This is a genomic window from Pseudomonas sp. 22082 (genome assembly GCF_052046055.1).
In the GTDB taxonomy this organism is placed as follows: Bacteria; Pseudomonadota; Gammaproteobacteria; order Pseudomonadales; family Pseudomonadaceae; genus Aquipseudomonas; species Aquipseudomonas pharyngis.
Map to the genome: position 1 here is coordinate 52,229 of NZ_JBQEQB010000019.1, position 55,408 is coordinate 107,636.

Sequence of the window (55,408 nt, forward strand, 5' to 3'; positions counted from 1 at the left end):
CGAACTCCTGACATCCTGCTCCCAAAGCAGGCGCGCTACCGGACTGCGCTATACCCCGGTTTGAAATTGGCTCCGTGACCAGGACTCGAACCTGGGACCCAATGATTAACAGTCATTTGCTCTACCGACTGAGCTATCACGGAACTACACATTTCAATTTACTACGGTGAAACTTGCAGCTTCTCGACATCGTTTTCGCATCGCTGCGTTCGTGTGTCTGAGGCGCGCTATTCTACAACCTAGAACACCTCTGTCAACCCCCTAAATTGCTTTCAAGTTAATGATTTGCAACTTATTTCAGATTTCTGCCCAGTGAGCTGAAACCGTGTTGGTGACTGACTGCGGGGCGCACTTTACAAGCCTTTTCCTTTGAGTTCAACAGCCTGGCGAAAAAAAAGGCCTCGCATTGCGAGGCCTTGATGACGACAGCACCGTCGAGCGTCAGTTGAACGTGATCTCGTCGTTCTCCACGACGCCGGTCGCGGTCTCGCCTGGCAGGAAACGCCCCGACAGGATCAACTGTGCCAACGGGTTCTCGATCCAGCGCTGGATCGCCCGCTTCAGCGGCCGTGCGCCATAGACCGGGTCATAGCCGACAGCAATCAGCTTGTCCATCGCTTCCGGGCTCAGTTCCAGCTTCAGCTCGCGCTCGGCCAGACGGCTGCGCAGACGGCCCAGCTGGATCTCGGTAATGCCCGCGATCTGATCCCGCGCCAATGGCTCGAAGATCACTACTTCGTCGACCCGGTTGATGAACTCCGGACGGAAGTGGGTGGAAATCGCATCCATCACCGCTGCCCGTTGTGCTTCACGATCGCCTACCAGTTCCTGGATCTGCATCGAACCGAGGTTGGAGGTCATGACGATCACGGTATTGCGGAAGTCCACCGTGCGGCCATGGCTGTCGGTCAGACGGCCATCCTCCAGCACTTGCAGCAGGATGTTGAACACGTCCGGGTGAGCCTTCTCGACTTCGTCCAGCAGGATCACCGAGTAAGGCTTGCGCCGTACCGCTTCGGTCAGGTAACCGCCCTCTTCATAGCCGACGTAGCCCGGTGGTGCACCGATCAGCCGCGCCACGGAATGTTTCTCCATGAACTCGGACATGTCGATCCGCACCATCGCCTCTTCAGTGTCGAAGAGGAACTCGGCCAGCGCCTTGCACAGCTCGGTTTTACCGACACCGGTCGGGCCGAGGAACATGAACGAGCCGCTCGGACGATTCGGGTCGGACAACCCGGCCCGGGAACGCCGCACCGCGTTGGCTACCGCCACCACCGCTTCGTCCTGACCGATCACGCGCTGATGCAACAGGCTTTCCATCTTCATCAGCTTGTCGCGCTCGCCCTCGAGCATTTTCGATACCGGAATGCCAGTCCACTTCGAAACGACTTCGGCGATTTCCTCTTCGGTCACCTTGCTGCGCAGCAACTGGTTCTCGCTCTTGCCGTGCTGGTCGACCATTTGCAGGCTGCGCTCCAGATCCGGGATCACCCCGTACTGCAACTCGGCCATGCGGTTCAGGTCACCTTTACGACGCGCGGCTTCCAGTTCCTGACGGGACTGTTCGATCTTCTGTTGAATCTGCGCAGAACCCTGCACCTCGGCTTTTTCCGAGTTCCAGATTTCTTCCAGATCGGAGTACTCACGCTCGTGGCGATCGATTTCTTCCTGGAGTTTCTCCAGACGTTTCTTCGCCGCGTCGTCGCTTTCTTTCTTCAGCGCTTGGGATTCTACTTTCAGTTGAATCAGTCGCCGCTCCAGACGATCCAGCACTTCCGGCTTGGAGTCGATCTCCATGCGGATGCGGCTGGCCGCCTCATCGATCAGATCGATCGCCTTGTCCGGCAGCTGCCGGTCAGTGATGTAGCGATGGCTGAGCTTGGCCGCCGCGATGATTGCGCCGTCGGTGATCGCCACCTTGTGGTGAACCTCGTAACGCTCCTTGAGGCCACGCAGGATCGCGATGGTGTCTTCTTCGCTCGGCTCGTCCACCAGCACTTTCTGGAAGCGCCGCTCGAGGGCCGCATCCTTCTCTATATATTGGCGGTACTCGTTGAGCGTGGTCGCGCCGACGCAGTGCAGCTCACCACGGGCCAGGGCCGGCTTGAGCATGTTGCCGGCGTCCATCGAGCCTTCGCCCTTGCCGGCGCCGACCATGGTGTGCAGTTCGTCAATGAACAGAATGATCTGCCCTTCCTGCTTCGACAGCTCGTTGAGCAGCGCTTTCAGGCGCTCTTCGAACTCGCCGCGATACTTGGCACCGGCAATCAGCGCGCCCATATCGAGAGACAGCAGGCGTTTACCACGCAGGCCATCCGGCACTTCGCCGTTGATGATGCGCTGGGCCAGCCCTTCGGCAATCGCGGTTTTACCCACGCCAGGCTCGCCGATCAGCACCGGGTTGTTCTTGGTGCGGCGTTGCAGGACCTGAATGGTGCGACGGATTTCATCGTCACGGCCAATCACCGGGTCAAGCTTGCCTTCTTCGGCGCGCTTGGTCAGGTCGACGGTGTATTTATCCAGCGCCTGACGGGACTCTTCATGGTTGGCGTCGTTGACTGCCTCACCACCGCGCAGGTTGTTGATTGCATTCTCCAGGGCTTTCTTGCTCACACCCTGGCCGAGCAGCAACTTGCCGAGCTTGCTGTTCTCGTCCATCGCGGCGAGCAGCACCAGCTCGCTGGAAATGAACTGGTCGCCCTTCTGCTGGGCCAGACGGTCGGCCTGGTTGAGCAGACGCGCCAGATCCTGCGACATGTTGACGTCGCCGGTCGGGTTCTGGATTTTCGGTAATTGATCGAGCTCTTTGGTCAGCTCTTTACGCAAGCTGTTGACGTCGAAGCCCACCTGCATCAACAGGGGTTTGATCGAACCACCCTGCTGTTCAAGCATGGCTTGCATCAAATGCGCCGGCTCGATGGCCGGATGATCGTGGCCGACGGCCAAAGATTGGGCATCGGACAACGCCAACTGCAATTTGCTGGTTAAACGGTCTATACGCATGGGTCACCTTCCTTTTGAGCAGGCCGGACCTGAAAACCGTCCTGAATAAAGAAACCTGCCAGATACCGCTATAGATGCGGTCGATTCTGGAAGATTCAAGCGTGGGACAGTTGATGCAGATCAGACAGTTTAGCGGGTGAGCCAAACGAGGGAAGCGAAGCGACCAGTGCGCGATGCACGGCGATAAGAGAAGAAGCGCGGATCGGTCACGGTACAGAAACCGCCACCATAAACAGCGGTGACACCACGAACCGCCAGACGCAGCCGCGCCAGCTTATAGATGTCAGCCATGAACTTGCCGGCGTTGTGGCTCGGGACAAAGGCTGTCTCGGCTTCGGGCAATTGATTGATGAACACTTCCCGGACTTCCGGGCCGACTTCAAAGGCTTGCGGTCCGATGGCCGGGCCGAGCCAGACCAGAATGTCTTCGGCAGGCACATCCAGGCTGTCGAGGGTAGCCTCCAGCACGCCGGCCGCCAATCCACGCCAACCGGCGTGAGCGGCAGCAACGCGAGTGCCGGCACGGTCGCAGAACAGCGCCGGCAGGCAATCGGCAGTCATCGCCGCACAAGCGATACCGGGCGTTGCCGTCCAGCTGGCATCCGCCGTGGTCACCACGGACGGATCCGCATGCGCCACGGCAATCCCGTGCACTTGCTGCAGCCAGGCAGGCTTTATAGAGAAGTGTTCGGTCAGACGCCGACGGTTTTCGGCAACAGCCTCCGGGCGGTCATCGACATGATCGCCCAGATTGAGGCTGTCGAACGGCGCCTCGCTGACGCCGCCCTCGCGGGTGGTGACACAGGCTTTGACGCTGGCCGGCGCGGGCCAGTCCGGCGTCAGCCAGTTCATCCGACGAATGCCTCGCGATCCTGCTTGAGCAGGGTCAGCAGCCACACCAGATCTTCCGGCAGCGGCGATTCCCAGCTCATGCGCTCACCGGTGGTCGGATGATCCAGCTCGAGGAACCGCGCGTGCAGGGCCTGACGCGGGAAGTGCTTGAGGGATTCGACCATGGTTTGGCTCGCGGCCGGCGGAATGCGGAAACGACCGCCGTACGCCGGGTCGCCGACCAACGGGAAGTTGATGTGCGCCATGTGCACGCGGATCTGGTGAGTACGACCGGTCTCCAGCTTCACCCGTACGTGGGTGTGGGAACGGAAGCGCTCCAGCACGCGGTAGTGGCTGACGGCCGGCTTGCCGCCTTCCATCACCGCCATGCGCTGGCGCTGCTGGCCGTGACGGCCGATCGGGGCGTTGATCTTGCCGCCGGCGGTCACCACGCCGATCACGATGCACTCGTAGATCCGGCTGACGCTGCGGCTTTGCAGCTGCGCGACCAGTTTGGTCTGCGCCTGAATGGTCTTGGCCACCACCATCAGACCGGTGGTGTCCTTGTCCAGACGATGCACGATACCGGCGCGCGGGACATTGATGATGTCCGGCACGTGGTGCAGCAAGGCGTTGAGCAAGGTGCCATCAGCGTGACCGGCAGCCGGGTGCACCACCAGGCCCGCAGGCTTGTTGATCACCAGAATGTCGTCGTCTTCATAGACGATGTCGAGTTCGATGTCCTGAGCGACCCATTCACCCTGGGCCTCCTGCTCGGCAGTGAGCTCAAGGATGGCACCGCCATGAACAATGTCGCGCGGGCGGATGACCGCCCCGTCCACAGTCAGGCGACCTTCTTTGATCCAGGCGGAAAGGCGCGAGCGCGAGTGCTCGGCGAAGAGTTGGGCAGCGACTTGATCGAGGCGTTGGCCGCCCAATTCGGACGGCACCTCTGCGCGAAGTTCAATTTTATCGGACATGCTCGGACTGGGCGTCGGCTACAGCCTTTGGTTTCGGCTGCGCGCTTGTGGTTAAATACGGCGTCTTTTGCCCCGGGGCTTTTCAACGGGGCGCTCATCATAACAGGACGGCCCCGCCCAAGACAGCGGCCGTCATAGGGACGCAAGCCGCCATGCAAGTGAAACACCTGCTGCTGATCGCCATCCTCGCATTGACCGCTGCTTGCTCATCGAAGGAAGTCGTAGACGAAAACCTGAGTGAAGCCGAGCTGTACCAGCAGGCTCAACAGGACCTGGACAACAACAGCTACACCAGCGCCACAGCCAAGCTGAAGGCTCTGGAGTCGCGTTATCCGTTCGGTCGCTATGCCGATCAGGCGCAGCTGGAACTGATCTATGCCAACTACAAGAACGCCGAGCCGGAAGCTGCAAAATCCGCTGCCGAGCGTTTCATTCGTCTGCATCCGCAGCACCCGAACGTGGATTACGCCTACTACCTCAAGGGCCTGACCTCGTTCGACCAGGACGTCGGCCTGCTGGCGCGCTTCCTGCCGCTGGACATGACCAAGCGTGACCCGGGTGCCGCCCGCGACTCCTACAATGAGTTCGCCCAGCTGACCAGCCGCTACCCGAACAGCCGCTACGCGCCGGACGCCAAGCAGCGCATGATCTACCTGCGCAACCTGCTGGCTGCCTACGAAATCCACGTGGCCGACTACTACCTGACCCGTCAGGCCTATGTCGCCGCTGCCAACCGTGGTCGTTATGTAGTGGAAAACTTCCAGGAAACCCCATCGGTCGGTGACGGCCTGGCGGTGATGACCGAAGCCTACCAGCGTCTGCATCTGGACGAACTGGCGGCCACCAGTCTGGAAACCCTGAAGCTCAACTACCCGAACCACCCGAGCCTGCAGGACGGTCAGTTCGTGCCTCGCGTTGCCGAAGCCGACAACCGTTCGTTCCTGAGCAAGGCCACTCTGGGCCTGATCGAATCCCGTCCGCCGCTGCCGCCGGGAGAAACCCGCGCCAACCAGGACGTGCAGAAGCAGTTCCAGGACGCGAAAGACGCGATCCCGAACGAGCTCAAGCCAAAAGACGAAAACGGCGACGTGATCGAAGAGCCGGAACCGGAGTCGAGCGACAGCGACCGTTCCATCTTCAGCTACATGACCTTCGGTCTGTTCGACTGATCACTGCAGTGATGCCAAAAAGGGAGATCTTCGGATCTCCCTTTTTATTGCGGCGTGTGATTGGGCTGTGCGCCTGTCGGGTCCTTGGCTAAACTGCCGAATCATTAGCCGAAAAGCCGCCCATCATGCTTCGTTTACTGTTCTGGATTGCCTTGATCGCCGCTGCTGTCTGGTTGTGGCGCAAATTCAAGGCCCCCGCCTCGTCCACCCGATCGCCTCGCGAACAGGATGCCGCGCCGATGGTGCGCTGCGCCCATTGCGGCGTGCACCTGCCCCGCGACCGCGCGCTGAACCTTCAACAACAGTGGTATTGCAGCCAGGCTCACCTTGAGCAAGGCCCCGGTTCCAGTGATCGCTGAGGCCGACAACGCCGACAGCAAACAGGCCCAGCGACTGCTGCGCCTCTATCATCTGTACCGTTTGAGTGTCGGCATCACCCTGGTGTTGCTGATCTCCAGCAACATGGACAACCGCCTGCTGACCTCGGCCAACGACGAGTGGCTGCGCAATGGCAGCTGGTTGTACCTGGTGCTGAACATCCTGCTGGTGGTGTTCCTCGAGAATATCCGCCGCCCAGCCCAGTTGTTCGGCCTGGCACTGGTCGACATTCTGCTGCTGTGCGGCGTGTTCTACGCAGCGGGCGGTGTGGCCAGTGCGATTGGCAACTTGCTGATCGTTTCGGTGGCCATCAGCAACACCTTGCTGCGACGACGTATCGGCTTGCTGATCGCCGCCATCGCCACCCTCGGCATCGTCGGGCTCAGCTTCCTGCTGAGTTTCAGCCACCCCCTGAACGCCAACGACTATCTGCAGGCCGGCACCCTCGGCGCCTTGTGCTTTGCCGCCTCGCTGCTGGTGCAAGGGTTGATCCGCCGTCTCGAAGTCAGTGAGAACCTGGCCGAGCTGCGCGCCAGCGAAGTGGTGGGGCTCGAAGCCCTCAACGCGCTGATCCTGCAACGCATGCGCACCGGCATTCTGGTGCTCGACGAACAGCGCCGGGTGCAACTGGCCAATCACAGCGCCAGGACCCTCCTGGGCCAAACACAGCTTGAAGGCGACTTGATCGACGAGCACTCGAGCGCATTGGTCGAACGCCTGCAACTGTGGCTGAACAACCCGACCCTGCGCCCGCAAAGCCTGAAAGTCGCCGGCAACGGCTTGGAGCTGCAGCCGAGTTTCATCGCCCTGGAACAGAGTCCGAACCGCCAGACCCTGGTGTTTCTCGAAGACCTCGCCCAGATCGCCCAGCAGGCCCAGCAATTGAAACTCGCCGCGCTGGGCCGGCTGACTGCCGGTATCGCCCATGAAATCCGCAATCCGCTGGGGGCCATCAGTCATGCTGCGCAGCTGTTGCAGGAATCCGAGGAACTCGACGGCGCGGATCGGCGTCTGACGCAGATCATTCAAGACCACTCCCAGCGCATGAACCGAGTCATCGAAAACGTCCTGCAACTGTCCCGCCGCCAGCAGAGCGCGCCGCAACGGCTGGATCTCAAGCCGTGGCTGGAGCAGTTCGTCGACGAGAGCCGCGAACAGGCCGGCGAGCGCCAGCACATTCATCTGCAAATCGGTCCGGGGGATTTTCGCACCCTGATGGATCCCGGCCAGCTCACGCAGATTCTCGACAATCTGTTACGCAACGGCTGGCGCCACAGTGCCCTTTTGCACGACCCGGCCGAGATCTGGCTGACGCTATCCATCGACCCCGAGAGCACGCTGGCCGTGCTCGAAGTGCAAGACAACGGCCCCGGCGTGCCGCTCGATCAACAGGTTCACCTGTTCGAACCGTTCTTTACCACCAGCAGCCAAGGCACCGGCCTTGGGCTTTATCTGTCCCGTGAGCTGTGCGAAAGCAATCAAGCGCGCCTAGACTTCAAATCACGCCAAGGCGGCGGCTGCTTTCGCATCACCTTTGCTCACGGACGGAAACAAAGTTGAATACGAGCCCACGGCAAAAAATCCTCATCGTCGACGACGAGCCGGATATCCGCGAACTCCTGGAAATCACCCTGGGACGGATGAAACTCGACACCTTCAGCGCACGCAATCTCGCAGAGGCCCAGGCGCTGCTGCACCGCGAGACCTTCGATCTGTGCCTGACCGACATGCGCCTGCCCGACGGCACCGGCCTGGAACTGGTGCAGCACATTCAGCAACGTTATCCCCAACTGCCGGTGGCGATGATCACCGCCTATGGCAGCCTGGAAACGGCGATCAACGCCCTCAAGGCCGGGGCTTTCGACTTCCTGACCAAACCCGTGGATCTGACACGCCTGCGCGAGCTGGTCGGCTCGGCGTTGCGCATGCCGGCGCCGGGCAATGTCTGCACTTCGATCGACCGGCGGCTGCTCGGCGATTCACCGCCGATGCGCAACCTGCGCAAACAGATCGACAAACTTGCCCGCAGCCAGGCACCGGTCTACATCAGCGGCGAATCTGGCAGCGGCAAGGAACTGGTGGCCCGATTGATTCATGAGCAGGGCCCGCGCGCCAGCCAGCCATTCGTACCGGTGAACTGCGGGGCGATTCCTTCGGAGTTGATGGAGAGCGAGTTTTTCGGCCACCGCAAAGGCAGTTTCAGCGGCGCGGTGGAGGATAAACCGGGACTGTTTCAGGCGGCCCATGGCGGCACGCTGTTTCTCGATGAAGTGGCGGATTTGCCGCTGCCGATGCAGGTCAAGCTGCTGCGGGCGATCCAGGAAAAAGCCGTGCGCAGCGTCGGCGGGCAACAGGAAACCGTGGTCGATGTGCGCATCCTCTGCGCGACGCACAAGGACCTCGATGCGGAAGTGGCTGCCGAGCGTTTCCGTCAGGATCTGTATTACCGGCTGAACGTGATCGAACTGCGTGTGCCGTCCCTGCGCGAACGTCGCGAGGACATCGAAGCACTGGCCGGCCACATGCTCAGGCGCCTGGCCAATGGCACCGGGCAGCCGGCGGCACGCCTTCATCCCCATGCCCTCGAGGCGCTGAAAAACTACCGCTTCCCGGGCAACGTGCGGGAGTTGGAGAACGTGCTCGAGCGGGCGCACACCCTATGTGAAAACCGCACGATCGAGACCGATGACTTACGCCTGAGTGAAGGTAACGGCGCCGCCGAGGGCGGGGTTGCCGATCTCACCCAGATCGACAACCTCGAAGACTATCTTGAAAGCGTCGAGCGCAAACTGATTTTGCAGGCGCTGGAGGAAACCCGCTGGAATCGCACGGCGGCGGCGCAGCGGTTGAGCCTGTCATTTCGGTCGATGCGCTACAGGCTCAAGAAACTGGGTCTGGATTGAGGGCCTCTTCGCGGGCAAGTCGAATCGTCGCACCGCCGCTCCCACAGTTTTGTGCCGTGCTCAACTTTTNAAAGCGCCGTACCCTGTGGGAGCGGCGGTGCGACGATTCGACTTGCCCGCGAAAGCGATTTATCAGGCACCGCTAAAAAACTGACTAGATCCGTCCGGCCGGTGCATACGGCGCGGGATCAATGATCGGCGCGCGCCCCAGCATCACATCGGCAAACAACTGACAGGACGCCGGCGCCAGCACCAGCCCGTTGCGGTAATGCCCGCAGTTCAGCCACAGACCGTCAAACCCCGGAACCCGGCCAATGTAAGGGATGCCCTCTGGCGAACCCGGTCGCAGCCCGGCCCAGTGCCCCACCACTTCGGCATCGGCCAGCGCCGGCAGCAACTCGACTGCCGATGCCTTGAGGCTTTCCAGTGCGTTGTCCGTCGGGGTCTTGTCGAAGCCTTCGTGTTCCAGCGTACTGCCGATCAGAATATGCCCGTCACGGCGCGGAATCGCATAGCGCCCCTTGGCCAGCACCATGCTCGGCAGGAAATCCGCCGCGCACTTGTAGAGAATCATCTGGCCCTTGACCGGTTCCACCGGCAGCGACAGGTCCAGGGTCTTGAGCAATTCTCCGCTCCACGCGCCCGCCGTCAGCACGATCTGATCGCCAGCGATCACACCGGTTGAAGTCTGCACGCCCACCACCCGTTCGCCTTCACGGACGAACCCGCTGACTTCGCACTGCTCGTGAATCGTCACGTTCGGCAACGCCTGCAAAGCCGCTTTCAAAGACTTCACCAGCCGCGGATTGCGCACGTTGGCCACATCGGCCATGTAGATCGCCCGGGAAAAGCCGCCACCGAGCACTGGCACCGCATCATGCGCCGCCGAGATATCCACAGCCCGTAGCGGACGGTCCTCCCGCGCGGCCCAGGCCAGCGCTTCGGCTTCGTCATCCAGATCCAGCCAGTACAGGCCGGTGGTGTGCACTTCGGGATCGACCCCGGTATCGGCAAACAGGCGCTCGCCCAGCTGTGGATAAAAATCCTGCGACCAATGCGCCAGCGCGGTGACGGCCGGGCTGTAGCGCCACGGGTACAGCGGAGACACGATACCGCCGCCGGCCCAGGACGATTCCTGGCCAACGTTCGAACGATCCAGCAGCACCACGCTGCCGACCTCGGAGGCGAGGTTGTACGCAGTGAGCAGGCCAATCACCCCGCCACCGACAATCACCACTTGCTGTTGCCTGGTCATGTTTGATCCAACCGTAAAAAAGACAGTGGGCGCAAAAGGCGCCCGAAATAATGCGGCTCAGCGGCCCCAGCAATCCTTGGTGGTCAGCCCGGTGGTCGCGTTGTTCATGCTTCTGACACCGGTGTTGGTGAGGGTGAAATCCCCGCACTTGTCAGTGGCCATGGCCGTGCCGGTCTTGCGGGTCGCGGTCAGCAGGAAGGTCTGATCGGTGATCGTCGGCGTGATGGTGTAGAAATCGTTGCCGGTGCTCAACCCGGTGACACCGGTGTAGACGTTGTTCTTCGAATAGAAGCGCTCGAGGATCTGTGCCTGTTCCGACAAAGTGCTGACCACCTCGGCACGACGGCCCTTCTTCACGTATTCGGTGAGGCTCGGATAGCCGATGGTGATGACGATACCGATGATCGCAATCACGATCATGATTTCGATCAGGGTGAAACCTCGGTTGGATCTGCGCATGCCTCGAACTCTCGCTTACTGAATTTGCCGCCACATGATACGACGGCTGCCGCCGCCGGATTTTTCCACCAGGGTGGTGATACCGCCACTGGAATCGTTCACGACCTTGCGTGATGCACCGTTGACGATGGCGTTCAAGGTCGGGATACCACCGGTGAACACCACGCCGCTGGAAATCGTGTCGTTGCTGTCGACCACGCCATCGGCATTGGTGTCGAGCACCGCGTAGTTGAGCATCTTACCGCTGAACGCATCGAGTTCGATCAGTTTGCCGGTACCGAAACTGGAACACGGGTCGGTGGTATCGACACTGGCCGTGGTGAACACGATGCGTCCCAGCACCAGACTGGCCTGATTGATCACCCGTTCGCCAGTCAAGGCGTTGTTGTACACCAGCGGCAGATACCAGCCCTTCTCCGCCGGATAAGTCGTGTCGTTCTGGCTGGTGGTGACGAACTGCCCGGTACTGCCGGAGAACACCCCGGTAATCGCCTGCGCCTGCAAACTGCTGACCGTGATCTGACCCGACCCGCCATCGGCATCCCACACCGAATAAAACGCCTGCAAATCTTTGTTGGTCTTGTCGGCGGTCTCGTTGAATTTGCCGGTGCCGACGAAAATCTGTTTACCACCCAGAGCATTGTCCGCCAGCAACGGCTGCGCGGTGATCGGCTGAGTCGCCCCGCCGGCCGTGGTGAACAACGGCTTGCCGGAAAACGCTACGCCCCAGCTGTCGGAGGACGTGGCGCTCAGGTCGAACTTCCACAACCGCCCCTTCAAGTCACCGCCATACGCCGCCTGCACCACGTTCTGCGAATTGACCCGCAGCTTCACCGAAGACAAGCCGTTGGCGGTTTCCGTACTGTCGATGACGATTTTCTTGATCAGCGAGCCGTCACGCACATCCAGCACATACAGCGCCGCCACCCCGGAGTTGCTGCCGTAACCGTTGGCAATGAACGCCGCCCAGCGACCATCGGCCAAGCGTGCCACTTCCGGACGGGCATAGGCGTAACCCAGATCATTAAAAGCATTGGAGGTACTGGCGGTTGTCGGCGCGCTGACTTCCCACAAGGCACGGATGACGTTGCCTGCCGAGGCGTCGAACAGCTGGAGCCCATAGAAAGTCTTGCCGCCGGCACCCGTACCGCCGATGGCCAGGGTTTTCCAGGCCGTGCCGAATTGCGCATCGAACACACCGATCTGACCATCCACCAGAAATTTGTGGCTGACGCCATTGACGTAGTTCGGATCGGCAATCAGGCGCAGCGAGGGCAATACGCTGGACGGCATGTAGGCATAGCGCCGGGTACCGTTGGCCGAGTTGATGACGCTGACAAAACCGTCGTTGGCGTTCACCACCAAGCTGGCATTCATGTTCGAAGCCTTGGTGGTCAGGTAAGTGCTGTAGGTGGTGTCACCCGCCAGATCGGAAGCGGTTTTTTCCGTGGGCGAAGCCAATACGAGCGGCGAGTTGATGATGTCCCCGAGCAATACGCTGCGCACTTTGAGCCCGGTCTTGTTGGTGCCCTTGCTCCATTCGACCAGGTCGATGCCGCTGATGCCGACGGGTAAACCCTGGCTGAGAACGGTCTGCTGGGCCGGGGAGAAGTTGCCGTAGGCCAGCGTCACCGCCGCGTTGTTCAGGGAGTTCCACGACTGGTAGGTCGGCGCAGTGGCACCGGGCACGATGGCCGTGTCGGTGGTCCACAGCACGGCCGACGTATTGACCGCCCCGGCCGAGGTGAAGCCAAAGGACTTGATCGTGCCGCGCCAGTCTTTGGGGTCATAACTGGTCTGGAAATAGCTGGTGCCGCTCGCCAGCGTGGTGCCACTGGCCACACCGCTGCCGCCGGAACCAGCCTTGGAAGTGATATCGCTCAACGCCGAAGACAATGCGGCATTCAGGCCGGCGCTGTCGGTCGCCTGGTAGTAGCGGCCCTGTCCGTAATCGGCGGCATCCGAGAGCATGTCGTTGGAAGCGGTGAAACCCACGGTGTAGGTGTTCATGTTCTGCCTGGGGAAATCCACCGCGTTCCAGCTCTTGCCCGCTGCATCGGTGCCGGTGGAACGCATGTCGATGTCGAAGGCGAACTTGGCGATATCGTCCAGGTACAGCGTATCGCCCTCCCCGTCCCCGTTGAGGTTGGTCCCGTCATTGTTGATGCCGTCCCAGTTCGGCAGGCGGCTGCCGCCCAGCGGGTCGTTGCTGGGAAAGGTGCGGTCATAGGTCGGCAAACCGTCGGTGATGACCACGCCGTAGTTTTTCTGGCAGCGATACTGGATCGGGCTGGTGTAAGTGCTCGGCGTGCTGTTGTAGTACGGCGCCATCCCGCGCATGTAGCGGGTGATTTCGTAATAGGTCTCGGCCAGCGGCGTGTTGGCCACCGCGCTCAGGCCATTGATCGAGGAAATCAGTGCGTTGTAGTTGGTATCGGCCTGGGCCTGGGTCACGCTGCCGCTGACCGGTGACAGGTCGCTGATGGAGCGTGCGATGAAACCACCGTTGCCGGGGTTGTTGCTGGTGGCCGGATTGAAGGTGGCCAGGCCCATGCGCAGGTTGCGGTTGCTGGTGACCAGTGCGGTGGAGACGTTGCGCGCCACGTTGATCCGGTAATCGTTGGGAATCGCCCCGGTGGTGAAGTCGCGTGTGCCGTTGTTGATCGCCAGACTCACCACGTAGGAAATGTAATCCGCCGAATAGCGGGTGTTGCCGCTGCCCACCGGATCCGGCAGCTTCAGGCAGAGCGGCGTCAGGCTGTTGTTGTAGAACGCATAGGCGCCGCCGGCGCAGCCGGAGGTCGGCAGGCTCGACAGAAAGATCGTATCGCCGGTAATGGCGGTCGAGCTCAGACACAGACCGATGACCGCGTTGCACTGCCGAGCCGGCGTGCGATCCACGGTCGGATCGAACCCTGCTGCATAGATGATGCTGTTCATGCTGCCCGAGTCGTCGATCATCAACATCACGTTCGGAGACACCGCAGCCGCGCTCAACAGCGGCGAATCGGACGGCGTGAAGGCATACGCCGGTGCAGCCAGATAGAGCCCGGTCAGCATGCCGAGCAGCAGCGACAGCCACGTGACGCGTCGCTCAGTACTTCGCATAGACACTCTCCACCACACTGCGCGAAGTGCCGGCGATGCCGACGGCCGTGACCCGGTACAACGTCGCCGAGGTGTTGCTCGGTACGTTCACCGCCGTCAGGGTCGTACCGATATTCTGCACCCCGTAGAACCCGCTGCCGGCGGCGATCCAGGTGACCCCCGACGTGGAATTGAACCCGGCCGCGCTGACCACCGAGGACTCCGCCGGCGGCGCGCATTGGGTAGGGCTGGCGCACACCGCCAGCGCGTAGCCATCCAGTTGCACCGCACTTTCGCCGATGCGCAGCGCCGCCTCGGCAGTCTGGAACGATTGATTGCGCAAACTCACGCTGCCGGCCATTTTTTCCTGCAGGTTGGCGCTTTGCATCGATGACAGGCCGATCACCGTCAGAAGCAGCAGAAATACCAGGCTGACCAGCAACACCATGCCGCCCTGGGACCTTCGCCGATGGAGAGAAACGTTCATCGCTCGCCCCTCACTGCAAGCGGTTGCGCAAGGCGGCAACCACGTTGAAGGTTTGATTGCTGACCCGGTTGTTCGGGTCAGTGAGGGTAAGGCTCAGGCGCACGCTGCGAATCCGCGCCGGATCACCGGGGTTGGCGCTGTAGGTGGACGCCGCGACATCGGTCGCGGAACTCGCCAGACCGAACGTCACGGTAAATGCACTGACGTTGTTCACAAGCACCTGTTGGGCCGGATTGCCGCTGCCAGTGCCCATCAGAATCTGGTTGTTGCTGAAGCTGTAGACCAGCCGACGGATCGGAAACGCGATCTGTCCTGTCGCCGCCACCCGCGCGCCGGTATAAGCCGTGGCGCTGTTGCGGCAATCGGAGACCACCGTCCAGGTCGGGGTCCCGCCCGCACTGCCGACATCAGCGGTGACCAGGGTCAGCTTGAGGTTGGCGTTGTCCCAACTGATAGGCATGATCTGGGCCGCCGTGAAATCCCCCGCCGAGCTGGAATCGGTAATCGTGCCCAGGCAGCCGAACATGCCCACCATGCGCAGTTCCTGAATCATCTTGCTCAGCACAAACCGCGCGTCTTCCTGCATGGCGGCCGCACTGTTCTGACTGACGTAAGTGTTCTTCGCCGCCAGGAAGATCTGCACCACGCCGAGCACCACGATCAGCCCCAGCGCCAGAGCGACCAGCATTTCGATCAGACCGAAACCCAGGTTATGGCGCTTCATGGTGTGGTCACCGGATCGACTGCGGCGCGACTGGTCAGGACGAAGCTGCGGGTTGCACCGGCCGTATTGGCGGCGCGCGCGTCACTCCAGGTGATGGTGATGGTGTACACGCGCTGATTGAGGGTGATGCTGCCGGTGGCGGTCGGGCCGCCGAAATTGACGATGTTGGTGCTGAAATCGTAGAGATCCTGATCCCGGGCGACACTCAGATTGCCCGTGGTCGGTGGTGTCACGGTGTAGTCGGCGCCGGAATTGGCGCGGATCCGGTCCATCATGTCGTAGGCGATGAAACTTGCCTGGCTGGTCATCCGCGAGCTGTCGGTGTACTTCAGCGCATTGAGCTGAACCGCCGCCGCGCCCAGCAACCCGACCGTCAGAATCAACAACGCGACCAGCACTTCGATCAGCGTCATGCCCTCCTGTGCGTACTTGCTCCCTGCCCTCATCCGCAACTTCCACCCAATTGAATTCGTCCGTTCAGACACACGTTCAGCGTCCTGCTTTGCGTGCCCAGCGTGTAACTGATCACCACCGCCGTGGATGGCGCCGCCAGCCCGCCCAGATTGTTGAAATCCAGCGCGGTCACCCCAGAGGGTAGCGTCAGAGTCGCACCGCTGCTCATCGCTGGAACAACCCGTAATACATTGGCCGGAGTGCCAGTACTGTCGTAGACCGACAACTCGCCGGTCCAGACACTGCCGCCGGCGCTCGGCCGCAAGCGAGTGGTGATGCCCCGGTTGATCGCCTCGAGCCTGGCGTAGTTGAGGGCCCGTTGCAGGTCGCCGACCTCGGTGTCGGCCTTGCTGCCCTGCACCGAACGGGTGAATGCCGGCACCGCCATCGTGATCAGGATCACAAACACCGCGACCGCCACCAACAGCTCGATCAGCGTGAAACCTTTTGTACGATGATCCATCGATGCCCTCCGTTGCCGTCGGCTATACCTGTACAAACCTAGAACATTCGACCGGCATGCGCCGGTTGATTTACCGCGTGCGGCGCACGGATTGCGCCGCCGTGCACAATCCAGAGAGGAGGCGCACATGCCGCAACAGGGTTTCAGTCTGGTCGAACTGCTTATGGGACTGGCGATCGGCGCAATTGTTCTGTCGCTGGTCAGTCCGGCGCTGGCGGACTTCACCGAATCAAACCGGCGGCAGCAGGCTGCGCAGTCTTTGCTCGACGGGATTCGTAATGCCCGGAGCATGGCCATCACGCGCAACCAGAGTGTGGTGATTCATGGCATCAACGGTGACTGGGGTCAGGGCTGGCGGATCATCCTGGATCTCAATGGGAAGGGGCCGGCGGATGCGGGTAATCCATTGCTGATCGAGCAGGCGAATGACGGAAAGATACCGATTGTCGGCAACTGGCTGGTGAGCCGGTACATACGCTTCAGCAGCCTGGGCCAGCCACTGGTGCCGGACCGCAAGTTTCAGGCGGGGACGATACATCTATGTTCGGCTCGTGAACCGGTCAGCCAGCTTCAGGTGGTGCTGGCGGCGACCGGTCGCGTACGCCTGGCCAGCCAAAAGGCTGAACAGGCGTTGTGCCGAAAGGATAAAGCGATCAGATCGAACGGACGCGCAGCTCTTTAGGCATCGAGAACGTGATGTTCTCCTCACGCCCGGCCAGTTCGTCGGCGCCGGTGGCGCCCCAGGCCTGCAACTGCTGGATCACGCCACGTACCAGAACTTCCGGGGCGGAGGCGCCGGCGGTGATGCCGATGCGCTCGACACCGTCGAACCAGCTCTTCTGCAGGTCTTCGGCGCCATCGATCAGGTAGGCCGGCGTGGCCATGCGCTCGGCCAGCTCACGCAGGCGGTTGGAGTTGGAGCTGTTCGGACTGCCCACCACCAACACCACGTCGCATTCGTCAGCCAGTTGCTTGACCGCGTCCTGACGGTTCTGGGTGGCGTAGCAGATATCGTCCTTGCGCGGCCCGCCAATGGCCGGGAAACGCGTACGCAGCGCATCGATGACACGGCTGGTGTCATCCATGGACAACGTGGTCTGGGTGACAAAGGCGAGCTTGTCGGGGTTGCGCACCTGCAGCTCGGCGACATCCTTCTCGTCTTCGACAAGGTAGATCGCGCCGCCATTGCTGGCGTCGTACTGGCCCATGGTGCCTTCGACTTCCGGGTGACCGGCGTGGCCGATCAGGATGCATTCACGGCCGTCGCGGCTGTATTTCGCGACTTCGATGTGCACCTTGGTCACCAGCGGGCAGGTGGCGTCGAACACTTTCAGGCCACGGCCGGCGGCTTCGGTGCGCACGGCTTGCGAGACGCCATGGGCACTGAAAATCACGATGACGTCGTCCGGCACCTGATCCAGCTCTTCGACAAAGATCGCGCCACGACTGCGCAGGTCTTCGACCACGAACTTGTTGTGCACCACTTCATGACGCACATAGATCGGCGGCCCGAAGACTTCCAGGGCGCGGTTGACGATTTCGATCGCCCGGTCCACGCCGGCGCAGAAGCCACGGGGGTTGGCGAGTTTGATTTGCATGCTGTGCCTCGTGTCTTGCGCGCAAGAAAATGGATCATTGCAATCCCTGTGGGAGCGGGCTTGCTCGCGAAAGCGGTGTGCCAGACAACTTTTATGTTGAATNGTCAGTCAGCATTCGCGAGCAAGCCCGCTCCCAAAGGGGTTCTGCTGTGTTACTCAGAGCGCTTTGACGGAGAAGATTTCCACGTCAAAGGTCAGCGTCTTGCCTGCCAGCGGGTGGTTGAAGTCAACGGTCACTTGCGCGTCGTCGAACTCTTTCACCACACCCGGCAGCTCAGTATTGGCCGCATCGTTGAAGATCACCAGCAGCCCCGGCGACAGTTCCATGTCCGCAAACTGCGAACGCGGGATGATCTGTACGTTTTGCGGGTTCGGCTGGCCGAAGGCGTTTTCCGGCTCGACGGTCAGGGTACGCTTGTCGCCAGCCTTGAAGCCGAACAGCGCCGCCTCGAAACCCGGCAGCAGGTTGCCGTCGCCGACCTTGAAGGTCGCAGGGGCTTTGTCGAAAGTGCTGTCGACCGTGTCGCCGTTCTCCAGGCGCAATGCAAAGTGCAAGGTGACTTCCGTGTTCTGGCCGATGCGTTGCTCAGCCAATACCTGTTCAGTCATGAACGGCTTCTCCGGTTTTTTTACTTTTGAACATGTCCAGTGCCAGCATCACCGCACCAACGGTGATGGCGCTGTCGGCGAAGTTGAATGCCGGGAAGTACCAGCGGTTCTGCCAGTGCACCAGAATGAAGTCGATCACATGGCCCAGGGCAATGCGGTCATAAAGGTTGCCCAATGCGCCGCCCAGCACCAGCGCCAGCGCGATGGCCAGCCAGGTTTCGTTGCGGCCCAGGCGCTTGAGCCAGACCACCAGCACCGCACTGACCACAATCGCGATCAGCGCGAACAGCCAGCGCTGCCAGCCGGAGCTGTCCGCGAGGAAGCTGAAGGCAGCGCCGGTGTTGTAGGCCAGGGTCCAGCTGAAGTAATCAGGGATGATCACGATCTGCTGGAACATCTCGAGCTTGCCTTCGAAGTAGAACTTGCTGGCCTGGTCGATGACCAGAACCAGCAAGCTCAACCAGAGCCAGCTCAGCCGTCCGAAACGGCCAACGGCATTAGGCATAGTGACGAACCTCGCCGGCGCCATCGATGTTGTCCACGCAACGACCGCAGATTTCCGGATGCTCCGGGTTCACGCCGACGTCTTCGCGACAGTGCCAGCAACGGGCACATTTCGGGAAGGCGGATTTGACGATCTTCAGTTTCAGGCCGCTGACTTCGGTGGCCACAGCGTCGGCCGGAGCCTGCACGAACGGCGCTACAGTGGCAGTCGAGGTGATCAGGACAAAGCGCAGCTCGTTGCTCAGTTTGGCCAGGTCGGCGGTCAGCGCGTCTTCGGCGAACAGCGTCACTTCGGCTTGCAGGTTGCCACCGACGGCCTTGGCCGCGCGCTGGATTTCCATCTCTTTGTTGACCGCCACCTTCACTTCCATGATGCGATCCCAGTACTCGCGACCCAGCTCGAAGCCTTCCGGCAACTCGGTCAGGCCTTCATACCAGGTGTTGAGCATCACCGATTCGTTGCGCTCGCCCGGCAGGTATTGCCACAGCTCGTCGGCGGTGAACGCCAGGATCGGCGCGATCCAGCGCACCAGCGCTTCGGAGATGTGGAACAGCGCGGTCTGGCACGAACGACGGGCCTTGCTGTCGGCGCCGGTGGTGTACTGGCGATCCTTGATGATGTCCAGGTAGAAACCACCCAGCTCCTGCACGCAGAAGTTGTGGATCTTCGAGTAGACGTTCCAGAACCGGTATTCGCCGTAGTGCTCTTGCAGCTCACGTTGCAGCAGCAGCGTACGGTCCACCGCCCAGCGATCCAGCGCCAGCATGTCTTCGGCCGGCAGCAGATCGGTGGCCGGGTTGAAACCGGTCAGGTTGGAAAGCAGGAAACGCGCGGTGTTACGAATACGACGATAGGCGTCCGCGCTGCGCTGCAGGATCTGCTCGGACACGGCCATTTCGCCGGAGTAGTCGGTCGACGCGACCCACAGACGCATGATGTCGGCGCCCAGGGTATCGTTGACTTTCTGCGGCGCGATCACGTTGCCCAGGGACTTGGACATCTTGCGGCCGGACTCGTCCACGGTGAAGCCGTGGGTCAGCAGCTCGCGGTATGGCGCGTGGTTGTCGATGGCGCAACCGGTCAGCAAGGACGAATGGAACCAGCCACGGTGCTGGTCCGAACCTTCCAGGTACAGGTCGGCACGCGGACCGGTCTCGTGGCCCATCGGATGCGAACCGCGCAGGACGTGCCAGTGGGTGGTGCCCGAGTCGAACCAGACGTCGAGGGTGTCGCTGATCTTGTCGTACTGCGGCGCTTCATCGCCCAGCAGTTCGGCAGCGTCGAGTTTGAACCAGGCTTCGATGCCTTCGACTTCAACGCGCTTGGCCACTTCTTCCATCAGCTCGACGGTGCGCGGGTGCAGTTCGCCGCTTTCCTTGTTCAGGAAGAACGGGATCGGTACGCCCCAGTTGCGCTGACGGGAGATGCACCAGTCCGGACGGTTGGCGATCATCGAGTGCAGGCGCGCCTGGCCCCAGGCCGGAACGAACTTGGTGTCTTCGATGGCTTTGAGCGAGCGTACGCGCAGGGTGTCGCCGCTGACTGGCTCCTTGTCCATGCCGATGAACCACTGCGCGGTGGCGCGGTAGATCAGCGGGGTCTTGTGACGCCAGCAGTGCATGTAGCTGTGTTCGATGACGGTGGTGTGCAGCAGCGCACCGACTTCGGTCAGTTTTTCGACGATGGCCGGGTTGGCCTTCCAGATGAACTGGCCGCCGAAGAATTCCAGCGACTGCACGTAAACGCCGTTGCTCTGTACCGGGTTGAGGATGTCGTCGTTGACCATGCCGTACTTCTTGCAGGTCACGAAGTCGTCCACGCCGTAGGCCGGCGCGGAGTGAACCACGCCGGTGCCGGCACCCAGTTCCACGTAGTCGGCCAGGTACACCGGCGACAGACGGTCATAGAACGGGTGACGGAAATTGATCAGTTCCAGCGCCGAACCCGGTGCGGTGGCCAATACGGTGCCTTCGACGCCGTAACGGCTCAGGCAGGATTCGACCAGCTCTTCAGCCAGCACCAGCAGCTTGTCGCCGATGTCGACCAGGGCGTAGGTGAATTCCGGGTGAACGTTGAGCGCCTGGTTGGCCGGGATGGTCCACGGGGTGGTGGTCCAGATCACGATCGAGGCCGGTTTGCCCAGGGACGGCAGACCGAATGCGGCGGCCAGTTTGGCCTCATCAGCGATCGGGAACGCTACGTCGATGGTCGAGGACTTCTTGTTCTCGTACTCGACTTCCGCTTCGGCCAGGGCCGAACCGCAATCGAAGCACCAGTTCACCGGTTTCAAGCCCTTGAACACGAAACCGCCCTTGACGATTTCGGCGAGGGCGCGGATTTCACCGGCCTCGTTCTTGAAGTTCATGGTCTTGTACGGATTGGCGAAGTCGCCCAGGACGCCGAGGCGGATGAACTCGGTCTTCTGCCCTTCGATCTGCTCGGTGGCGTAGGCACGGCACAGTTCTCGGGTCTTGTCCGCGCCCAGGTTCTTGCCGTGGGTCACTTCGACCTTGTGCTCGATCGGCAGGCCGTGGCAATCCCAGCCCGGGACATACGGCGCGTCGAAGCCCGACAGGGTCTTCGAGCGGATGATCATGTCCTTGAGAATCTTGTTCAGTGCGTGACCGATGTGAATCGTACCGTTGGCGTACGGAGGGCCGTCGTGCAGGACGAACTTCGGACGATCCTTGCCAATCTCGCGCAACTTTCCGTACAGGCCAATACTGTCCCAGCGCTGCAGGATCTGCGGTTCGCGCTGTGGCAGGCCGGCCTTCATTGGGAAGGCGGTGTCCGGAAGGTTTAGCGTGGCTTTATAGTCGGTCATTTAAGGCTCTTCATTAGCGATGGGCGCTAGGTGCGGCTAGTGCACGGGCGGCGGCGACATCCGCGCTGATCGCCGTTTTCAATGCCTCCAGGGAGGCGAAACGCTGCTCTTCACGCAGCTTCTGGTGGAAAACCACCGTCAAACGCCGGTCATACAGATCGCCGGCAAAATCTAAAAGATGGACTTCAAGGTGGGCCTTGCCATCACCTTGGACCGTGGGCCGCACGCCGATATTGGCGACGCCGGGCCAGGTCTTGCCGTCGATGTCGACGTCGACCAGGTAAACCCCGGTGAACGGCACGCGACGGCGTTTCAGTTGAATATTCGCCGTGGGTGTACCCAGTTGGCGGGCCAGTTTCTGGCCATGCAGCACGCGACCGGCAATCCGGTACGGGCGGCCGAGCAGACGTTCGGCCAGCGCGAAATCGGCGGCGGCCAGCGCGTTGCGCACCTGAGTGCTGCTGACGCGAATGCCGTCCAGCTCGACGGTTTGCGCGGCTTCGACGGTAAAACCGTGAACCTGCCCGGCCTGCAACAGGAAATCGAAATCGCCGAGGCGGTCGCAACCGAAGCGGAAATCGTCCCCGACCTCCAGATGCTGCACGCCGAGGCCATCGACCAGGATGGTATCGACGAACTCGCTGGCGCTGAGCTTGCTCAAGCGCTGGTTGAAGGCCAGACACAAGACCCGGTCGACACCTTCGGCGGCCAGCAGTTGCAGCTTGTCGCGCAACCGGGCGAGACGCGCCGGCGCGGTCTCCGGGGCGAAGAATTCCCGTGGCTGCGGCTCGAAAATCACCACGCAGCTGGGTACGCCCAACTCGAGCGCACGCTCACGCAGTCGGGCCAGAATGGCCTGGTGACCACGGTGAACACCGTCAAAGTTGCCAATAGTGGCGACGCAGCCCCGATGCTGGGGGCGCAGATTGTGGAGGCCTCGAACCAGCTGCATAACGCGCTTCTTGCTCATAAAGTGGCCGATTATAACCACACCCGACGGCCGACGACAGGCAACACCGTAACCCAAAGTGATCGAGCCGACAAAACTGCCGGCTCGCGCCCGTCTTTCAGGGGTGAAACCTCAGCTCAAGGCCTTGCGATTGAAGTCGCGCAGGCGGAAACCGAGGAGCAGCAACATGCCGAAATACGCAACCACGCCGGCAACCACCAGCACACCCAGGCGCAGGAAGCGCTCAAGCATGTGGCCCTGATCCCACGCGGGCATGAAATGCATGCCGATCAACAGCACCGCCGACATCACCGCCACCGCGACCAACAGCTTGGAACCGAACTTCAGCCAGCCCGGCTGCGGTTGATACATCTGCTGCTTGCGCAGTTGATAGAACAGCAGTCCGGCGTTCAGGCAGGCACCGGCGCTGATCGCCAACGCAAGGCCAGCGTGCGCCAGCGGGCCGATCAACACCAGATTGAACAACTGCGTGACCACCAGAGTGAAGATTGCGATTTTTACCGGTGTACGGATGTTCTGTTGCGCATAGAAGCCCGGAGCCAGCACCTTGATCACGATAATCCCGAGCAGACCGACAGAATAGGCAATCAATGCCCGCTGCGTCATCTGCGCATCAAAGCCGCTGAACTGGCCGTACTGGAACAGCGAAACGGTTAACGGTTCGGCCAGGATACCCAGCGCCAGCGCGCATGGCAGCACCAGCACGAAGCACAGGCGCAGACCCCAGTCGAGAATCCGCGAATACTCGTGGCGATCCTTGCTCGCATAGGTCTTGGCCAATGTCGGCAGCAGGATCGTGCCCAGCGCCACACCGAGCACACCGGACGGCAGCTCCATCAGACGGTCGGCGTAATACATCCACGACACCGAGCCCGCCACCAGGAACGAGGCGAAAATAGTGTTGATGATCAGGGAAATCTGGCTGACCGAGACGCCGATGATGGCCGGCAACATCTGTTTCATGACCCGCCAGACACCGGTATCGCGCAGATTCAGGCGCGGCAGTACCAGCATGCCGATCTTTTTCAGGTGCGGCAGTTGGTAGAGCAACTGCGCGAGGCCGCCGACCAGCACTGCCCAGCCGAGGGCCATGACCGGTGGATCGAAGTACGGCGTCAGGAACAGCGAAAACACGATCATGCTGACGTTGAGAAGGGTCGGCACGAATGCCGGTACCGAGAAACGGTTCCAGGTATTGAGGATCGCCCCCGCCAGGGAAGACAGGGAGATCAGCAATATATAAGGGAAGGTCACTCGCAGCAGGTCGGAGGTCAGCTGGAATTTTTCCGGGGTATCGGTGAAACCCGGCGCCGTGGCCCAGATCACCCAGGGCGCGGCAATCATGCCCAGTGCGGTGACCAGCGCCAGCACCAGCGTCAGCAGACCGGAAACGTAGGCAATAAAGGTGCGGGTCGCCTCTTCGCCCTTCTGGCTTTTATATTCGGCCAGGATCGGCACAAAAGCCTGGGAAAATGCGCCCTCGGCGAAAATCCTGCGCAGCAGATTGGGCAGTTTGAAGGCGATGAAGAAGGCGTCGGTCGCCATTCCGGCGCCGAAGGTGCGGGCAATGAGCGTGTCGCGAACAAACCCGAGAATCCGGGAAAGCATCGTGATAGAGCTGACGGCGGCCAACGATTTGAGCAGATTCATTGAAGGAATGTGTGCCTGTCGATAAACAGCAGGCGAATAACGCGCCCACTTGTGCGATACTCCGCGCCGCAACAGCACAGAGCCAAAGCTCGCGAGTTTACAGGTCACACGCCGGAAAGAAATATCCCGTCGCACCACGCCTACCACTTAGCGGAACGTTTCAAGCGCCCTTGACAAGACTTCAACTCATCGGCATGATTCGCGGCCTATTTTGTTTGCTATTTCCTAAAAAGTCTTTCGAGGAGCTCGACGGTGGCCAACTCACCTTCCGCCAAAAAACGTGCAAAACAGGCTGAGAAGCGTCGCAGCCACAACGCCAGCCTGCGTTCCATGGTTCGTACCTACATCAAGAATGTAGTTAAAGCCATCGACGCAAAAGACGCTGAAAAAGCTCAAGCTGCATACGTTCTGGCTGTGCCAGTTATCGACCGCATGGCCGATAAAGGCATCATCCACAAGAACAAGGCTGCTCGTCATAAGAGCCGTCTGAATGGCCACGTCAAGGCACTGAAAGAAGCTGCCTAAGCGACGTAGTCATTAAAAAACCGACCTCAGGGTCGGTTTTTTATTGCCTGCGATTTGCTGAAATCAAGGCCCAAAAAAGAGGAGCCAATCGGCTTGCCAATCGACTCCTCTTTTTTTACGCGTGATTAATGAGCTGACGCCCACGGCAGAATCGGAATCGCCGTCACCGCATTCTGCGGGCTACCCTCGATCAGACGATCACTGTAGACCAGATAAACCAGCGTATTGCGCTTCTTGTCGAGGAAGCGCACCACCTGCATGGTCTTGAACACCAGCGAAGTGCGCTCCTTGAAAACCTCTTCACCATCCTTCAACTCGCCCCTGAAGTTGATCGGCCCGACCTGGCGGCAAGCAATGGACGCTTCGGCACGATCCTCCGCCAGACCCAACCCACCCTTCACACCACCGGTCTTGGCGCGCGACAGGTAGCAGGTCACACCCTCAACCTTCGGGTCATCGAATGCCTCAACCACAATCCGGTCGTTCGGCCCGACAAACTTGAACACCGTCGACACCTGGCCGATTTCCTCGGCCGAGGCCAGCAACGGCAACGCCACCAGCAAGCCCAACAATCCTTTTGCCATACGCATCGCGTTTTTCCTTACACCAGAATCAGGTTGTCACGGTGAACCAGTTCCGGCTCAGCCATGTAACCCAGCAAACCGACAATCGCATCCGACGACTGACCGATGATTTTTTGTGCTTCCAGCGCGCTGTAGTTGGCCAGGCCACGGGCAATCTCTCGACCGTCCGGCGCCACGCACACCACCATTTCGCCGCGACGGAAACTGCCCTGAACCAGCTTGACCCCGACTGGCAGCAGGCTTTTATTGCCCTGAGACAGAGCGGAAACCGCGCCATCATCCAGCACCAGCGTGCCACGGGTTTGCAGATGACCGGCCAGCCACTGCTTGCGCGCCGCGAGCATGCCGCGCTCAGGCGACAGCAGCGTACCAATCCGCTCACCCGCCTTCAGGCGATCGAGCACGCGCTCCAGACGCCCGCCGACAATGATGGTATGCGCCCCGGAACGCGCCGCCAGACGCGCCGCGCGCAGCTTGGTCTGCATGCCGCCACGCCCCAGCGCACCACCGGTACCGCCCGCCACCGCATCCAGCGTCGGATCATCGGCGCGCGCTTCGTAAATCAGCTGGGCGTCAGGGTTATTGCGCGGATCGGCGTCGAACATACCGTCGCGATCCGTCAGGATCACCAGCAGATCGGCCTCGACCAGATTGGCAACCAGCGCCGCGAGCGTGTCGTTGTCACCGAAGCGGATTTCGTCGGTAACCACGGTGTCGTTCTCATTGATCACCGGGATAACTTTCAGCTCGACCAACGCACGCAAGGTGCTGCGGGCATTCAGGTAGCGCTTGCGGTCAGACAGGTCGTCGTGGGTCAGGAGAATCTGCGCAGTATGCCGGCCATGCTCGGCAAAGCTCGATTCCCAGGCTTGCACCAGGCCCATCTGACCGATTGCTGCGGCGGCCTGGAGCTCGTGCATCGCACTGGGTCGCGCGGTCCAGCCCAGGCGACTCATGCCCGCCGCCACTGCCCCGGAGGACACCAGCACCAGCTCGACGCCGGCCTCGTGCAAAGCCACCATCTGCTCGACCCAGACACTCATTGCCGCGCGATCCAGCCCTTTGCCATCCGCCGTCAGCAAAGCGCTGCCGATCTTCACGACCCAACGCTGCGCACCTGTCACCTTGCTCCGCATCATCTTCAACCTTAGCTTGAGGGCAGCGCGACCTGGCACTGCCCGTGACGTTATTCGTGGTTCTTCGTGACCAACAATCGATTTCCAGATACTAAAACGCCGCTCGATTGAGCGGCGCTTAAGTTTACTGCAACGAATCAGTCACGCACGTAAATGATTTCCGGACCGTCTTCGTCATCCACATCTTCTTCGTCCCAGTCATCGTCGCCGATGTCGTGGACCGACTTCACGCCACTGCGACGCAGGGCACGCTTGTCATCCAGCGCCTGCAACTGCGCACGGGCTTCGTCTTCGATGCGCTGATCGAGGTCGGCGAGCTCTTCCTTATAGGCCGGGTCATTGGCCAGGCGATCGGCACGATCTTCCAGATAACGCATGATGTCGCGCGTCAGGCGCTCGGTGCCTTCTTTGGCGATGGCCGAGATCACGTAGACCGGACCGGTCCACTCCAGACGATCGACGATTTCCTTGACCCGCGCTTCGTGCTCTTCTTCGAGGATCTGGTCGCACTTGTTCAGCACCAGCCAGCGATCACGCTCGGCCAGCGACGGGCTGAATTTGATCAGCTCGTTGACGATCACTTCAGCGGCGTCCGGCGCGCTGCTTTCATCCAGTGGCGCCATGTCGACGAGGTGCAGCAACAGACGGGTACGCGCCAGGTGCTTGAGGAAACGAATACCCAGACCAGCACCATCGGAAGCGCCTTCGATCAGACCCGGAATGTCGGCGATGACGAAGCTTTTCCAGCGATCGACGCTGACCACACCGAGGTTCGGCACCAGGGTGGTAAACGGGTAATCGGCAACTTTCGGCTTGGCAGCCGACACCGAGCGGATAAAGGTACTTTTACCGGCGTTCGGCAGACCGAGCAGACCGACGTCGGCCAGCACTTTCATTTCCAGTTTCAGGTCGCGCTGCTCGCCCGGCTTGCCCGGCGTAGTCTGGCGCGGCGCACGGTTGGTACTGGATTTGAAACGGGTGTTACCCAGACCGTGCCAGCCGCCCTGCACCACCATCAGTTTCTGACCGGCCTTGGTCAGGTCACCGATGACTTCCTGGGTGGCAGAGTCGATCACGGTGGTGCCGACCGGCACGCGCAGGATCAGGTCTTCACCCTTCTTGCCGGTGCAGTCGGTGCTGCCGCCGTTGGAGCCACGCTCGGCATCGAAGTGCCGGGTGTAACGGTAGTCCACCAGGGTGTTGAGGTTTTCGTCGGCCATCATGTAGATGGAACCGCCGTCACCGCCATCACCACCGTTCGGGCCGCCGTTTTCAATGAATTTTTCCCGACGGAAACTCATGCAGCCATTGCCGCCGTCGCCAGCCTTTACGCGGATCGATACTTCATCAACAAACTTCATAACCAACGCCTCTCGCCGTACGGACGAGCCGAAAAACAATCAAGACATAAGACTCTTGCAAAAATGAGCGCAGCGACCCCAATCCACGACCTGCATCGCACGCCGGCAGCCCATACAAACAGCTTTGCAAGAGACTCACCCCACAAACGAAAAAGCCCCGTCGCAAGACAGGGCTTCTCCAGCACTCTCGCAGTTAGGCTGCGACAACGCTCACGTAACGACGACCGAAGGCGCCTTTTACTTCGAACTTGATCACGCCTTCGATTTTCGCGAAGAGGGTGTGATCTTTACCCATGCCAACGCCGTAGCCAGCGTGGAATTGGGTGCCGCGCTGACGCACGATGATGTTGCCGGCCTTGATGACCTGGCCGCCATACATCTTCACGCCAAGGCGTTTGGCTTCTGAGTCGCGACCGTTACGGGTACTACCACCAGCTTTTTTGTGTGCCATGAGTTCAATTCTCCTAGTGAGGAATTAGGCTGTAATTAAGCCTGAATACCGGTGATTTTGATCTCGGTGAACCACTGGCGGTGGCCCATACGCTTCATGTGGTGCTTACGGCGACGGAACTTGATGATGCGGACTTTATCGTGACGACCTTGGGAGATCACTTCAGCCTTGACGGTTGCGCCAGCAACAACAGGTGCGCCGATGTTCACGTCGTCGCCGTTGGCGACCAACAGAACGCGGTCAAAAGTCACGGATTCGCCAGTGGCGACTTCCAGTTTTTCGATCTTCAGGTATTCACCTTCAGCGACCTTGTATTGCTTACCGCCGGTAACGATTACTGCGTACATGGTATTTCTCCGATAATCCTGCTCACCCAGCTCTTTATAAGAAGAGGTATTGGCTGGCATGGCTGCATGGGGCTGGAACGGCCCAAGTGCAATTGCGTAAGGCAGGTGCTGCCCAGGAAGTTCAGGGTGCGCGATTGTACGCAAGCCTTCGAAGTCATGCAAGGGGCCGTCCATCGCGCCTTGACAGGCCCGGACGTGGGTCCTAGCATGCCGCGCAACCCTTCTGGAGCACCTGTCGCTGATGCAACCCCAAGCTTTCTACCGCGCGGTGGCGGACGATTTTAGCGCCGTCGACGGCATCATCAAGAAGCAGCTGACTTCCCGAGTGCCGCTGGTATCGAAAATCGGCGATTACATCACGTCGGCCGGCGGCAAACGCCTGCGTCCTTTATTGGTGCTGCTGTGTGGCAAGGCCCTGGGTCGCGAAGGCGACGACATGCGCCTGCTGGCCGCCACCATCGAATTCCTGCACACCGCCACCCTGCTGCATGACGACGTGGTCGACATGTCCGGCATGCGCCGTGGCCGCTCCACCGCCAACGCCATGTGGGGCAACGCCCCGAGCGTACTGGTGGGCGACTTCCTGTACTCGCGTTCGTTCGAGATGATGGTCGAACTGGGCTCGATGCCGGTGATGAAGATCCTGTCTCAGGCCACGCGCATCATCGCCGAAGGCGAAGTGCTGCAACTGTCCAAGGTCCGCGACGCCAGCACCACCGAAGAAACCTACATGGAAGTCATCCGCGGCAAGACCGCGATGCTCTTCGAGGCTTCGACCCACAGTGCCGCGGCGCTGGCCGGTGCCACCGCCGAGCAGAGCGAAGCCCTGCGCACCTTCGGCGATCACCTGGGCGTGGCGTTCCAGCTCGTCGACGACCTGCTCGACTACAAGGGCGACGCCGAAACCCTGGGCAAGAACGTCGGTGACGATCTGGCCGAAGGCAAGCCGACCCTGCCGCTGATCTACACCATGCGCGAAGGCACGCCAGAGCAAGCCGCACTGGTACGCCAGGCAATCCAGAAAGGCGGGATCGAAGACCTGGAAAGCATCCGCATCGCCGTGGAAGCCTCCGGTTCGCTGGAATACACCGCGCAACTGGCCCGTGATTACGTGGCCCGTGCGATCAAGTGCCTCGACGCGCTGCCGGCCAGCGAATACCGCGATGCGCTGGTTGAGCTGAGCGAGTTCGCGGTCGCCCGCACGCACTGATCAGCATCGCGTCATCTAAAAACCGCAGCCTCCGTTGGAGCCTGCGGTTTTTTGTTGCCTGCCATCGGCGGCTAAAACCCTATACAATGTGCGACTTTTAGCGATCCCTCTCCAAGGAGCCTTAGTGAGCACGTTGCCACCCTGCCCGAAATGCAATTCCGAATACACCTACGAAGACGGCACCCAACTGGTGTGCCCGGAGTGCGCCCACGAGTGGTCTGTCGGCGGTGAAGCCGAAGTGGCGTCCGATGACGCCGTGAAGAAAGATTCGGTCGGTAACGTCCTGCAGGACGGCGACACCATCACCGTGATCAAGGACCTGAAGGTCAAGGGCACCTCGCTGGTGGTCAAGGTCGGCACCAAGGTCAAGAACATCCGCCTGTGCGATGGTGATCATGACATCGACTGCAAGATCGACGGCATCGGCCCGATGAAACTCAAATCCGAGTTCGTCAGAAAAGTCTGAGTCTGCTGTCTTCCATCCCGCGCCCGCCGTGGGATGGAGCTTCGCCCTCCCCCGCAATCCCCAGCAAATCCTCGCGATAGCCAAACGCCAGCCGTTTTGACCTTACGCAATCTTTACCCGCAAAAAATCACAAACCGCCAATAGGCGCTTGCTATTTGACGAATAAGAATTATTCTCATTGAAACCCTTTCAATGGAGATGAGACCCATGACTTATTTGATCGACGCCTGGCTGGATCGCCCGCATCCGTACCTCAGGATCCTGCATCGGGAAACCGGTGAAGTCTGTGCCGTACTGGAAGAAGAAGCCCTGCATGAACTGCAGGATCAAGGGGATCTGGATGTCAGCGGCCTGAGTTCCAGCGAGCCCTTGGTGCTCAAGGAGCTGGTGCGCAATCTGTTCCTGTTCTGCTATGCCCGGGCCTTGCGCCCGACCAGTGAACTGCACAACAAGATCGAAGTATGAGAACGGCGGAGAAACCCTGCACAAGCCACGCTTGTGCAGGGTAACGGGATTACAGAACGTCGAGCAGCTCGACGTCGAACACCAGAACGCTGTGCGGCGGGATGCTGCCAACGCCTTGAGCGCCGTAAGCCAGTTCGCTCGGCACGTACAGACGCCATTTGCTGCCGGCATTCATCAGTTGCAGGGCTTCGGTCCAGCCAGCGATAACGCCGCCAACCGGGAATTCAGCCGGCTGGCCACGCTCGTAGGAGCTGTCGAACACAGTGCCGTCGATCAGCGTGCCGTGGTAGTGAGTACGCACGGTGTCTTCACGGGATGGCTTGGCACCTTCGCCCTGCGTCAGCACTTCGAATTGCAGACCGGAGGCCAGGGTGGTGATGCCTTCTTTCTTGGCGTTTTCAGCCAGGAATGCCAGGCCTTCGCCAGCGGCGGCTTCAGCCTTGGCAGCGGCTTCGGCTTGCATGATCTCGCGGATCACCTTGAAGCTGGCGGACATGGCTTCCTGGCTTACACGGCTTTCCTTACCGGCGAATGCGTCGGTCAGACCGGCCAGGATGGCGTCCAGGCTGACACCCGGTGGCGGGTTGTCGCGCAGCTGGTCACCCAGCTGACGGCCGATACCGTAGCTGACGCGGGTTTCGTCGGTGGACAGATTTACTTCGGACATGACACTGCTCCGCTGTGCGGACGGCCTCAGGACCTGCCGTGCGTACACAGCGCGTCCCGGCGCGCCCGGAACCAAAAGGGCGAGCAGACTAGCACAGATGTTCCGGCATTGATCAGGCCCTCGGGCCTACAGCGCGGATCGCCAGGCCAGCGGCACCTTCAGGCTTTCTTCGCCACTGGCGCCAAGACCGCACATTTCATCGTGCACCGAGGTGTGCACCAGGTTGAACGGCAGCACCGGAAAGTTATGCAGCAGATCCCGGGCATGCTCGACCGAACGCAGCGTCAGCATATTCCCCTGCGGATCGCTCAGCGGATACGCCGCGCCATGCATCCGGGCCTCAAGCAGATAGATCCCGCCTTCCATGGAGATCAGGTTCAGTTCGTCGACCTTTCTGGCGACGGCAAACGCATTCAACTCTTGCAGGTTCATGGACGCACCTCACGCGGTGACGAGCCTTGAGACCTACAGGGATATGCCTCGGCGAATCAAAGTACAAGCCACAAACGTCACCGCCCGTCTGTTTCGCAACAGACGGGCGGTTTTGTTACAGCAATCGTCAGCTCATCAGTGCTTGGTGAGCTTGTCCAGATAACCCATGGCAAACGCCGAGATCACGAAGGTCATGTGGATGATCACGTACCACATCAGGTGCTCGGGATCGACGTTCTTGGCATCCATGAAGATCCGCAGCAGATGGATCGAAGAGATTGCAACGATCGACGCTGCCACTTTCATCTTCAGCGACGAGGAGTCCATGGTGCCCAGCCAGCTGAGCTTTTCCTTGCCTTCATCGATGTTCAGCTCGGAGACGAAGTTCTCGTAGCCGGAAATCATCACCATCACCAGCAAGCCGCCGACCAGCGCCATGTCGATCAGCGACAGCAGCACCAGAATCAGCTCGGACTCGGCCATGGAGAAGACATTGGGAATGACATGAAACACTTCCTGGAAGAATTTCAATGCCAGCGCCAGCAGCCCCAGGGACAGCCCGATGTAGATCGGCGCCAGCAGCCAGCGCGTGGCGTACATTGCATTTTCGATAAAGCGTTCCATTGACTCTCACACAAGAAGGGTTGAAATCGGCGGCGAGTATACCAGCCGCCCATGACAGCCAGAAACCGCCCGGAAATCCGCCACCTGCGTGTGTGTGTCAAAGTTTTTCTGCTAGTGTCCAAACCATTGACAGCCCAGCGACAGTGCACAGGAAGACGGGAAATGGATGTGCGATTGCCGATAACGACTGCCGGAATTTGCTTTGCCCTGTTGCTTGGCGGGTGTTCGCCCGGCGATGAAAAGCCTGCCGTCAGCCTCGAGGAAAAGACTGCGCAGTTCGAGCAGTCGCTGGACGCCATCACCGACCCCAAACTCAAGGACGCCGTGACCGAACTCGGCGGTTCGCTGCTGTTGCTCGAACGCGCGCAACAGAAGCTCGACAATAAACCGTCCATTACCGAATACGGCGAAGACGCCCTCGGCGTGCTCAGGCACTACCCCACGCCGCAGACGCTGGTCGATACCTTCATCAACGGCCTGTTCGTGCTGCACAAGGATTCCAGTTCCGATTACCTCACCGATCTGCAACCGGTGTTCCCCTTCAATCTCAACATCCCCGGCGGCTTTCTGTTCCCCCATGGCGTGGAGTGGCACTCGGTGACCCTTAGCAACAAACGGGTGATTGCCTATCAACCGGAATGGTCGGAAACCGATCCGGGCATTCAGCTCAGTCCTTCCAGCTCCAACGTCACCAACCCCGATGACCTGACTGTCACTTACCCGTTCATCGAGGGTTTGAATGTCGACAAGAAGAACCTGCCGCGCCCGGTCAGCCTGCAAGGCCAGGTGGAAGTCATCGTCCCGAAACGCCTGCACAGTTTCAATCTGGATAAAAAGGACGTCGGCCAGACCCGCTCCGACGGCAACCTCAGCGTGACCCTGCTGAAACTGGACAAGTATTACGCCGAACTCGAGTTCAGCAATCAGTTACCCCTCGCTCCGGAAGTCTCCAATACCCGGCTCAACCCGCTGATCGTCCAGGCCCGCGATTCGACGGGCCAGTTTCTGGTGCGCGCCGGCGCCATCAATGAAAACCCCGAGCAGGTGGCGTTCTATCAAAAGCAGCTGGCCTACCTGCAACAGCAAAAAGCCTGGAGCGAGACGCTGGAAAAAAAGCTGGACGATGAACAACAGGCCTTTGAACAGCAGCATCCGCGCCACTACAACAAGGTGTACTTCAACGGCCCGATCGACACCCTCGAAGTCAGCCTGCTGGATTTTTCCGAAGCAACCGTCACCCGCAAGGCGCTGGACTTGCCCGTGCGCGAATTCGATCCGCACACCACGGAAAAAACCGTGCAGCCGCTCGACCTGCCGATCACCGTCTACGATGACCTCGCGCCCGACTGGCTCAAGGGCGCGTCCCTGACTGAAGAGCAGCTGAAAAGCGGCGTTCATATCCGTCAGTCGGTTGAAGAGCCGAGCGCCGCGCGCATCGAATTCGACCACCGCAAAACCTTCAACGATGAAATGCTCGGCGACGATTTCAGCCCCGGCGAAAGCCCGGTGACGTTCTTCACTGAAAAACACAATGGCAAACTCGACGAGCCGATCGAACTGCCGCCCGAGGCTTATCAGGTCGACCCGCTGCAGGCGACCATCACCTACGACCTGAACCTGTTCCCGGAAACCCCGGCGATTGCCGTCGGCTCGATGCCGTTGTTCCTGGCCACGGTGGACAAACAGGCTTATGAAGCCAAGGCCCTGCCTAAAGGTCTGGAAATCAGGAACAACGCGTTGGTGGTGGATTTGAAGCGATTCCCCGCCAACGAATGGCGATTCTTCGTCAAGGACGACAGCGGTCATTACTTGAAGCGGATTCTGTCGGTCAGCCACGACGCGAGCACGGAAGGGCCGGCGTTATTCGGCGTGCATTATTTCTACGGCCGTCCGACGCACGTTGAAACCTACCAGCGAACCGACCTCGCCACCGTGCAATACGGCTTTGAGGTCAAACTCGACAAGGCGCAGACCCCGGGCGCTGCACCCTGATTGACGCTAATGGTCGGCGCTGATGACCTAGTGATCGAAAGTGCCGATGCTGCGTCCGCGTCCACCGTTGATCTGCCGTAACTGCGCCTGCAGATGCAACGACCAGATCTGTGGATCATTGGCCAGTTCATAGCCGTGCATCGTCAGGCTTTCAACGATGGTGTCGAGAATCGACTCGGCGGCGATCGGTCCGTGGAACGGGCCCTGGGCCTTGATGGCGGAAGGTTGTTCACCGGCCATGCCGGCGGCGAAGAGCAACGTCCACATGCCGTTATCGCCAGCCAACGGCTTGATGGCGCATTCGATACGGGTCACGAGACCCAGGCACTGACGGGTGAGGCAGAGGTTGCGCGACATGGCGGCGACCCTCGGTAAAGCCGGTGTTCAGCCCTTGCTGAAGAGCTGTTTCGATCCAGTGATACTGTCGATGTCCTTGAGCAGAGAATAGAAGAAAAGTCCGCCGCGCAAGCCGCACAGAACCAGAAGGCGCCGAATGGTCATTGTGTGAATATTGACGCCAGAGTGATGGCACTTTTGCCGACGTTCGCGACAAAACAAAAACGGGAGCCAAGGCTCCCGTTTTTTTGACTGCCGCCGGACTTAAGCCGGCTTGGCCTCCGCCAGCGCCTCCTGCGCCAGTTCCTTCTCGGCCTCTTTCAGATCCTCTTCACTGATCATCTCGGCAATCACCCGCAGACGCTCCACCACCCGCGCATTGACGCTGCCTTCCGGGAATTCGCCCTGTTCGTTCGGCTCACCGGCCGGCTCGCCCACCAGCAGGCTCAACGCTTCGTCGGCCTGACGCACCGCGTAAACGTGGAACTGCCCGGCACGCACCGCCGCCAGTACTTTTTCATCAAGCATCAGCGTGGCAACGTTGGCCTGGGGAATGATCGCGCCCTGCTCGCCCGTCAGCCCGCGTGCTTCGCAGAGACGGAAGAAGCCTTCGATCTTCTCGTTGACCCCGCCCACCGCCTGCACTTCACCGAACTGGTTGATCGAGCCGGTGATCGCGAAGCACTGCTTGAGCGGGGTTTTCGACAACGCCGAAATCAGTGTGCACGCCTCGCCCAGCGACGCACTGTCGCCATCGACGTAGCCGTAGGATTGCTCCAGCGCGATACTCGCGGAAATCGCCAGCGGGAATTCCTGGGCGTAACGGCTGCCCAGATACCCGGTGAGGATCATCACGCCCTTGGAGTGGATTGGCTGACCGAGATTGACCTCCCGCTCGATGTCGACGATGCCGCTGCCGCCCGGGTACACCGTGGCGGAAATCCGCGCCGGCACGCCGAACGCCGAGTCGCCGACTTCGAGCACGGTCAGCCCGTTGCACTTGCCGACTGCGGCGCCGTCGGTGTCGATCAGAATGATCCCCGCCAGCATGTCATCGAGAATCCGCGCCGACACCCGGCCGGTGCGGGTGGCCTTGGCCTTGAGCGCACGCTCGATGTGGCCGGCGTCGGTCATTTCATCGTTGGCCAGATGCCGGATGAAATCCGCCTCGCTGACCAGTTGGAACAGATCACCGATCCGCGCCGACAAACGCCCCTGGTGTTCGGCCAGACGCGCACTGTAAGTCGCCAGGCGCGCCACCGCGTCGGCGGTCAGCGGCGCCATGCCCTCTTCCGAAGTTCGGGTTTTCAGCAACTGGGCGAACTGTTCCAGGCTTTCGTCGACCATAGGGATGTCTTCGTCGAAGTCCACCAGAACACGGAACATCTCCTGGAAGTCCGGATCGAGGTCCTGCAGCGTGTAATACAGTTGACGCGCGCCGATGATGATCACTTTGACCTGCAACGGAATGTGCTGCGGGTTGAGCGTCATGGTGGCGAAACGGCCCATCTCGCCCAGCGGCGATTCCATCTTCAGCTTGCGCGATTGCAGGGCGCGCTTGAGCGCATCCCAGACAAACGGCTCGCCGAGCATTTTTTCCGCTTCAAGAATCAGGAAACCGCCATTGGCGCGGTGTAACGCACCCGGACGCAACTGGCGATAGGTGGTGTAGAGCGCGCCCTGATCGGTGGTGTACTCGATGCGGCCGAACAGGTTTTCGTAGGTCGGATGCGGCTCGAAGACCACCGGCGCACCGCCGCTGGCCGGATGACCAACCACCAGGCTCGGGGCGTATTGCTCTTCCAGCAGCTTGCGCGCGACGGCGTCGGTCTTGCTGTCATCGACCAGTTGCTCGACCACGGTTTTCAGCAGATAGACCTGCATCGCTTGCAGGTAACCGCAGACGGCCGCATTTTCCGCGTACTTTTCCGACAGCGGTGCAAGCAAGGGCTGCAAGGCCAGGGTGATGGTTTCTTCGTTGAGCTGACGCAGCTGGTTGCTCGACTCGCGCTTCCATTGCGGCAGGCTGGCGAGCTCTTCGTTCAGGCGCTCTTCGAGGCCGGAGATGTCGTCATGAAAACGCTCGCGTTCGGCCTCCGGCAACTGGGCGAACTCGGCTTCGTCCAGCGCCTTGCCTTCGAGCATCGGGGTGAAGGCGATGTTGCTGCTGTCGCGATACAGGGCGACGTCTTTTTCCAAAGCCAGACGTTCGATGACATCCAGTGCCTTGTCGTAGCGCTGGTTGAAGGCGCGGTCGATGGCGCTTTTCTTCTGCTGGTAGGACGGGTGCTCGAACACCGCAGGAAAGGTCGCCAGCAGGTTGTCGATGAGGCCGTTGATGTCGCCGATGAAAGCAGCGGCGCTGCCCGACGGCAGCTCCAAAGCGCGGGGTTCGCGCGGCTCATCGAAATTGTTGACGTAGACCCAGTCCGCCGGGGTCTGCAGGCGTTTGCCTTCGGCCTTCAGGTAGCGTTTGACGAACGAGAAACGGCCGGTGCCGGGCTCGCCCATGACAAATACGTTGTAACCGGGGCGTGGCATGGCCACACCGAACTGCAAGGCTTCGACCGCACGTTCCTGGCCGAGCACACCGCGAAAGGGCTCCAGATCATTGGTGGTAGTGAAGCTGAACTGTTCAGCGGAAAACGGACGGGTCAGCGCTTCGGGCGCTAGACGCAAGCTGGCAGCAACAGGATCAGGCATCGGGCTTCCTTAACAATCAGGCGGGGCAGATAGCGGCATTCTGGCGCTGCCCGAGCCCCACTGGCAAGGCGCGCCACACGACAAAGCATAGACAACCGCCCTGCACGCGGCGCCGCCCCGTGAAACCGGGGTTTATTCCAAATATTGTGCAAAAACTCACGGAACCCTCGGAACGTGCCTAAACTCCAAACTGCGCGGCTGGAACTAATACCGGCCCACTGGCTTCGTCTGGATCTGTTTCGTACAGAGCTTGGGGGCCAGAACCCTGTCCATTGGTATGCACACAAAGAGAACAAAGCTATGAAACGGATTCTTCTCGGTACTCTCTTCACCGCTGTTTCCATCAACGCCATGGCGCAAGCTCCGGGCGGCCCGGATTGTGGTTGGGGCAACATGCTGTTCGAAGGTCAGCGTGGCACCCCGGCACACTTCCTGGCATCCACCACCAACGGCACCTCCGGCAACGCGACGTTCGGCATGACGTCCGGCACCAACGGCTGCTCCACCAACGCTTCGCTGACCTATGGCGGCAAATCCTGGTTTGCCATGAATGGCATGATGAACGAGCTGTCCGAAGACATGGCAAAAGGCAACGGCGAAGCGCTGACGACCTATGCCGTGGTATTGGGCGTGGCGCCGGAAGACCGTGCGCACTTCGCCGCCGTCACTCACGAGCACTTCCAGCAGATCTTCAGCAAGGCTGACGTGACCGCTGAAGACGTGCATACCAACACCCTGGCCGTCCTGAAGGCAGACCCACGTCTGGCCAAGTACGCGACTCAGGCTTAAGCTCGACCCACCCGCTTCCTTCGGGAAGCGGGTTTTATTTTTTCGGCCCGCCCTTCCCGGGCTTTGTTTCTTTTCGACTTAAGTTGCCATTTATGCTCAAACGCCTTGCCTGGCTGGCGCTGTGTGTCTGCGCCCCGCTGTCCGCCGCGCCTCACATCGACCCTCAACGTTTGCAGCAACTGGCCAACGACCGCTTCTGGATTTCCCTCGGTCATTACGAAACCGCCAAACTCGGTGGCTGGCGCAGCTACGTCAGCGACAAAAAATTCTTCCTCGCCCCCGACGGCAACGAACACCCCGACCATGAACTGGCCGCCACCGTGCAGGCGTTGTACGCCCCGGCCAGTCTCGGTGAACAACACGCCCAATGCGTTTACCCGGCGCGCACCCGCTGGCTGAAGGATCAGCTCAACCTGACCGACCTGCCGGCCCCGGACTGCGCCGAATTCAAGAAATGGTTCAAGGACGTCTCGCCCCACAGCGCGGTGATGATTTTCCCGGCGGCCTACCTCAACAGCCCGTCGTCGATGTTCGGCCATACCCTGCTGCGCATCGACCAGGCTGACGTGCAGAGCGACAAGACTTCGCTGCTCAGTTACGCGATCAACTTCGGCGCCTACATCGAAGGTTCGGACAACAGCATTCTTTACGCCTGGAAAGGCCTGATGGGTGGTTATCCGGGACTGTTCGCACTCGTGCCTTATCAGGAAAAACTCTCGGAATACCGCAGCCTGGAAAACCGCGACCTGTGGGAATACCGGCTCAATCTGACGCAAGCCGAAACCGCGCGCATGGTCGAGCATGTGTGGGAGCTGAAGCAGATCCAGTTCGACTATTTCTTCTTCGATGAAAACTGCTCCTATCGCCTGCTCGAACTGTTGCAGGTCGCGCGTCCGAGCCTGCGCCTGACCGAGCAATTCCCGTTGACGGCGATCCCCACCGACACCGTCAAAGCAGTGAAGGAGGCCGGACTGGTCGAGCACATCGAGTATCGCCCGTCCCGCGAGCGCGAATTGCTCAGCCGCGCCGAGCCCCTGAGCGGCGAAGAACAGGACTGGGTGCTGAAAGTCAGCGCCGACCAGCAGCAATTGCAGGATCCAGCCTTCCAGGCCCTGCCCCGGGATCGCCAGGCGCTGATTGTTGACGCGGCGTATCGGTTGGAGCGCTACCGCGCCAACGGCCAGGAGCGTGATCCACAGCGTGCCCAGCGCAGTTTCGAACTGCTGCGGGCGATCAACAAGAACCCGGCGCCGGAGCTGCAGATTCCCCAACCGGGCCTGCCCGAGGACGGCCATGAATCGCGCACCTGGCAGGCCGGTGTCGGCACTCGGGGTGACCGCGCGTTTGGTGAGTACGGCTTGCGCATGGCCTATCACGACCTCAACGACAACGCCGAGAGTTTCCCCCTCGGTGCCCAGATCGAAATCCTGCAGATGAAGCTGCGCCAGTACGAAGGCAATCACTGGCAATTTCAGCAACTGGATCTGGCGACCATCCGCTCGCTGACGCCGCGCAACGCGCTGTTGCAGCCGCTGTCGTGGCAAGTCACCGGTGGTCTTGAACGCGTACCGGGCAAGCACGATGACGAGACATTGGTCAGCCACGTCAACGGTGGCGGTGGCGGCACCTGGGCGTTGGGTGACGATGTGCTGGGTTTTGCTCTCGGCACGGTGCGCGTTGAACACAACAATGATTTCGCCGAGTTCGTTTCCCCCGCAGGCGGTTTCAATACCGGCGTACTGTGGAAAAACCCGTTGGGCAATCTCAGCGTGGAGGCCAAAGGCGATTACTTCTTCAACGGTGAAGTACGCCGCAGCCTGAGTCTGAACCAACAGTGGGAACTGTCGCGCAATCTCGGCCTGCGCCTGAGTGCGCAGCGCGAGTTCAGCCATCTGGCCACGCCGGAGACCGAAGTGATGCTGGAAGTGAAGTGGTATCACTACTGATCCCGAACATATCCCTGAAACTGTGGAAGCGGGCTTGCCCGCGATCGCGAATTCTCAGTCAACAGAAATGTTGAGTCTGATGGCCTCATCGCGGGCAAGCCCGCTCCCACAGGAATCTCTACTGGTTAACGAATTACTGACAGGCCTTTCACCAAAGCCCGACGAATCACCTTCTAGACTTTCCCTATCAGCCGTGTGACGGCTCGGGAGAGTGTGATGTGGCGGTGTGCGGTGTTTGCGGGCGTGTTGCTGTTGCTGGGTGGCTGTCAGAGCACTCACGAAGACCTGATTGCCAAGGGTTATCCACCGGCGTTCGCCGACGGTTTCGATGACGGGTGCATCAGCGGTCGTCAGGCGGCCGGTTCGATCAGCGGCGAATTTCGCAAGAACGTGCCGCGTTATCTCAAGGACAAGCAATACGCCGAAGGCTGGAGCGACGGCTTCCGTCAGTGTCAGGCGATGCTGGAAAACAAGGATCGCGAACAGTATCGCAACGAGCACTGGGACGAACGCGAGCGCGCCTGGCAGCAGGAGAAGGATCAGGGCGCCGCGCGGGCTTATCGTTCGCAGTAGGTCGCTTCCAGACATCCAGCGAAACCTTTTGCCTGCGACCATGGCCCAACGGCTATAACAGGAGCCCACCATGAGTCGCGCTTTCGTCAACGAAGACAACGCCGCTGCGCAAGCCGATCAGCCGGTCGAACGGCAGGTCAGCACCCAGCCCAATTACGTCACGCCGCAAGGGTTTGCCCAGTTGCAGGCGAAAGTCGCCGAGCTGCAAAGCCTGCACGCCGAGCAGTCGGCCAAGGGCGAACAGGCTGACACACAGCGGCTGGCCGATCTCGAACGGGATTTGCGTTATTTCAATCAACGGGTCGGCAGCGCTCAGGTCGCACCGGCCCCGACATCTACCGACAAGGTGCAGATCGGCGGCTGGGTGACCTACGCCGACGATCACGACACCGAGCACCGGGTGCAATTGGTCGGTGAAGACCAGGCCGATGCGGCCAACGGCCTGATCAACTGGGCCTCACCGCTGGGCCGTGCGCTGCTTGGCGCGCGGCTCAACGATGAAGTGCTGTGGCAGCGCCCGGCCGGTGATCAGCTGATTGAAGTGATCCGCATCGAGCGCTCTTGAACCCGGTTGCTTAAACCACGCCTTGGGCGAGCATCGCGTCGGCGACTTTGACGAAGCCGGCGATGTTCGCGCCTTTGACGTAGTTGATCCGGCCGTTTTCCTCGCCGTAGTGCACACAGGCGTGGTGTATCGACTGCATGATCCCGTGCAACTTGCTGTCCACTTCGCCCCCGGTCCACAGCAGGCGCATGGCGTTCTGCGACATCTCCAGCCCACTGACCGCTACGCCACCCGCATTCGAGGCCTTGCCCGGCGCAAACAGAATCCCGGCCTCGATAAAGATATCCACAGCCTCGAGGGTGGTCGGCATGTTCGCGCCTTCGGCCACGCAGAGGCAGCCGTTGCGCAGCAAGGTGCGGGCGGATTCGGCATCGAGCTCGTTCTGGGTCGCGCATGGCAGCGCGATGTCGCACGGCAACGACCATGGTAATTGACCGGCGCGGAACTCCAGGCCGAATACTGCCGCCAATTCGCTGATCCGCCCGCGCTTGATGTTCTTAAGTTCCAGCAGCGCCAGCCACTGTTCTTCGCTCAGGCCTGCCTCGCAATACAGCGTGCCTTCGGAGTCGGACAGGGAAATCACTTTGCCGCCCAGGTCCATCACCTTGCGGGCTGCGTATTGCGCGACGTTGCCGGAACCGGAGATCGCCACGCGTTTGCCTTCGACGCTCTGCTCGCGGCGCTTGAGCATTTCCTCGGCGAAGTACACGCAACCGAAACCGGTGGCTTCCGGACGGATCAGACTGCCGCCGTAGGTCATGCCCTTGCCGGTCAGCACGCTGGTGAACTGGTTGCTCAGGCGCTTGTACTGGCCGAACAGGAACCCGATTTCCCGGGCGCCGACACCGATATCACCGGCCGGCACGTCCACGTCGGCACCGATGTGGCGGTACAGCTCGCTCATGAACGCCTGGCAAAAACGCATGACTTCAGCGTCGCTCTTGCCCTTCGGATCGAAGTCCGAACCGCCCTTGCCGCCGCCCATAGGCAACGAGGTCAGGGAGTTCTTGAAGGTCTGTTCGAAGGCGAGGAATTTCAGCACGCCCATATTCACCGAACGATGGAAGCGCAAGCCGCCCTTGTACGGGCCGATGGCGCTGTTCATCTGGATGCGGAAACCACGATTGACCTGCACCTTGCCCTGATCGTCGACCCACGACACCCGGAACACCACCGCCCGCTCCGGCTCGCAGATGCGCTCCAGAATCCCCGAGGTCAGATAGTGCGGATTGGCTTCGAGAAACGGCCACAGGCTGCGCAGGACTTCTTCGACGGCCTGGTGGAATTCGGGTTGATCCGGATCGCGCTTTTTCAGACGGGCGAGGAAGGATTCGACGGATTCGATCATGGGGAAAGTCTCGGCAGATTTGTTGTCGTTGGACGATTGAGCCGGACTGTAACAAACGATCTGTACACAGCAACAGACAAAAATGTCGCATTTATGAAAACAAATAGTACACAAGGTATAAAACAGTCTGCATTGCAGGCAAAAAAAAGCGGAGCCCGAAGGCTCCGCTTTTTCATGCAACCAACCCGTAATCAGGCCAGTTTCTTGTGGCGTACCCGGTGTGGCTGGGCCGCTGCTTCGCCGAGGCGCTTTTTGCGATCGGCTTCGTACTCGGTGTAGTTGCCTTCGAAGAACACCGCTTGCGAGTCGTCTTCGTACGCCAGGATGTGAGTTGCGACGCGGTCAAGGAACCACCGATCGTGAGAGATCACAATGGCGGCGCCCGGGAAGTCCAGCAGGGCTTCTTCCAGGGAACGCAGGGTTTCAACGTCGAGGTCGTTGGACGGTTCGTCGAGCAGCAGGACGTTGCCGCCCTCCTTCAGAGTCAGCGCCAGGTGCAGACGACCGCGCTCACCACCGGACAGGTCCTTGACGAACTTCTGCTGATCGCCGCCCTTGAAGTTGAAGCGACCGACGTAGGTACGCGACGGGATCTCGTAGTTGCCGATGCGGATCTGGTCGGAACCGTCGGAGATCTGCTGGAACACGGTCTTGCTGCCGTCCAGGTCCTCGCGGCTCTGATCCACGCAGGCCAGTTGCACGGTTTCGCCGATCTCGATGCTGCCGGAGTCCGGGGTTTCCTTGCCCATCAGCATGCGGAACAGGGTCGACTTACCGGCACCGTTACCGCCGATCACGCCGACGATGGCGCCTTTCGGCATGGAGAACGACAGGTTGTCGATCAGGACGCGATCGCCATAGCCCTTGGTGACGTTCTTGAACTCGATGACCTTGTCGCCCAGGCGCGGACCGGCCGGGATGTAGATCTCGTTGGTTTCCGAACGCTTCTGGAATTCCTGCGACTGCATTTCTTCGAAGCGTTGCAGACGAGCCTTGGATTTCGACTGGCGGGCCTTGGCGCCTTTGCGCACCCACTCCAGTTCTTCCTTCATGGCTTTTTCGTGGGCCGATTGCTGCTTGGATTCCTGGGCCAGACGATCGGACTTGGCTTCCAGCCAACCCGAGTAGTTGCCTTCGTAAGGAATGCCCGCGCCGCGGTCGAGTTCCAGAATCCAGCCGGCAACGTTGTCCAGGAAGTAACGGTCGTGCGTGATCGCGACCACAGTGCCCGGGAAGTCGTGCAGGAAGTGTTCGAGCCAGGCAACGGAGTCGGCGTCCAGGTGGTTGGTCGGTTCGTCGAGCAGCAGCATGTCCGGGGCGGACAGCAGCAGACGGCACAGGGCCACACGACGTTTTTCACCACCGGACAGGTGTTCGACCTTGGCGTCCCAGGCCGGCAGACGCAGCGCATCGGCGGCGACTTCCAGCTGGCGCTCCAGGTTGTGACCGTCGCTGGCCTGCAGGATCGCTTCGAGCTTGGCCTGTTCGGCGGCCAGCTTGTCAAAGTCGGCATCCGGGTCGGCGTAGGCCGCGTAGACCTCGTCCAGACGCGCTTGCGCATCCTTGATCACGCTGACCGCTTCCTCGACCACTTCACGCACGGTCTTGGTCGGATCCAGTTGCGGCTCTTGCGGCAGGTAACCGATGTTCAGTTCCGGCATCGGGCGCGCTTCGCCTTCGAACTCGGTGTCGACGCCGGCCATGATTTTCAGCAGCGTGGATTTACCCGAACCGTTGAGGCCGAGTACGCCGATCTTGGCGCCGGGGAAGAAAGACAGCGAAATGTTTTTCAGGATTTCCCGCTTCGGCGGAACAACTTTGCCCAGCCGATGCATGGTGAAGACGTATTGAGCCATGGAGAACCTTGGGTCAGTGACAGATGAATGATTGGAGCGCAGGCGATGCCCGGCCAGACCGATGCGCGTCGTTCACTTGATGGTCATCAATGCGTGCGCGCTGAAAAAGTCTGAGTCTAGGAGCTGGAACGCTCCCGCGTAACCGGCAAAGCTACCTGAATGACGGAAGGCAGTCCAGCCGAGTGGGGCTGGCACTTCGCCACAACTCAAGGCATGCTAGCCGCCCCTTGGGCGTCCGGCTTATAGTGCACGTCGCGCCAGTCCAGCCAGACCGCAGGATTACAGCTTGTCCAACGTCACTCCGCCAGCCTCTGTGAGCAGCACCCAACCGGCGCCCGGCTCGTCCCTGCGCGGAACCTTGAAAGGCGCGCTGGCGACACTGGTGCTGTTGCTGCTGGCGCTGCTGTTCTGGCAACTGCTCGATCAACTGCGCGAAACCCAGAAAAACCAGCGCCAGTACACCATCGACTACACCGCCGACCTCGCCGCTCAGGTCAGCCTGAACATGGCGTTGAACGCGCAGATCGCCCTCAACCTGCTACCGATCGTCGAACAACCGCAGTCGGCCGACGAACAGCAGGCACTGCTGCGCAAACTTCAGAAATCACTGCCCGACCTGCGCAGCCTGGCCCTGCTCAGCCCGTCCGGAAAGATCCTCAGCGACAGCGCCGCCGACAGCCATGACGCCGATTACCTCAGCGATCTGGTGCGCCGCAGTCGCGCTCAGGCGCATTACTTCAGCAACGACGAAGACGGTTCGGTGGTGCATCTGCTGCTGCATCAGGCCAGTGGCAGCACTCGCGGTTACTGGGCGCTGCGGCTGACACCCACCTTCTTTAAAGCACTGACCAAACAAGGCGAAACAGGCATCCGTCCTCTGTGGCTGGTGGAAAACCGCATCAACCATCAGATCATCAGCCGCGACGAAGCGATGCCCATCGGCAGCACCAGCGTCCTGACCCCGGACGATCTGGCCAACAGCGTGCTGACCGTTCCGCTGAGCAGCAGCGACTGGCAACTGCGTGGCCTGTTCGACCGCCAGCATGTGCTTGAACAACTGCTGCCGGCGTTCATCGGCAAATGCCTGCTGGGCCTGGCGCTGTCGCTGCTGCCGTTTATCGCGTTGCTCAACATGCGTCGCCGTCAGCGTCAGGTGCATGAAGGGCGTCGGCGTTATCAGGATATTTTCGAAGGCACCGGCGTGGCGTTGTGCGTGCTGGATCTTTCGGGGCTCAAACAGGTTTTCGAAAGGGCCCAGATCCAGACCAGCGACCAGCTCAAAGCCTGGCTCGACCAGCCGGCACAGCGCCAGCAATTGCTCCACGAACTGCGGGTGACCGAGGTCAACCAGGTCGCGCTGCAACTGCTCAACGTCAATTCCTGCGACCACGCCTGGCAACTGTTGATCGACGGTCAGCCGCACAGTCAGTGCGCCATCGGCAATCAGGTGCTGGACGCCGTGCTCCAGCAGCAAAAGCAGCTGGAACTGGAAATCAAGCTCCCGGACATCAATGGCCGCGACCAGCACCTGTGGCTGGTGCTGCGCCTGCCTCAGGAACAGCACGACTACAAGGCCGTGATCCTGAGCATCAACGACATCACCAGCCGCAAGCTGATCGAACTGTCGCTGCTGGAGCGCGAAGGTTTCTGGTCGGACGTGGTGCGTACCGTGCCGGATCATCTGTACGTGCAGGACGTGATCAGCCAGCGGATGATTTTCAGCAACCACCACCTCGGCCAGACCCTGGGCTACAACCGCACCGAGCTGCATCAGATGGGCGAGTACTTCTGGGAAATTCTCCTGCACCCGGAAGACGCCGACTATTACCATCGCTCGCGGCAGATGCAGCGTCACGCCGGTTACAGCCAGTTGCTGCAATGTCAGTTGCGCTTCCGTCATCGCGACGGCGAGTGGCGGCGCTTCGACATTCGCGAACAGGCGCTGGCCCGGGACAAGCACGACCAGGTCACGCGGATCATCGGCGTGGCCAAGGACATCACCGAGCAGATCGAAGCCAGCGAGTCCCTGCGCGACAGCGAACAACGCTACCGGATGCTCGCCGAAAGCATCAGCGACGTGATTTTCTCCACCGACAGCAAGCTGTCCCTGAACTACGTCAGCCCCTCGGTGCAGGCAGTGCTGGGTTATGACGCCGAATGGATTTTCCAGAACGGATGGCAATCGACCATCGCCAACCCGCAGCAACTGAGCGGCATCTATCACCTGATGGATCGCGTCAGCAAAGCCCTGGGCAAACCCGAGCAACTGGTGATTTTGCGCAGCCAGGTGCAGACCCAGCTGTTCCTGTTCGACTGCCTGCGCGCCGACGGTCGCAAGATCCCGATCGAACTGCGTCTGGTGCTGGTGTGGGACGAGCATGGCGCCTTCGAAGGCGTACTCGGGGTCGGTCGCGACATCAGCCAGCAACGCCGCGCCGAGAAAGACCTGCGGATGGCGGCCACGGTATTCGAGCACTCGACCTCGGCGATCCTGATCACCGACCCGGCCGGTTATATCGTCCAGGCCAACGAGGCGTTCAGCCGGGTCAGCGGTTACGCGGTGGGTGAGGTGCTCGACCAGTTGCCGAACATGCTGACCGTCGACGAACAGCAGGACGCGCACCTGCGCTACGTGCTCAAGCAGTTGCATCAGCACAGCACCTGGGAAGGTGAAGTCTGGCTCAAGCGCCGCAACGGCGAGCACTACCCGGCGTGGGTCGGCATCACCGCCGTGCTCGATGACGAGGGCGACCTGGCCAGTTACGTGTGCTTCTTCAGTGACATCAGCGAGCGCAAGGCCAGCGAGCAGCGGATTCACCGCCTCGCCTACTACGACGCCCTGACCCACCTGCCGAACCGCACGCTGTTCCAGGATCGCCTGCACACCGCGCTGCAATCGGCCGAACGGCAGAAGTCGTGGGTGGTGCTGATGTTCCTCGACCTCGACCGTTTCAAACCGATCAACGACTCCCTCGGCCACGCCGCCGGCGACCGCATGTTGAAGGACATGGCCACGCGCCTGCTCGCCTGCGTCGACGATGACGACACTGTGGCGCGCATGGGCGGCGATGAGTTCACCTTGTTGCTGCAACACCGCTCCAGCCGTGAAATGGCGCTGAACCGGGCGATTCACGTAGCGGAACAGATTCTTGGCAGCCTGGTGCGGCCGTTCGTGCTTGAAAGCCGCGAGTTCTTCGTCACCGCGAGTATCGGCATCGCCCTGAGTCCGCAGGACGGCAACGAACTCAGTCAGTTGATGAAGAACGCCGACACCGCGATGTACCACGCCAAGGAACGCGGCAAGAACAACTTCCAGTTCTACCAGGCCGACATGAACGCCAGTGCGCTGGAGCGTCTGGAACTGGAAAGCGACTTGCGCCATGCCTTGGAGCAAAACGAATTCGTTCTGTATTACCAACCGCAATTCAGCGGCGACGGCAAACGCCTGACCGGCGCCGAAGCCCTGTTGCGCTGGCGCCATCCGCGTCGCGGGCTGGTGCCGCCGGGGGATTTCATCCCGGTGCTCGAAGAACTCGGGCTGGTGGTGGACGTCGGCGACTGGGTGATCAGCGAAGCCTGTCGCCAGCTCAAGACCTGGCACCAGAGCCGCGTGCGCGTGCCGAAAGTCTCGGTGAACATCTCGGCGCGGCAGTTCTCCGACGGCCAGCTCGGCACGCGGATCGCCACGATCCTGCGCGAAACCGGCCTGCCGCCGGCTTGCCTGGAGCTGGAGCTGACGGAAAGTATCCTGATGCGCGAAGTCAGCGAGGCGATGCAGATCCTTGCCGGGCTGAAGAATCTCGGCCTGAGCATTGCGGTCGACGACTTCGGCACCGGTTACTCGTCGCTGAACTACCTCAAGCAGTTCCCGATCGACGTGCTGAAGATCGACCGCACCTTCGTCGATGGCCTGCCGTCCGGCGAGCAGGACGCGCAGATCGCCCGGGCGATCATCGCCATGGCCCACAGCCTGAATCTGGCGGTAATCGCCGAGGGCGTGGAAACCCATGAGCAACTGGACTTCCTGCGCGAGCATGGCTGCGACGAGGTTCAGGGTTATCTGTTCGGGCGGCCGATGCCGGCGGGACGGTTCGAGGCGCAGTTCAGTAACGACGCGCTGTTCATGTTTGACTGACATCTGCGGTGCGGCCTTCGCGAGCAGGCTCGCTCCCACAGGAATTGATGTCGATCACGAAATCTCAGGCCTGCCTCGATTACTGTGGGAGCGAGCCTGCTCGCGAAGAGGCCTTCAAAAGCACCGCACATCTGTCATGAACGCCACTTGTCTGCGACATGATGTCGTTTCATATGCCATCCAAAACCCGTTGGGTTAGAATGCCCCCCTTTTCTGCCCCCCGATCCTTGAGGACCGCCATGTTCAGCCGTGATTTGACTATTGCCAAGTACGACGCCGATCTTTTTGCCGCCATGGAGCAAGAAGCCCAGCGCCAGGAAGAACACATCGAGCTGATCGCTTCGGAGAACTACACCAGCCCAGCGGTGATGGAAGCTCAAGGCTCGGTACTGACCAACAAGTACGCCGAAGGCTACCCGGGCAAGCGCTACTACGGTGGTTGCGAGTACGTCGACGTTGTTGAACAGCTGGCCATCGACCGCGCCAAGGAACTGTTCGGTGCCGACTACGCCAACGTCCAGCCGCACGCCGGTTCGCAAGCCAACGCCGCTGTCTACCTGGCCCTGCTGTCGGCCGGTGATACCATCCTGGGCATGAGCCTGGCCCACGGCGGTCACCTGACCCACGGCGCCAGCGTGTCCTCCTCCGGCAAGCTGTACAACGCCATCCAGTACGGCATCGACGCCAACGGCCTGATCGACTACGACGAAGTCGAGCGTCTGGCTGTCGAGCACAAGCCGAAAATGATCGTGGCCGGTTTCTCTGCCTACTCGCAGATCCTCGACTTCCCGCGTTTCCGCGCCATCGCTGACAAGGTGGGGGCGTACCTGTTCGTCGACATGGCTCACGTGGCCGGTCTGGTCGCCGCTGGCGTCTACCCGAACCCGGTTCCGTTCGCTGACGTGGTGACCACCACCACCCACAAGACCCTGCGCGGTCCACGGGGTGGCCTGATCCTGGCTCGCGCCAACGCCGACATCGAGAAGAAGCTGAACTCCGCCGTATTCCCGGGCGCCCAGGGTGGCCCGCTGGAGCACGTGATCGCCGCCAAAGCGATCTGCTTCAAGGAAGCCCTGCAGCCTGAGTTCAAGGCTTACCAGCAACAAGTGGTGAAAAACGCCCAGGCCATGGCCAGCGTGTTCATCGAGCGCGGTTTCGACGTGGTTTCCGGCGGTACTCAAAACCACCTGTTCCTGCTGTCGCTGATCAAGCAGGAAATCTCCGGTAAAGACGCCGACGCCGCTCTGGGCAAAGCGTTCATCACCGTGAACAAGAACTCCGTGCCAAACGACCCACGCTCCCCGTTCGTCACCTCCGGCCTGCGCTTCGGTACTCCGGCCGTGACCACTCGCGGCTTCAAAGAGGCTGAGTGCAAAGAGCTGGCTGGCTGGATCTGCGACATCCTGGCAGACCTGAACAACGAAGCGGTGATCGACGCCGTTCGTGAGAAAGTCAAAGCCATCTGCAAGAAACTGCCGGTATACGGCGCTTAACAAGTCCGCACTACCGCTCAAGAAAAGCCCGATCAGAAATGATCGGGCTTTTTTTTGCGCGAACAACAAGCGAGGGGCAGCCTCGACTTTCAGGATTAAACAACTACTTAACCAAACAGCACTACAAACAATTTGATGCACACTTACCCTTCACCACCAACTCTAAAACAGCACATGATCCAAACCTGCACATGAGCAACAAAGCTCCTGCTTCCCAAAATAAATCAAATGGATATTGAGAGAGCAACATGAGTACTGACCGACAAAAATCCTTTATTGCAATTGTTGGCATCCAAACCAATCTGGTGCATTTTCTTGACGTGGTAAATGGCGAGAAAGCAACCGTAAACTCGTCCATGTTCAGTGGCGGGCACTTCACTGGAAAGCCGCAATCACGTGATGACTCACACCGTTTGAGCTTACGCCCGGAACCCCGTCTAACCTTGTATTTCAGGTACACCGACCGGGGATACAGGCTCTATATCCGCACCCCTGGACCTTATTACGGAAAATGCCTGGGTATTGACAAAGACGGGATCCTGGGAGCATTCGCTCCTGATGGTTCGAGTTTTTATCAACTTATAGGAAAGCAGGGGAACACACTCTCGATTGAGGACCACCAATCAAACAAGTTGGAGGCATATCTACAAGTCTCAGGATCGCCAAGCTTGCTGCATACACACCGGTTACACGATTCAAAGTTCACTTATTTCGCCGACAAAGGCGGCAAGCCCTTCAAATTCAATCTTACAATCATTGAGCGAAACGCCCCTTACATTAATCATCCCGACGAAATCTGATCACTTCGAAAGTTATTCTGCAGCCGATCTCTCTTATTGGTCGGTACATGGGACTGCACCTGAAAGCAGATACCTGCCTCCAGATGACTGGCCAGATAAATCCGCCATCTTCAGTCCCCGTTGCGATCACTCACGACTCCTGCAGCGGTACTCGACTATTAAACCCTTGAGCCTTTTGCATGACCGATGACACAAAAATAACCACTGGTCAGACCGGTCATGCCATTTTTGTGTTTTTCACTTGCAGCCCGAGAAAAACAGCGCCTAGACTGCACCCGCACTGGACATACCGGTAAGACCACAATAATTAAGTCCTGAATCTGTGCGCTCCGCGCACGGCAGCCAGGACACCGACCAGGATTCCTCCCATGCTCAGATGGTGCTCGCGTTCAATCTTCCTCCAAGTGGTTCTCGGACTGATGCTCGGCATCGTCTGCGGGCTGACCCTTCCTGAATACTCGGCCCAGCTCAAACCGCTCGGCGACGGTTTCATCAAACTGATCAAGATGCTCATCGGCCTGATCGTGTTCTGCGTGGTGGTCAGCGGCATCAGCGGCGCGGGCGATCTGAAGAAGGTCGGGCGTATCGGCCTCAAGTCGGTGATCTACTTCGAAGTGCTGACCACCATCGCCCTGGTGATCGGTCTGGTGTTCGCCTTCACCACCGGGATCGGCAGCGGCGCCAACATCCATCTGGAGCAACTGTCCGCCGCCGACATGGGCGACATCGCCGAACGCGGCCAGCACATGCACACCACCACTCAGTTCCTGATGGACCTGATTCCGACTTCGGTACTCGGCGCCTTTGCCGACAACAACATCCTGCAAGTGCTGTTGTTCTCGGTGCTGTTCGGCAGCGCGTTGAATCTGGTGGGCGAAGCAGCTTCCGGAATCTCGCGGCTGATCAACGAACTGAGCCATGTGATCTTCCGCATCATGGGCATGATCGTGCGTCTGGCACCGATCGGCGTGTTCGGCGCCATCGCCTTCACCACCAGCAAATATGGCCTTGATTCCCTGCAACACCTGGGCAGCCTCGTCGGCTTGTTCTACCTGACCTGCATCGCCTTCGTCGCGCTGATTCTCGGTCTGGTGATGCGCCTCTCGGGCCTGCGCATGTGGCCGCTGCTCAGGTACCTGCGTGAAGAACTGCTGATCGTCATGGGCACTGCGTCCTCCGATGCCGTGCTGCCGCAGATCATGCGCAAGCTGGAACATCTGGGCATCGGCAGCTCGACCGTCGGCCTGGTGATTCCCACCGGTTATTCGTTCAACCTCGACGGTTTCTCGATCTACCTGACCCTGGCCATCGTGTTCATCGCCAACGCCACCGGTACACCGCTGGCCATGACCGATCTGCTGACGATTTTGCTGGTATCGCTGATTACCTCCAAAGGTGCCCACGGCATTCCGGGTTCGGCGCTGGTGATTCTCGCGGCGACGCTGACGGCCATCCCGGCGATTCCGGTGGTCGGTCTGGTGTTGGTGCTGGCGGTGGACTGGTTCATGGGCATCGGCCGGGCGCTGACCAACCTGATCGGCAACTGCGTTGCCACCGTGGCCATCGCCCGTTGGGAAAAGGACATCGATGTGCAACGGGCGAACAAGGTGCTCAACGGCGAGCAGGGCTATAACTTTCAGCCGAGAAAAACCGTCGCTCAAGCGGCAGCCAAAGAATTCTGAATGACCGCCGTGCCTGCGCCAATGCAGGCACGGCACATGGAGCGAACCCGTGATTACTTCATCAACTGTCGTCAACTCAGTGGTAGAAAAACTTCGGGCTGCGCTGGCCCGTGGTCAGTGGCGCTCCGGCGAGATGCTGCCGGGCCAGCGCGAACTGGCCGAACAACTGGGCATCAGCCGCCCGAGCCTGCGTGAAGCGGTGATCGTGCTGGAAACCCTCGGTCTGGTGCGCTCGATGCCAGGCAAAGGCGTGGTGGTGCTCGACGCCCAGGCCAGTGACAGCCAAAGCCACGACAGCGCGGTAGCCGGCGCCAGTCTCGAAGACGTGCTGCAACTGCGTTACACCCTCGAGCCGTTCATCGTCGGGCTGGTGGCGCAGTCAATCAGCAGCAAGGAAGTCGGGCAACTGCGCCTGACCCTGATGGACATGCGCGAAGCTCTCGAAGCCGGCGACAGCGAAGCCGGCGTCAGCGCTTACATCGCGTTTCACGAAGAACTGTTCACCCTGACCTCGAACCCGATTTTCCAGAGTGTGGTGCAACAGACCAGCAACGCCCTCAAGCAAAGCGCCGAAGTGCTGCGCAATTCGCCGGAGCACCTGGCCGAACGCCTTGAAGAAAACGAAGCCGTGGTGCGCGCGATCCGCAGCAAGAACAGCGCTCAGGCCAGCGCCGAAATGCGCCGACACATTTTGCGTGAAGGCCAGCGGATGGGCATCGAGCTGAACATTCCGGATGACAACCTGAGCCACTGAAACGCCTCAAACTGGAGACCGGCCATGAACAGTCTTGCCACGCCGTCGCACCCTCGCCCGACCTCGACGGCCCTGCCCTTCTCCCGCCTGCACGCGCCGGTGGACGATCTGTATCCGCGCCTGTTCGACGCAATCCTCGAACAGCGCCTGAATGCCGCCAGCCGCTTCACCGAAGAAAGTCTCAAGCAGATGTTCGGCGTCAGCCGCGCCGATGTGCGTAGGGTGCTGATCCAACTGTCCCACGAACAGATCATCGTGCTGCGGGCCAACCATCGGCCGCGTGTTGCTGCGCCGGACGCCGAGCAGACACGTCAGGCACTGCACGCCCGGCGTCTGGCCGAGAACACGCTGGTTCGATTGGCTTGTCAGCATGCGCAGGCTGAAGATCTGAAGCGCCTGCGCGCCTTGATCGAAGGTGAGCGCCAGGCTGTGGATAAAGATCGACGGGGCGCAGTCATTCGCCTGTCCGGGGAGTTTCATTTGCAGCTGGCGAAAATGGCGCGGAATGCACCGTTGGCGCATTTTCTCGGCACGCTGGTGCCGCTGACCTCACTGGCGATAGCGCGATGCGGTAAGCAGACGCACAGATGTTGCGCATGGGAGGAACACTTTGAAATTGTAGAGGCGGTGGAGCGCGGAGATATCTCAAAAGCCGGCATGCTGATGAATCGGCATCTGGATCACCTTGAGCAGACGTTGCTGGGTTCAGAATCTGAATATTGTGTTGCTGGTTAGAACGCCTTCGCGAGCAAGNTCGCGAAGAGGCCCTTCGAGCCTCCACAAATTCAGTTTTGCTGTGCAGCCACCCTGGCAAACCCCGCCCGGATTTTCTCTTCCGGCAAATCGTCGGCGATAAACACGATCACGCTTTCTCGCGTTTCGCCTTCCGCCCACTCGGTGTCCCAGTCGAAGCCGTAGAGTTTCAGCACACCCTGAAACACCAGCCGCCGATCTTCACCGGCAATGTTCAGCACGCCTTTGTAGCGCAGCAATTGCTTGCCGTGATCTTCCAGCAATTCATTCATGAACTCGCTGAGCTGATCGATATCCAGCGGCTGGTCAGTGCGCAGCACCAGACTGGAAATCCGGTCGATGGACGGCGCCTTGCTGACCGGTCGCAGACTCACCCCGCCGCCGAGATCGGCGTTCAGGTTGAAACCGCGCACATCGAGCAACTCGGCCAGATCGATGTTGCCGTGCTCTACCACGCGGATCGGTGCGCGGCGGTTGATGCGGGTCAGGCGTTCGCTGAGCGCCGTGAACGCGGCCTCGTCCACCAGATCGGTCTTGCTCACCAGCAAGCGGTCGGCAAAACCGATCTGCGCTTGGGCAATGGTCTGGGTCAGATGCAGTTCGGCATGGGCCGCATCCACAAGGGTGATGATGCCGTCGAGCAAATAGCGCTCGCGCAGTTCTTCGTCGATGAAAAAGGTCTGTGCTACCGGGGCCGGGTCGGCCAGGCCGGTGCATTCGATGACCAGCCGATCAAAGGCGATTTCGCCGCTGTCCAGCCGTTCGAGCAGCTGGTACAGGGCCTTGGTCAGGTCGGTGTGGATGGTGCAGCAGACGCAGCCGTTGGCCAGGGTCATGACTTGCACCGGCTCGTCGCCCAGTAGTTGGGTGTCGATACCGGCGTCGCTGAATTCGTTTTCGATCACGGCGATTTTCAGGCCGTGCTCGGCTTTCAGCATATGGCGCAGCAAAGTGGTCTTGCCGGCGCCGAGGAAACCGCTGAGTACCGTTACAGGTATTGGAGAAGACAACATCGATCCCCTTCACAAAATTGATGAGCAACACAAAACAAATGTGGGAGCGGG

49 protein-coding genes and 1 tRNA gene are annotated in these 55,408 nt (G+C 60.4%); 20 read left to right on the forward strand and 30 right to left on the reverse strand.

Going from position 1 to position 55,408, the window contains the following annotated elements; genetic code table 11:
* Window positions 1-67: 67 nt before the first annotated feature.
* The 4 genes from ACTJK9_RS21025 to rluD all read right to left on the reverse strand — a co-directional run bounded on the left by ACTJK9_RS21025 (window position 68) and on the right by rluD (window position 4,817).
* Window positions 68-143 (reverse strand) — tRNA-Asn (locus ACTJK9_RS21025).
* 298 nt (window positions 144-441) lie between these two features.
* Window positions 442-3,006, reverse strand: a complete 2,565-nt coding sequence (gene clpB / locus ACTJK9_RS21030) for an ATP-dependent chaperone ClpB (protein WP_064382092.1) — start codon at window positions 3,004-3,006, stop codon at window positions 442-444.
* A gap of 129 nt (window positions 3,007-3,135) precedes the next feature.
* Window positions 3,136-3,858: a peptidoglycan editing factor PgeF gene (gene pgeF, locus ACTJK9_RS21035; protein ID WP_085612624.1), complete on the reverse strand. Its 723-nt coding sequence runs from the start codon at window positions 3,856-3,858 to the stop codon at window positions 3,136-3,138.
* Window positions 3,855-4,817, reverse strand: a complete 963-nt coding sequence (gene rluD, locus ACTJK9_RS21040) for a 23S rRNA pseudouridine(1911/1915/1917) synthase RluD (RefSeq protein ID WP_011335991.1) — start codon at window positions 4,815-4,817, stop codon at window positions 3,855-3,857. The genes pgeF and rluD overlap by 4 nt, the downstream gene beginning before the upstream one ends.
* A gap of 152 nt (window positions 4,818-4,969) precedes the next feature.
* On the opposite strand from rluD, the gene ACTJK9_RS21045 reads away from it, so the two are divergent.
* The 4 genes from ACTJK9_RS21045 to ACTJK9_RS21060 all read left to right on the forward strand — a co-directional run bounded on the left by ACTJK9_RS21045 (window position 4,970) and on the right by ACTJK9_RS21060 (window position 9,267).
* Window positions 4,970-5,986, forward strand: a complete 1,017-nt coding sequence (locus tag ACTJK9_RS21045) for an outer membrane protein assembly factor BamD (protein WP_007959566.1) — start codon at window positions 4,970-4,972, stop codon at window positions 5,984-5,986.
* 125 nt (window positions 5,987-6,111) lie between these two features.
* Complete coding sequence (locus ACTJK9_RS21050) at window positions 6,112-6,345, forward strand: PP0621 family protein (RefSeq protein WP_039771683.1); 234 nt, start codon at window positions 6,112-6,114, stop codon at window positions 6,343-6,345.
* Window positions 6,335-7,924, forward strand: coding sequence for a sensor histidine kinase (locus ACTJK9_RS21055; RefSeq protein WP_440816048.1), 1,590 nt, complete (start codon window positions 6,335-6,337; stop codon window positions 7,922-7,924). The genes ACTJK9_RS21050 and ACTJK9_RS21055 overlap by 11 nt, the downstream gene beginning before the upstream one ends.
* Window positions 7,921-9,267, forward strand: coding sequence for a sigma-54-dependent transcriptional regulator (locus ACTJK9_RS21060; protein ID WP_440815956.1), 1,347 nt, complete (start codon window positions 7,921-7,923; stop codon window positions 9,265-9,267). Before ACTJK9_RS21055 ends, ACTJK9_RS21060 begins: the two co-directional genes overlap by 4 nt.
* Before the next feature lie 154 nt (window positions 9,268-9,421).
* Here the strand turns inward: ACTJK9_RS21060 and thiO are convergent, their stop codons facing one another.
* Genes thiO through ACTJK9_RS21095 form a run of 7 tightly spaced genes read right to left on the reverse strand, consistent with a single transcriptional unit; the run spans window position 9,422 to window position 16,195 of the window.
* Window positions 9,422-10,522, reverse strand: a complete 1,101-nt coding sequence (thiO, locus tag ACTJK9_RS21065; protein WP_085612621.1) for a glycine oxidase ThiO — start codon at window positions 10,520-10,522, stop codon at window positions 9,422-9,424.
* A 57-nt stretch (window positions 10,523-10,579) separates the two neighbouring features.
* Window positions 10,580-10,981, reverse strand: coding sequence for a type IV pilin protein (locus ACTJK9_RS21070; protein WP_440815959.1), 402 nt, complete (start codon window positions 10,979-10,981; stop codon window positions 10,580-10,582).
* A 15-nt stretch (window positions 10,982-10,996) separates the two neighbouring features.
* A complete protein-coding gene (locus ACTJK9_RS21075; protein WP_440815962.1) occupies window positions 10,997-14,089 on the reverse strand; it encodes a pilus assembly protein in 3,093 nt (1,030 codons plus the stop codon).
* Window positions 14,076-14,555 carry a pilus assembly PilX family protein gene (locus ACTJK9_RS21080; RefSeq protein ID WP_064382099.1) on the reverse strand — a complete coding sequence of 160 codons (480 nt, stop codon included), beginning with the start codon at window positions 14,553-14,555 and terminating at the stop codon, window positions 14,076-14,078. The genes ACTJK9_RS21075 and ACTJK9_RS21080 overlap by 14 nt, the downstream gene beginning before the upstream one ends.
* A 10-nt stretch (window positions 14,556-14,565) precedes the next feature.
* On the reverse strand, window positions 14,566-15,279 hold the full coding sequence (locus tag ACTJK9_RS21085; RefSeq protein ID WP_440815965.1) for a PilW family protein: 714 nt from the start codon (window positions 15,277-15,279) through the stop codon (window positions 14,566-14,568).
* On the reverse strand, window positions 15,276-15,725 hold the full coding sequence (gene pilV, locus ACTJK9_RS21090; protein WP_440815967.1) for a type IV pilus modification protein PilV: 450 nt from the start codon (window positions 15,723-15,725) through the stop codon (window positions 15,276-15,278). Before pilV ends, ACTJK9_RS21085 begins: the two co-directional genes overlap by 4 nt.
* Entirely contained in the window at window positions 15,722-16,195 is a 474-nt protein-coding gene (locus tag ACTJK9_RS21095; protein WP_085689738.1) for a GspH/FimT family pseudopilin, read from the reverse strand. Before ACTJK9_RS21095 ends, pilV begins: the two co-directional genes overlap by 4 nt.
* Window positions 16,196-16,322: 127 nt before the next feature.
* Here ACTJK9_RS21095 and ACTJK9_RS21100 point away from each other — a divergent pair, with 127 nt between their 5' ends.
* A complete protein-coding gene (locus tag ACTJK9_RS21100; RefSeq protein WP_440815971.1) occupies window positions 16,323-16,877 on the forward strand; it encodes a GspH/FimT family pseudopilin in 555 nt (184 codons plus the stop codon).
* Here the strand turns inward: ACTJK9_RS21100 and ispH are convergent.
* The 6 genes from ispH to murJ form a co-directional block, all read right to left on the reverse strand.
* A complete protein-coding gene (ispH, locus tag ACTJK9_RS21105) occupies window positions 16,849-17,793 on the reverse strand; it encodes a 4-hydroxy-3-methylbut-2-enyl diphosphate reductase (RefSeq protein WP_440815974.1) in 945 nt (314 codons plus the stop codon). The genes ACTJK9_RS21100 and ispH overlap by 29 nt on opposite strands.
* A 156-nt stretch (window positions 17,794-17,949) precedes the next feature.
* Complete coding sequence (fkpB, locus tag ACTJK9_RS21110) at window positions 17,950-18,387, reverse strand: FKBP-type peptidyl-prolyl cis-trans isomerase (RefSeq protein WP_170928297.1); 438 nt, start codon at window positions 18,385-18,387, stop codon at window positions 17,950-17,952.
* Between the two features lie 7 nt (window positions 18,388-18,394).
* On the reverse strand, window positions 18,395-18,907 hold the full coding sequence (lspA, locus tag ACTJK9_RS21115) for a signal peptidase II (RefSeq protein ID WP_064118729.1): 513 nt from the start codon (window positions 18,905-18,907) through the stop codon (window positions 18,395-18,397).
* Complete coding sequence (ileS, locus tag ACTJK9_RS21120) at window positions 18,900-21,731, reverse strand: isoleucine--tRNA ligase (protein WP_440815978.1); 2,832 nt, start codon at window positions 21,729-21,731, stop codon at window positions 18,900-18,902. Before ileS ends, lspA begins: the two co-directional genes overlap by 8 nt.
* A gap of 13 nt (window positions 21,732-21,744) precedes the next feature.
* The gene (gene ribF, locus ACTJK9_RS21125; RefSeq protein WP_007959537.1) at window positions 21,745-22,683 is read right to left on the reverse strand and encodes a bifunctional riboflavin kinase/FAD synthetase; all 939 of its coding nucleotides are present in this window, start codon (window positions 22,681-22,683) and stop codon (window positions 21,745-21,747) included.
* A gap of 129 nt (window positions 22,684-22,812) precedes the next feature.
* Window positions 22,813-24,351 (reverse strand): murein biosynthesis integral membrane protein MurJ, encoded by a 1,539-nt coding sequence (gene murJ / locus ACTJK9_RS21130; protein WP_085612613.1) that lies wholly within the window; start codon window positions 24,349-24,351, stop codon window positions 22,813-22,815.
* 252 nt (window positions 24,352-24,603) lie between these two features.
* Here murJ and rpsT point away from each other — a divergent pair, with 252 nt between their 5' ends.
* Window positions 24,604-24,876, forward strand: a complete 273-nt coding sequence (gene rpsT, locus ACTJK9_RS21135; protein WP_003228351.1) for a 30S ribosomal protein S20 — start codon at window positions 24,604-24,606, stop codon at window positions 24,874-24,876.
* A 125-nt stretch (window positions 24,877-25,001) separates the two neighbouring features.
* Here the strand turns inward: rpsT and ACTJK9_RS21140 are convergent, their stop codons facing one another.
* The 5 genes from ACTJK9_RS21140 to rplU all read right to left on the reverse strand — a co-directional run bounded on the left by ACTJK9_RS21140 (window position 25,002) and on the right by rplU (window position 28,755).
* The gene (locus ACTJK9_RS21140; RefSeq protein ID WP_085612612.1) at window positions 25,002-25,466 is read right to left on the reverse strand and encodes a CreA family protein; all 465 of its coding nucleotides are present in this window, start codon (window positions 25,464-25,466) and stop codon (window positions 25,002-25,004) included.
* 11 nt (window positions 25,467-25,477) lie between these two features.
* On the reverse strand, window positions 25,478-26,596 hold the full coding sequence (gene proB, locus ACTJK9_RS21145; RefSeq protein WP_039771715.1) for a glutamate 5-kinase: 1,119 nt from the start codon (window positions 26,594-26,596) through the stop codon (window positions 25,478-25,480).
* A gap of 137 nt (window positions 26,597-26,733) precedes the next feature.
* Window positions 26,734-27,957 (reverse strand): Obg family GTPase CgtA, encoded by a 1,224-nt coding sequence (cgtA, locus tag ACTJK9_RS21150; RefSeq protein ID WP_039771717.1) that lies wholly within the window; start codon window positions 27,955-27,957, stop codon window positions 26,734-26,736.
* A gap of 193 nt (window positions 27,958-28,150) precedes the next feature.
* Window positions 28,151-28,408 carry a 50S ribosomal protein L27 gene (gene rpmA / locus ACTJK9_RS21155; RefSeq protein WP_003228360.1) on the reverse strand — a complete coding sequence of 86 codons (258 nt, stop codon included), beginning with the start codon at window positions 28,406-28,408 and terminating at the stop codon, window positions 28,151-28,153.
* A gap of 35 nt (window positions 28,409-28,443) precedes the next feature.
* Window positions 28,444-28,755 carry a 50S ribosomal protein L21 gene (gene rplU, locus ACTJK9_RS21160; RefSeq protein WP_003228361.1) on the reverse strand — a complete coding sequence of 104 codons (312 nt, stop codon included), beginning with the start codon at window positions 28,753-28,755 and terminating at the stop codon, window positions 28,444-28,446.
* A 241-nt stretch (window positions 28,756-28,996) separates the two neighbouring features.
* On the opposite strand from rplU, the gene ACTJK9_RS21165 reads away from it, so the two are divergent.
* From ACTJK9_RS21165 to ACTJK9_RS21175, 3 genes are all read left to right on the forward strand, one after another.
* The gene (locus ACTJK9_RS21165; protein ID WP_007950962.1) at window positions 28,997-29,965 is read left to right on the forward strand and encodes a polyprenyl synthetase family protein; all 969 of its coding nucleotides are present in this window, start codon (window positions 28,997-28,999) and stop codon (window positions 29,963-29,965) included.
* Between the two features lie 124 nt (window positions 29,966-30,089).
* The gene (locus ACTJK9_RS21170) at window positions 30,090-30,431 is read left to right on the forward strand and encodes a zinc ribbon domain-containing protein YjdM (RefSeq protein ID WP_236190052.1); all 342 of its coding nucleotides are present in this window, start codon (window positions 30,090-30,092) and stop codon (window positions 30,429-30,431) included.
* A 207-nt stretch (window positions 30,432-30,638) separates the two neighbouring features.
* Window positions 30,639-30,896, forward strand: coding sequence for a PA4570 family protein (locus tag ACTJK9_RS21175; RefSeq protein WP_007950964.1), 258 nt, complete (start codon window positions 30,639-30,641; stop codon window positions 30,894-30,896).
* A gap of 49 nt (window positions 30,897-30,945) precedes the next feature.
* On the opposite strand, the gene ACTJK9_RS21180 is transcribed toward ACTJK9_RS21175, so the two are convergent.
* The 3 genes from ACTJK9_RS21180 to ACTJK9_RS21190 all read right to left on the reverse strand — a co-directional run bounded on the left by ACTJK9_RS21180 (window position 30,946) and on the right by ACTJK9_RS21190 (window position 32,619).
* Window positions 30,946-31,563: an FKBP-type peptidyl-prolyl cis-trans isomerase gene (locus ACTJK9_RS21180; RefSeq protein ID WP_007950965.1), complete on the reverse strand. Its 618-nt coding sequence runs from the start codon at window positions 31,561-31,563 to the stop codon at window positions 30,946-30,948.
* A 126-nt stretch (window positions 31,564-31,689) separates the two neighbouring features.
* The gene (locus ACTJK9_RS21185; protein ID WP_085612611.1) at window positions 31,690-31,995 is read right to left on the reverse strand and encodes a DUF6482 family protein; all 306 of its coding nucleotides are present in this window, start codon (window positions 31,993-31,995) and stop codon (window positions 31,690-31,692) included.
* A 135-nt stretch (window positions 31,996-32,130) separates the two neighbouring features.
* Window positions 32,131-32,619, reverse strand: a complete 489-nt coding sequence (locus ACTJK9_RS21190; RefSeq protein ID WP_007950967.1) for a TIGR00645 family protein — start codon at window positions 32,617-32,619, stop codon at window positions 32,131-32,133.
* A gap of 162 nt (window positions 32,620-32,781) precedes the next feature.
* Here ACTJK9_RS21190 and ACTJK9_RS21195 point away from each other — a divergent pair, with 162 nt between their 5' ends.
* Window positions 32,782-34,611, forward strand: coding sequence for a hypothetical protein (locus tag ACTJK9_RS21195; protein ID WP_440815984.1), 1,830 nt, complete (start codon window positions 32,782-32,784; stop codon window positions 34,609-34,611).
* 27 nt (window positions 34,612-34,638) lie between these two features.
* On the opposite strand, the gene ACTJK9_RS21200 is transcribed toward ACTJK9_RS21195, so the two are convergent.
* Both ACTJK9_RS21200 and ACTJK9_RS21205 read right to left on the reverse strand, forming a co-directional pair.
* Window positions 34,639-34,968 (reverse strand): PA4575 family protein, encoded by a 330-nt coding sequence (locus ACTJK9_RS21200; RefSeq protein WP_007950969.1) that lies wholly within the window; start codon window positions 34,966-34,968, stop codon window positions 34,639-34,641.
* Window positions 34,969-35,211: 243 nt separating this feature from the next.
* Window positions 35,212-37,650, reverse strand: a complete 2,439-nt coding sequence (locus ACTJK9_RS21205) for a Lon protease family protein (protein WP_064599543.1) — start codon at window positions 37,648-37,650, stop codon at window positions 35,212-35,214.
* A gap of 300 nt (window positions 37,651-37,950) precedes the next feature.
* Between ACTJK9_RS21205 and ACTJK9_RS21210 the strand changes: the two genes are divergently transcribed.
* The 4 genes from ACTJK9_RS21210 to ACTJK9_RS21225 all read left to right on the forward strand — a co-directional run bounded on the left by ACTJK9_RS21210 (window position 37,951) and on the right by ACTJK9_RS21225 (window position 41,523).
* Window positions 37,951-38,439 (forward strand): DUF3015 domain-containing protein, encoded by a 489-nt coding sequence (locus tag ACTJK9_RS21210; protein ID WP_007950971.1) that lies wholly within the window; start codon window positions 37,951-37,953, stop codon window positions 38,437-38,439.
* A 92-nt stretch (window positions 38,440-38,531) separates the two neighbouring features.
* Window positions 38,532-40,385 (forward strand): Lnb N-terminal periplasmic domain-containing protein, encoded by a 1,854-nt coding sequence (locus ACTJK9_RS21215; RefSeq protein WP_440815987.1) that lies wholly within the window; start codon window positions 38,532-38,534, stop codon window positions 40,383-40,385.
* A gap of 216 nt (window positions 40,386-40,601) precedes the next feature.
* Window positions 40,602-40,958: a hypothetical protein gene (locus tag ACTJK9_RS21220; RefSeq protein ID WP_007950973.1), complete on the forward strand. Its 357-nt coding sequence runs from the start codon at window positions 40,602-40,604 to the stop codon at window positions 40,956-40,958.
* A 70-nt stretch (window positions 40,959-41,028) separates the two neighbouring features.
* The gene (locus tag ACTJK9_RS21225; protein ID WP_440815990.1) at window positions 41,029-41,523 is read left to right on the forward strand and encodes a GreA/GreB family elongation factor; all 495 of its coding nucleotides are present in this window, start codon (window positions 41,029-41,031) and stop codon (window positions 41,521-41,523) included.
* 10 nt (window positions 41,524-41,533) lie between these two features.
* Here ACTJK9_RS21225 and gdhA read toward each other — a convergent pair whose 3' ends face one another.
* On the reverse strand, window positions 41,534-42,871 hold the full coding sequence (gene gdhA / locus ACTJK9_RS21230; RefSeq protein ID WP_440815993.1) for an NADP-specific glutamate dehydrogenase: 1,338 nt from the start codon (window positions 42,869-42,871) through the stop codon (window positions 41,534-41,536).
* A 191-nt stretch (window positions 42,872-43,062) separates the two neighbouring features.
* Window positions 43,063-44,727: an energy-dependent translational throttle protein EttA gene (ettA, locus tag ACTJK9_RS21235; protein ID WP_007950976.1), complete on the reverse strand. Its 1,665-nt coding sequence runs from the start codon at window positions 44,725-44,727 to the stop codon at window positions 43,063-43,065.
* A 286-nt stretch (window positions 44,728-45,013) separates the two neighbouring features.
* On the opposite strand from ettA, the gene ACTJK9_RS21240 reads away from it, so the two are divergent.
* From ACTJK9_RS21240 to ACTJK9_RS21265, 6 genes are all read left to right on the forward strand, one after another.
* The gene (locus ACTJK9_RS21240) at window positions 45,014-48,862 is read left to right on the forward strand and encodes a bifunctional diguanylate cyclase/phosphodiesterase (protein ID WP_440815997.1); all 3,849 of its coding nucleotides are present in this window, start codon (window positions 45,014-45,016) and stop codon (window positions 48,860-48,862) included.
* A 239-nt stretch (window positions 48,863-49,101) separates the two neighbouring features.
* The gene (gene glyA / locus ACTJK9_RS21245) at window positions 49,102-50,355 is read left to right on the forward strand and encodes a serine hydroxymethyltransferase (protein WP_085612605.1); all 1,254 of its coding nucleotides are present in this window, start codon (window positions 49,102-49,104) and stop codon (window positions 50,353-50,355) included.
* Window positions 50,356-50,603: 248 nt separating this feature from the next.
* Window positions 50,604-51,155: a hypothetical protein gene (locus ACTJK9_RS21250; RefSeq protein WP_221398136.1), complete on the forward strand. Its 552-nt coding sequence runs from the start codon at window positions 50,604-50,606 to the stop codon at window positions 51,153-51,155.
* A 368-nt stretch (window positions 51,156-51,523) separates the two neighbouring features.
* Window positions 51,524-52,837 carry a C4-dicarboxylate transporter DctA gene (locus ACTJK9_RS21255; protein WP_085612603.1) on the forward strand — a complete coding sequence of 438 codons (1,314 nt, stop codon included), beginning with the start codon at window positions 51,524-51,526 and terminating at the stop codon, window positions 52,835-52,837.
* A gap of 49 nt (window positions 52,838-52,886) precedes the next feature.
* Entirely contained in the window at window positions 52,887-53,591 is a 705-nt protein-coding gene (locus ACTJK9_RS21260) for a FadR/GntR family transcriptional regulator (protein WP_039771741.1), read from the forward strand.
* Window positions 53,592-53,615: 24 nt separating this feature from the next.
* Complete coding sequence (locus ACTJK9_RS21265) at window positions 53,616-54,326, forward strand: GntR family transcriptional regulator (protein WP_221398137.1); 711 nt, start codon at window positions 53,616-53,618, stop codon at window positions 54,324-54,326.
* Window positions 54,327-54,376: 50 nt separating this feature from the next.
* Here the strand turns inward: ACTJK9_RS21265 and yjiA are convergent, their stop codons facing one another.
* Window positions 54,377-55,357 (reverse strand): GTPase, encoded by a 981-nt coding sequence (gene yjiA / locus ACTJK9_RS21270; protein ID WP_409348311.1) that lies wholly within the window; start codon window positions 55,355-55,357, stop codon window positions 54,377-54,379.
* Window positions 55,358-55,408: the final 51 nt, after the last annotated feature.

Bases quoted from the DNA above. Each gene is read 5' to 3' on its own strand.
- clpB (WP_064382092.1), bottom strand. From the start codon at position 3,006: ATGCGTATAGACCGTTTAACCAGCAAATTGCAGTTGGCGTTGTCCGAT.
- pgeF (WP_085612624.1), bottom strand. From the start codon at position 3,858: ATGAACTGGCTGACGCCGGACTGGCCCGCGCCGGCCAGCGTCAAAGCC.
- rluD (WP_011335991.1), bottom strand. From the start codon at position 4,817: ATGTCCGATAAAATTGAACTTCGCGCAGAGGTGCCGTCCGAATTGGGC.
- ACTJK9_RS21045 (WP_007959566.1), top strand. From the start codon at position 4,970: ATGCAAGTGAAACACCTGCTGCTGATCGCCATCCTCGCATTGACCGCT.
- ACTJK9_RS21050 (WP_039771683.1), top strand. From the start codon at position 6,112: ATGCTTCGTTTACTGTTCTGGATTGCCTTGATCGCCGCTGCTGTCTGG.
- thiO (WP_085612621.1), bottom strand. From the start codon at position 10,522: ATGACCAGGCAACAGCAAGTGGTGATTGTCGGTGGCGGGGTGATTGGC.
- ACTJK9_RS21070 (WP_440815959.1), bottom strand. From the start codon at position 10,981: ATGCGCAGATCCAACCGAGGTTTCACCCTGATCGAAATCATGATCGTG.
- ACTJK9_RS21075 (WP_440815962.1), bottom strand. From the start codon at position 14,089: ATGCGAAGTACTGAGCGACGCGTCACGTGGCTGTCGCTGCTGCTCGGC.
- ACTJK9_RS21080 (WP_064382099.1), bottom strand. From the start codon at position 14,555: ATGAACGTTTCTCTCCATCGGCGAAGGTCCCAGGGCGGCATGGTGTTG.
- ACTJK9_RS21085 (WP_440815965.1), bottom strand. From the start codon at position 15,279: ATGAAGCGCCATAACCTGGGTTTCGGTCTGATCGAAATGCTGGTCGCT.
- pilV (WP_440815967.1), bottom strand. From the start codon at position 15,725: ATGAGGGCAGGGAGCAAGTACGCACAGGAGGGCATGACGCTGATCGAA.
- ACTJK9_RS21095 (WP_085689738.1), bottom strand. From the start codon at position 16,195: ATGGATCATCGTACAAAAGGTTTCACGCTGATCGAGCTGTTGGTGGCG.
- ACTJK9_RS21100 (WP_440815971.1), top strand. From the start codon at position 16,323: ATGCCGCAACAGGGTTTCAGTCTGGTCGAACTGCTTATGGGACTGGCG.
- ispH (WP_440815974.1), bottom strand. From the start codon at position 17,793: ATGCAAATCAAACTCGCCAACCCCCGTGGCTTCTGCGCCGGCGTGGAC.
- lspA (WP_064118729.1), bottom strand. From the start codon at position 18,907: ATGCCTAATGCCGTTGGCCGTTTCGGACGGCTGAGCTGGCTCTGGTTG.
- ileS (WP_440815978.1), bottom strand. From the start codon at position 21,731: ATGACCGACTATAAAGCCACGCTAAACCTTCCGGACACCGCCTTCCCA.
- ribF (WP_007959537.1), bottom strand. From the start codon at position 22,683: ATGCAGCTGGTTCGAGGCCTCCACAATCTGCGCCCCCAGCATCGGGGC.
- murJ (WP_085612613.1), bottom strand. From the start codon at position 24,351: ATGAATCTGCTCAAATCGTTGGCCGCCGTCAGCTCTATCACGATGCTT.
- ACTJK9_RS21140 (WP_085612612.1), bottom strand. From the start codon at position 25,466: ATGCGTATGGCAAAAGGATTGTTGGGCTTGCTGGTGGCGTTGCCGTTG.
- proB (WP_039771715.1), bottom strand. From the start codon at position 26,596: ATGCGGAGCAAGGTGACAGGTGCGCAGCGTTGGGTCGTGAAGATCGGC.
- cgtA (WP_039771717.1), bottom strand. From the start codon at position 27,957: ATGAAGTTTGTTGATGAAGTATCGATCCGCGTAAAGGCTGGCGACGGC.
- rpmA (WP_003228360.1), bottom strand. From the start codon at position 28,408: ATGGCACACAAAAAAGCTGGTGGTAGTACCCGTAACGGTCGCGACTCA.
- rplU (WP_003228361.1), bottom strand. From the start codon at position 28,755: ATGTACGCAGTAATCGTTACCGGCGGTAAGCAATACAAGGTCGCTGAA.
- ACTJK9_RS21165 (WP_007950962.1), top strand. From the start codon at position 28,997: ATGCAACCCCAAGCTTTCTACCGCGCGGTGGCGGACGATTTTAGCGCC.
- ACTJK9_RS21175 (WP_007950964.1), top strand. From the start codon at position 30,639: ATGACTTATTTGATCGACGCCTGGCTGGATCGCCCGCATCCGTACCTC.
- ACTJK9_RS21180 (WP_007950965.1), bottom strand. From the start codon at position 31,563: ATGTCCGAAGTAAATCTGTCCACCGACGAAACCCGCGTCAGCTACGGT.
- ACTJK9_RS21185 (WP_085612611.1), bottom strand. From the start codon at position 31,995: ATGAACCTGCAAGAGTTGAATGCGTTTGCCGTCGCCAGAAAGGTCGAC.
- ACTJK9_RS21190 (WP_007950967.1), bottom strand. From the start codon at position 32,619: ATGGAACGCTTTATCGAAAATGCAATGTACGCCACGCGCTGGCTGCTG.
- ACTJK9_RS21195 (WP_440815984.1), top strand. From the start codon at position 32,782: ATGGATGTGCGATTGCCGATAACGACTGCCGGAATTTGCTTTGCCCTG.
- ACTJK9_RS21200 (WP_007950969.1), bottom strand. From the start codon at position 34,968: ATGTCGCGCAACCTCTGCCTCACCCGTCAGTGCCTGGGTCTCGTGACC.
- ACTJK9_RS21205 (WP_064599543.1), bottom strand. From the start codon at position 37,650: ATGCCTGATCCTGTTGCTGCCAGCTTGCGTCTAGCGCCCGAAGCGCTG.
- ACTJK9_RS21210 (WP_007950971.1), top strand. From the start codon at position 37,951: ATGAAACGGATTCTTCTCGGTACTCTCTTCACCGCTGTTTCCATCAAC.
- ACTJK9_RS21215 (WP_440815987.1), top strand. From the start codon at position 38,532: ATGCTCAAACGCCTTGCCTGGCTGGCGCTGTGTGTCTGCGCCCCGCTG.
- ACTJK9_RS21220 (WP_007950973.1), top strand. From the start codon at position 40,602: ATGTGGCGGTGTGCGGTGTTTGCGGGCGTGTTGCTGTTGCTGGGTGGC.
- ACTJK9_RS21225 (WP_440815990.1), top strand. From the start codon at position 41,029: ATGAGTCGCGCTTTCGTCAACGAAGACAACGCCGCTGCGCAAGCCGAT.
- gdhA (WP_440815993.1), bottom strand. From the start codon at position 42,871: ATGATCGAATCCGTCGAATCCTTCCTCGCCCGTCTGAAAAAGCGCGAT.
- ettA (WP_007950976.1), bottom strand. From the start codon at position 44,727: ATGGCTCAATACGTCTTCACCATGCATCGGCTGGGCAAAGTTGTTCCG.
- glyA (WP_085612605.1), top strand. From the start codon at position 49,102: ATGTTCAGCCGTGATTTGACTATTGCCAAGTACGACGCCGATCTTTTT.
- ACTJK9_RS21250 (WP_221398136.1), top strand. From the start codon at position 50,604: ATGAGTACTGACCGACAAAAATCCTTTATTGCAATTGTTGGCATCCAA.
- ACTJK9_RS21255 (WP_085612603.1), top strand. From the start codon at position 51,524: ATGCTCAGATGGTGCTCGCGTTCAATCTTCCTCCAAGTGGTTCTCGGA.
- ACTJK9_RS21265 (WP_221398137.1), top strand. From the start codon at position 53,616: ATGAACAGTCTTGCCACGCCGTCGCACCCTCGCCCGACCTCGACGGCC.
- yjiA (WP_409348311.1), bottom strand. From the start codon at position 55,357: ATGTTGTCTTCTCCAATACCTGTAACGGTACTCAGCGGTTTCCTCGGC.